53 protein-coding genes (2 of these 53 running past the window's edge) are annotated in these 56556 nt (G+C 69.4%); 34 read left to right on the top strand and 19 right to left on the bottom strand.

Annotated elements, in window-relative coordinates:
• From urtC to GGR16_RS24555, 12 genes are all read left to right on the top strand, one after another.
• A protein-coding gene (gene urtC / locus GGR16_RS24610) for an urea ABC transporter permease subunit UrtC (RefSeq protein WP_019404073.1) crosses the window boundary here: on the top strand, positions 1 to 934 show its 3' portion. Its footprint begins 212 nt before the window's first position; only the last 934 of its 1146 coding nucleotides appear in the window; its start codon lies beyond the left edge, outside the window; its stop codon occupies positions 932 to 934.
• A 5-nt stretch (positions 935 to 939) separates the two neighbouring features.
• Complete coding sequence (gene urtD, locus GGR16_RS24605) at positions 940 to 1695, top strand: urea ABC transporter ATP-binding protein UrtD (protein ID WP_183318745.1); 756 nt, start codon at positions 940 to 942, stop codon at positions 1693 to 1695.
• A gap of 6 nt (positions 1696 to 1701) precedes the next feature.
• A complete protein-coding gene (gene urtE, locus GGR16_RS24600) occupies positions 1702 to 2397 on the top strand; it encodes an urea ABC transporter ATP-binding subunit UrtE (RefSeq protein ID WP_019404071.1) in 696 nt (231 codons plus the stop codon).
• A gap of 67 nt (positions 2398 to 2464) precedes the next feature.
• Entirely contained in the window at positions 2465 to 3250 is a 786-nt protein-coding gene (locus tag GGR16_RS24595; protein ID WP_343059949.1) for an urease accessory protein UreD, read from the top strand.
• Between the two features lie 14 nt (positions 3251 to 3264).
• Positions 3265 to 3885 (top strand): urease subunit gamma, encoded by a 621-nt coding sequence (locus GGR16_RS24590; RefSeq protein ID WP_183318742.1) that lies wholly within the window; start codon positions 3265 to 3267, stop codon positions 3883 to 3885.
• A 52-nt stretch (positions 3886 to 3937) separates the two neighbouring features.
• The gene (locus GGR16_RS24585) at positions 3938 to 4225 is read left to right on the top strand and encodes an AbrB/MazE/SpoVT family DNA-binding domain-containing protein (RefSeq protein WP_019404068.1); all 288 of its coding nucleotides are present in this window, start codon (positions 3938 to 3940) and stop codon (positions 4223 to 4225) included.
• Positions 4222 to 4614, top strand: a complete 393-nt coding sequence (locus tag GGR16_RS24580; protein WP_183318740.1) for a PIN domain-containing protein — start codon at positions 4222 to 4224, stop codon at positions 4612 to 4614. Before GGR16_RS24585 ends, GGR16_RS24580 begins: the two co-directional genes overlap by 4 nt.
• A gap of 15 nt (positions 4615 to 4629) precedes the next feature.
• Positions 4630 to 6339, top strand: a complete 1710-nt coding sequence (gene ureC, locus GGR16_RS24575) for an urease subunit alpha (protein ID WP_183318737.1) — start codon at positions 4630 to 4632, stop codon at positions 6337 to 6339.
• A gap of 93 nt (positions 6340 to 6432) precedes the next feature.
• Positions 6433 to 7035 (top strand): urease accessory protein UreE, encoded by a 603-nt coding sequence (locus GGR16_RS24570; protein ID WP_183318735.1) that lies wholly within the window; start codon positions 6433 to 6435, stop codon positions 7033 to 7035.
• Complete coding sequence (locus tag GGR16_RS24565; RefSeq protein ID WP_246373302.1) at positions 6980 to 7726, top strand: urease accessory protein UreF; 747 nt, start codon at positions 6980 to 6982, stop codon at positions 7724 to 7726. The genes GGR16_RS24570 and GGR16_RS24565 overlap by 56 nt, the downstream gene beginning before the upstream one ends.
• A 28-nt stretch (positions 7727 to 7754) precedes the next feature.
• Positions 7755 to 8378, top strand: a complete 624-nt coding sequence (gene ureG / locus GGR16_RS24560) for an urease accessory protein UreG (RefSeq protein WP_019404063.1) — start codon at positions 7755 to 7757, stop codon at positions 8376 to 8378.
• Between the two features lie 57 nt (positions 8379 to 8435).
• A complete protein-coding gene (locus GGR16_RS24555) occupies positions 8436 to 9020 on the top strand; it encodes a HupE/UreJ family protein (protein WP_183318733.1) in 585 nt (194 codons plus the stop codon).
• A gap of 28 nt (positions 9021 to 9048) precedes the next feature.
• Here the strand turns inward: GGR16_RS24555 and GGR16_RS24550 are convergent, their stop codons facing one another.
• The 6 genes from GGR16_RS24550 to GGR16_RS24525 all read right to left on the bottom strand — a co-directional run bounded on the left by GGR16_RS24550 (position 9049) and on the right by GGR16_RS24525 (position 15968).
• Entirely contained in the window at positions 9049 to 10053 is a 1005-nt protein-coding gene (locus tag GGR16_RS24550; protein ID WP_183318762.1) for an aldo/keto reductase, read from the bottom strand.
• A 107-nt stretch (positions 10054 to 10160) separates the two neighbouring features.
• Positions 10161 to 11438, bottom strand: coding sequence for a multidrug effflux MFS transporter (locus GGR16_RS24545; RefSeq protein WP_183318731.1), 1278 nt, complete (start codon positions 11436 to 11438; stop codon positions 10161 to 10163).
• A 475-nt stretch (positions 11439 to 11913) separates the two neighbouring features.
• Positions 11914 to 12651: a proteasome-type protease gene (locus tag GGR16_RS24540; RefSeq protein WP_183318729.1), complete on the bottom strand. Its 738-nt coding sequence runs from the start codon at positions 12649 to 12651 to the stop codon at positions 11914 to 11916.
• Positions 12652 to 12752: 101 nt separating this feature from the next.
• A complete protein-coding gene (locus GGR16_RS24535) occupies positions 12753 to 13580 on the bottom strand; it encodes a transglutaminase family protein (protein WP_183318727.1) in 828 nt (275 codons plus the stop codon).
• A gap of 8 nt (positions 13581 to 13588) precedes the next feature.
• On the bottom strand, positions 13589 to 14530 hold the full coding sequence (locus GGR16_RS24530) for an alpha-E domain-containing protein (protein ID WP_183318760.1): 942 nt from the start codon (positions 14528 to 14530) through the stop codon (positions 13589 to 13591).
• A gap of 19 nt (positions 14531 to 14549) precedes the next feature.
• Positions 14550 to 15968, bottom strand: a complete 1419-nt coding sequence (locus GGR16_RS24525) for a circularly permuted type 2 ATP-grasp protein (RefSeq protein WP_019404055.1) — start codon at positions 15966 to 15968, stop codon at positions 14550 to 14552.
• 249 nt (positions 15969 to 16217) lie between these two features.
• Between GGR16_RS24525 and GGR16_RS24520 the strand changes: the two genes are divergently transcribed.
• Positions 16218 to 18476, top strand: a complete 2259-nt coding sequence (locus GGR16_RS24520; protein WP_183318725.1) for a sensor domain-containing phosphodiesterase — start codon at positions 16218 to 16220, stop codon at positions 18474 to 18476.
• A 21-nt stretch (positions 18477 to 18497) separates the two neighbouring features.
• Here the strand turns inward: GGR16_RS24520 and GGR16_RS24515 are convergent, their stop codons facing one another.
• From GGR16_RS24515 to GGR16_RS24505, 3 genes are all read right to left on the bottom strand, one after another.
• Complete coding sequence (locus GGR16_RS24515; RefSeq protein ID WP_183318724.1) at positions 18498 to 18704, bottom strand: DUF4167 domain-containing protein; 207 nt, start codon at positions 18702 to 18704, stop codon at positions 18498 to 18500.
• Positions 18705 to 18750: 46 nt separating this feature from the next.
• Positions 18751 to 18951, bottom strand: a complete 201-nt coding sequence (locus GGR16_RS24510) for a hypothetical protein (RefSeq protein ID WP_157672273.1) — start codon at positions 18949 to 18951, stop codon at positions 18751 to 18753.
• Between the two features lie 206 nt (positions 18952 to 19157).
• Positions 19158 to 20432 carry a hemolysin family protein gene (locus GGR16_RS24505; protein ID WP_019404051.1) on the bottom strand — a complete coding sequence of 425 codons (1275 nt, stop codon included), beginning with the start codon at positions 20430 to 20432 and terminating at the stop codon, positions 19158 to 19160.
• A gap of 187 nt (positions 20433 to 20619) precedes the next feature.
• Here GGR16_RS24505 and GGR16_RS24500 point away from each other — a divergent pair, with 187 nt between their 5' ends.
• The 11 genes from GGR16_RS24500 to GGR16_RS24450 all read left to right on the top strand — a co-directional run bounded on the left by GGR16_RS24500 (position 20620) and on the right by GGR16_RS24450 (position 32879).
• Positions 20620 to 21663, top strand: coding sequence for a zinc-dependent alcohol dehydrogenase (locus GGR16_RS24500; RefSeq protein ID WP_019404050.1), 1044 nt, complete (start codon positions 20620 to 20622; stop codon positions 21661 to 21663).
• The gene (locus GGR16_RS24495; RefSeq protein WP_019404049.1) at positions 21660 to 23009 is read left to right on the top strand and encodes an ABC transporter substrate-binding protein; all 1350 of its coding nucleotides are present in this window, start codon (positions 21660 to 21662) and stop codon (positions 23007 to 23009) included. The genes GGR16_RS24500 and GGR16_RS24495 overlap by 4 nt, the downstream gene beginning before the upstream one ends.
• A gap of 82 nt (positions 23010 to 23091) precedes the next feature.
• Entirely contained in the window at positions 23092 to 23643 is a 552-nt protein-coding gene (locus tag GGR16_RS24490; RefSeq protein ID WP_019404048.1) for an SIS domain-containing protein, read from the top strand.
• A gap of 7 nt (positions 23644 to 23650) precedes the next feature.
• Positions 23651 to 24592, top strand: coding sequence for a carbohydrate ABC transporter permease (locus GGR16_RS24485; RefSeq protein ID WP_019404047.1), 942 nt, complete (start codon positions 23651 to 23653; stop codon positions 24590 to 24592).
• On the top strand, positions 24592 to 25413 hold the full coding sequence (locus tag GGR16_RS24480) for a carbohydrate ABC transporter permease (RefSeq protein WP_019404046.1): 822 nt from the start codon (positions 24592 to 24594) through the stop codon (positions 25411 to 25413). The genes GGR16_RS24485 and GGR16_RS24480 overlap by 1 nt, the downstream gene beginning before the upstream one ends.
• 10 nt (positions 25414 to 25423) lie before the next feature.
• Complete coding sequence (locus tag GGR16_RS24475; protein WP_183318722.1) at positions 25424 to 26323, top strand: sugar phosphate isomerase/epimerase family protein; 900 nt, start codon at positions 25424 to 25426, stop codon at positions 26321 to 26323.
• Between the two features lie 4 nt (positions 26324 to 26327).
• Positions 26328 to 27329 carry a sugar-binding transcriptional regulator gene (locus GGR16_RS24470; protein ID WP_019404044.1) on the top strand — a complete coding sequence of 334 codons (1002 nt, stop codon included), beginning with the start codon at positions 26328 to 26330 and terminating at the stop codon, positions 27327 to 27329.
• Positions 27326 to 28936: an FGGY-family carbohydrate kinase gene (locus GGR16_RS24465; protein ID WP_019404043.1), complete on the top strand. Its 1611-nt coding sequence runs from the start codon at positions 27326 to 27328 to the stop codon at positions 28934 to 28936. Before GGR16_RS24470 ends, GGR16_RS24465 begins: the two co-directional genes overlap by 4 nt.
• 16 nt (positions 28937 to 28952) lie before the next feature.
• Positions 28953 to 30038: an ABC transporter ATP-binding protein gene (locus GGR16_RS24460; RefSeq protein ID WP_019404042.1), complete on the top strand. Its 1086-nt coding sequence runs from the start codon at positions 28953 to 28955 to the stop codon at positions 30036 to 30038.
• Between the two features lie 12 nt (positions 30039 to 30050).
• On the top strand, positions 30051 to 31538 hold the full coding sequence (gene xylB / locus GGR16_RS24455) for a xylulokinase (protein ID WP_019404041.1): 1488 nt from the start codon (positions 30051 to 30053) through the stop codon (positions 31536 to 31538).
• A gap of 84 nt (positions 31539 to 31622) precedes the next feature.
• Positions 31623 to 32879 (top strand): aminopeptidase, encoded by a 1257-nt coding sequence (locus GGR16_RS24450; RefSeq protein ID WP_053193311.1) that lies wholly within the window; start codon positions 31623 to 31625, stop codon positions 32877 to 32879.
• 18 nt (positions 32880 to 32897) lie between these two features.
• Here GGR16_RS24450 and GGR16_RS24445 read toward each other — a convergent pair whose 3' ends face one another.
• Entirely contained in the window at positions 32898 to 33842 is a 945-nt protein-coding gene (locus GGR16_RS24445) for an adenylate/guanylate cyclase domain-containing protein (protein WP_082312411.1), read from the bottom strand.
• A gap of 198 nt (positions 33843 to 34040) precedes the next feature.
• On the opposite strand from GGR16_RS24445, the gene GGR16_RS24440 reads away from it, so the two are divergent.
• Positions 34041 to 35507: a transposase gene (locus tag GGR16_RS24440; protein WP_183318720.1), complete on the top strand. Its 1467-nt coding sequence runs from the start codon at positions 34041 to 34043 to the stop codon at positions 35505 to 35507.
• 3 nt (positions 35508 to 35510) lie between these two features.
• Here the strand turns inward: GGR16_RS24440 and GGR16_RS24435 are convergent, their stop codons facing one another.
• The 6 genes from GGR16_RS24435 to tssK are packed head-to-tail and all read right to left on the bottom strand — an operon-like array spanning position 35511 to position 45462.
• Positions 35511 to 37565 (bottom strand): serine/threonine-protein kinase, encoded by a 2055-nt coding sequence (locus tag GGR16_RS24435; protein ID WP_183318718.1) that lies wholly within the window; start codon positions 37563 to 37565, stop codon positions 35511 to 35513.
• 2 nt (positions 37566 to 37567) lie between these two features.
• The gene (locus GGR16_RS24430) at positions 37568 to 38329 is read right to left on the bottom strand and encodes a protein phosphatase 2C domain-containing protein (protein WP_183318716.1); all 762 of its coding nucleotides are present in this window, start codon (positions 38327 to 38329) and stop codon (positions 37568 to 37570) included.
• A complete protein-coding gene (gene tagF, locus GGR16_RS24425; protein ID WP_183318714.1) occupies positions 38326 to 39015 on the bottom strand; it encodes a type VI secretion system-associated protein TagF in 690 nt (229 codons plus the stop codon). Before tagF ends, GGR16_RS24430 begins: the two co-directional genes overlap by 4 nt.
• A gap of 1 nt (position 39016) precedes the next feature.
• Positions 39017 to 42670 carry a type VI secretion system membrane subunit TssM gene (tssM, locus tag GGR16_RS24420; protein ID WP_183318712.1) on the bottom strand — a complete coding sequence of 1218 codons (3654 nt, stop codon included), beginning with the start codon at positions 42668 to 42670 and terminating at the stop codon, positions 39017 to 39019.
• Between the two features lie 6 nt (positions 42671 to 42676).
• Complete coding sequence (gene tssL / locus GGR16_RS24415) at positions 42677 to 44128, bottom strand: type VI secretion system protein TssL, long form (RefSeq protein ID WP_183318710.1); 1452 nt, start codon at positions 44126 to 44128, stop codon at positions 42677 to 42679.
• Complete coding sequence (gene tssK / locus GGR16_RS24410; RefSeq protein ID WP_183318708.1) at positions 44125 to 45462, bottom strand: type VI secretion system baseplate subunit TssK; 1338 nt, start codon at positions 45460 to 45462, stop codon at positions 44125 to 44127. Before tssK ends, tssL begins: the two co-directional genes overlap by 4 nt.
• Before the next feature lie 195 nt (positions 45463 to 45657).
• Between tssK and GGR16_RS24405 the strand changes: the two genes are divergently transcribed.
• Positions 45658 to 46158 (top strand): PAAR domain-containing protein, encoded by a 501-nt coding sequence (locus tag GGR16_RS24405; protein ID WP_019404181.1) that lies wholly within the window; start codon positions 45658 to 45660, stop codon positions 46156 to 46158.
• Positions 46159 to 46235: 77 nt separating this feature from the next.
• Entirely contained in the window at positions 46236 to 46994 is a 759-nt protein-coding gene (locus GGR16_RS24400) for a hypothetical protein (protein WP_183318706.1), read from the top strand.
• A 25-nt stretch (positions 46995 to 47019) separates the two neighbouring features.
• On the opposite strand, the gene tagH is transcribed toward GGR16_RS24400, so the two are convergent.
• From tagH to GGR16_RS24385, 3 genes are all read right to left on the bottom strand, one after another.
• Positions 47020 to 48372, bottom strand: coding sequence for a type VI secretion system-associated FHA domain protein TagH (tagH, locus tag GGR16_RS24395; RefSeq protein WP_183318704.1), 1353 nt, complete (start codon positions 48370 to 48372; stop codon positions 47020 to 47022).
• Between the two features lie 86 nt (positions 48373 to 48458).
• Positions 48459 to 48980, bottom strand: a complete 522-nt coding sequence (locus GGR16_RS24390; protein WP_246373301.1) for a DUF6931 family protein — start codon at positions 48978 to 48980, stop codon at positions 48459 to 48461.
• A gap of 41 nt (positions 48981 to 49021) precedes the next feature.
• Positions 49022 to 50872, bottom strand: coding sequence for a type VI secretion system Vgr family protein (locus tag GGR16_RS24385; protein WP_183318700.1), 1851 nt, complete (start codon positions 50870 to 50872; stop codon positions 49022 to 49024).
• 97 nt (positions 50873 to 50969) lie between these two features.
• Here GGR16_RS24385 and GGR16_RS24380 point away from each other — a divergent pair, with 97 nt between their 5' ends.
• The 7 genes from GGR16_RS24380 to tssF all read left to right on the top strand — a co-directional run.
• Positions 50970 to 51500, top strand: a complete 531-nt coding sequence (locus GGR16_RS24380; RefSeq protein WP_019401829.1) for an OmpA family protein — start codon at positions 50970 to 50972, stop codon at positions 51498 to 51500.
• Between the two features lie 50 nt (positions 51501 to 51550).
• Positions 51551 to 52996 (top strand): type VI secretion system ImpA family N-terminal domain-containing protein, encoded by a 1446-nt coding sequence (locus GGR16_RS24375; RefSeq protein ID WP_183318698.1) that lies wholly within the window; start codon positions 51551 to 51553, stop codon positions 52994 to 52996.
• 110 nt (positions 52997 to 53106) lie between these two features.
• Positions 53107 to 53646, top strand: a complete 540-nt coding sequence (tssB, locus tag GGR16_RS24370) for a type VI secretion system contractile sheath small subunit (protein ID WP_183318696.1) — start codon at positions 53107 to 53109, stop codon at positions 53644 to 53646.
• A gap of 12 nt (positions 53647 to 53658) precedes the next feature.
• Positions 53659 to 55170, top strand: a complete 1512-nt coding sequence (gene tssC / locus GGR16_RS24365) for a type VI secretion system contractile sheath large subunit (protein ID WP_183318694.1) — start codon at positions 53659 to 53661, stop codon at positions 55168 to 55170.
• Between the two features lie 113 nt (positions 55171 to 55283).
• Entirely contained in the window at positions 55284 to 55778 is a 495-nt protein-coding gene (locus tag GGR16_RS24360) for an Hcp family type VI secretion system effector (RefSeq protein ID WP_019401825.1), read from the top strand.
• Between the two features lie 69 nt (positions 55779 to 55847).
• Positions 55848 to 56396, top strand: a complete 549-nt coding sequence (locus GGR16_RS24355) for a type VI secretion system baseplate subunit TssE (RefSeq protein WP_246373299.1) — start codon at positions 55848 to 55850, stop codon at positions 56394 to 56396.
• Positions 56397 to 56433: 37 nt separating this feature from the next.
• On the top strand, positions 56434 to 56556 hold the 5' portion of the coding sequence (gene tssF, locus GGR16_RS24350) for a type VI secretion system baseplate subunit TssF (RefSeq protein ID WP_053193322.1). The gene runs 1833 nt beyond the window's last position; only the first 123 of its 1956 coding nucleotides appear in the window; it begins with the start codon at positions 56434 to 56436; its stop codon lies off the right edge, out of view.

Below are 56556 nucleotides of genomic sequence, written 5' to 3'. Positions count from 1 at the left end.
CTGCGGCATCCTCTCGCTCGGCCACGGCGCCTTCTTCGCCCTCGGCGGCTATGCCATGGGCATGTACCTGATGCGCCAGATCGGCCCGCGCGGCGTCTACGGCCACCCCGTGCTGCCGGACTTCATGGTCTTCCTCAACTGGCAGGAACTGCCCTGGTACTGGTCGGGCTTCGACATCTTCCCCTTCGCGGCGCTGATGGTGCTCGCCGTGCCGGGGCTGCTGGCCTTCGTCTTCGGCTGGCTCGCCTTTCGCTCCCGCGTCACGGGCGTCTATCTCTCCATCATCACCCAGGCGATGACCTTCGCCCTGATGCTCGCCTTCTTCCGCAACGACATGGGGCTCGGCGGCAACAACGGCCTCACCGACTTCAAGGACATCCTCGGCTTTTCCGTCCAGGCGCAGGGCACGCGCCTTGCACTGTTCGTCGCGACGGTGATCGCGCTCGCCCTCGGCTATGGCGTGGCGCGCTACATGGTCACCTCCACCTACGGCAAGGTGCTCGTCGCCATTCGCGACGCTGAATCCCGCACGCGCTTTCTCGGCTACCGCGTGGAGCACTACAAGCTCGTCGCCTTCACCGTCTCGGCCATGATGGCGGGCGTCGCCGGCGCGCTCTACGTGCCGCAGGTCGGCATCATCAACCCGAGCGAGTTCTCGCCGGCCAATTCCATCGAGGCGGTGGTGTGGGTCGCCGTCGGCGGCCGCGGCACGCTCGTCGGTGCGGCCCTCGGCGCCGTCGTCGTCAACATGGCAAAGTCCTGGCTGACCGGCGCCCTGCCGGAGCTGTGGCTCTTCGCCCTCGGCGCGCTCTTCATCGTCGTCACGCTCTACCTGCCGAAGGGCATCGTCGGCACGCTCGCCGAGTGGCGGGAGAAGCGGCAGGCGACGGCCACGGCAAAGCCCGCCGGGATCGCGGCCGAGGCGGCGGAGTGAAGCCGATGACCAGCCCCACCCTCACCAACACCGTGCTCTATCTCGACGGCGTCTCCGTCACCTTCGACGGCTTCCGCGCCATCAACAATCTCTCGCTCGCCATCGCCCCGGGCGAGATGCGCGCCATCATCGGCCCCAACGGCGCCGGCAAGACGACGATGATGGACATCATCACCGGCAAGACGCGGCCCGACGAGGGCGAGGTCTTCTTCGGCGGCATGATCGACCTCACCATGCTCGACGAGGCCGAGATCGCGACACTCGGCATCGGGCGCAAGTTCCAGAAGCCGACGGTGTTCGAGAGCCACACGGTGGCCGACAACATCCGCCTGGCGCTCGCCGGCGCGCGCTCGCCCTTCTCGGCCCTCTTCGGCGCCCGCAACCGCATCGCCGGGGAGCGCATCGACGCCATTCTGTCGACCGTGCGCCTCACCGAGCATCGCGGGCGCCTCGCGGCCGATCTCTCGCACGGCCAGAAGCAGTGGCTCGAGATCGGCATGCTGCTGGCGCAGGATCCGAAGCTCCTGCTCGTCGACGAGCCCGTCGCCGGCATGACCGACGCCGAGACCGCCGAGACGGCACATCTCCTCAAGGAGATCGCCCGCGAGCATTCGGTCGTCGTCGTCGAGCACGACATGGCCTTCGTCCGCGACCTCGGCTGCAAGGTCACCGTCCTGCACGAGGGCTCCGTGCTGGCCGAAGGCTCCATCGACGCGGTCTCGGCCAACGAGCGCGTCATCGAAGTTTATCTCGGACGGTAGAATGCCATGCTGAGCGTCGATTCCATCGATCTGCACTACGGCGCAGCCCAGGCGCTGCGCCGGGTCTCGCTCGAGGCCGCGCCCGGCAAGGTGACCTGCGTGCTCGGCCGCAACGGCGTCGGCAAGACCTCGCTGATGCGCGCCATCGTCGGCCGGCAGCCGATCTCGGCCGGTCGCATCAGCCTCGACGGCGCGGACATCTCGCGGCTCGAGCCCTATGATCGTGCCCGCCGCGGCATCGCCTTCGTGCCGCAGGGCCGCGAGATCTTCCCGCTGCTCAGCGTGCGCGAGAACCTGGAGACCGGCTTTGCGCCCCTGAAGCGCGGCGAGCGCCACGTGCCGGACGAGATCTTCGCGCTCTTCCCCGTGCTCAAGGACATGCTCGGCCGGCGCGGCGGCGACCTCTCCGGCGGCCAGCAGCAGCAGCTCGCCATCGCGCGCGCGCTCGTCACCCGGCCGAAGGTGCTGGTGCTCGACGAGCCGACGGAGGGTATCCAGCCCTCCATCATCAAGGACATCGGCCGCGCCATCGACTATCTTCGCGGCAAGGGGGAGATGGCGATCGTGCTCGTCGAGCAGTTCTTCGAATTCGCCCGCGACCTGTGCGACAGCTTCGCGGTCATGGAGCGCGGCCAGATCGTCCTTGCCGGAACGCGCGACACCATGGTGGAGGACGATGTCCGCCAGCGCCTTGCGGTCTGATATGCGATCCGACCTGGGCCACGCCGGCGCGGCTCCGGCCGCATCCGCCCCCAGCATGCCCGCTTTCGTGCGTGCGCAAGGCGGCGTGCGCGTCGCCTTCGGGACGGCGGGCGGACGCACCCAGCCGCTGACCGTCGCCGAGAGCGGCGGCTACCGCATCCGCTTCCCGCGCAACGCCGAGATCTGCGAAGGCGCCCTCATCAACACCGGCGGCGGCATGGCGGGCGGCGACCACATGCGCGTCGACATCGCCCTCGCCCCGGGCGCGCAAGCCCTCGTCACCAGCCAGGCGGCGGAGAAACTCTACCGGGCCGAGGACGCTCCCACCCGCATCGACATCGCGCTCAGGCTCGGCGCGGGCAGCGATCTTGCCTGGCTGCCGCAGGAGATGATCCTCTTCGACCGGGCGCGGCTCGTGCGCCGGCTCGACGTCGAGATGGCGCCGGACGCCTCGCTCACCCTCGCCGAGAGCCTCGTCTTCGGCCGCACCGCCATGGGCGAGGCGGTTACCGAAGGGCGTCTCGACGACCGCTGGTCGATCCGCCGGGACGGCCGGCTCGTCTTCGCGGAGGCGGTCAGGCTCGACGGCAGTATCGCCGCGTGGCTCGCGCGTCCGGCCATCGGCGGTGGAGCACGCGCGCTCGCCACGATCCTCCACGTCGCCCCCGACGCCGAGGCGCGGCTCGACGCCATGCGCGCGGCCCTCGCCGGCGCGACGAGCGAATGCGGCGCGAGCGCCTGGAACGGCCTGCTCGTCGCCCGGCTGATGGGACCCGACCCGGCGGCCCTGCGCGCCGACATCGTGCGCACGATCGAAACTTTCCGCGGCCGCAGCGTGCCGCGCTATTGGTAGCTGGAGGAGACGCGATGAACCTCACCCCGCGTGAGAAGGACAAGCTCCTGATCGCCATGGCGGCCATGGTCGCCCGCCGGCGCCTGGAGCGCGGCGTCAAGCTGAACTACCCGGAGGCCATCGCCCTCATCACCGATTTCGTCGTCGAGGGCGCGCGCGACGGCCGCTCGGTCGCCGAGCTGATGGAGGCGGGCGCGCACGTGCTCACCCCGGAACAGGTGATGGACGGCGTCGCCGAGATGATCCCCGACATGCAGGTGGAGGCGACCTTCCCCGACGGCACCAAGCTCGTCACCGTGCATCATCCCATCCGCGGCGCGACCGGCGCGCTCCAGCCCGGCGAGACGCTGGCCGCGCCGGGCGAACTCGTCCTCAACGAAGGCCGCGAGACGGTGACGCTCACCGTCGCCAATACCGGCGACCGGCCGATCCAGGTCGGTTCGCACTACCACTTCTACGAGACGAACCCGTCGTTGTCCTTCGACCGTGACAAGGCCCGCGGCATGCGCCTCGACATCCCCGCCGGTACCGCCATGCGCTTCGAGCCCGGCCAGACGCGCGAGGTCACGCTCGTCGCGCTCACCGGCGAGCGCAAGGTCTATGGCTTCCGCCAGCAGGTGATGGGCAGACTGTAAGGCGTACCGTTAAAATGCTATACTCCTTCGAATTTGTAAGGAGATATCCAATATGCCGCACATAGGCGCCTCTACGGTTACCAGCAAAGGGCAGATAACCCTTCCTGCCTCCCTGCGCGACAAGTTCGGCATCAGGTCCGGCGACCTCGTCGAGTTCTTCGAAGGCTACGACGGCACGATCAGGATGCGCATCAGGGCCAAGAGCGCCGCGGCGCTCGCCGGCATGCTGGCCCATCTGAAGCCCGATCCTCGTTTCGGGTCTGACGATGAGGCCATTGCCGCGGAAACGGCTGCGCGTGACGAAAGGTCGAAGCGCTCCGCTTCGGATGAAGCCCCGTGATCGGGCTCGACACGAACGTCCTGCTGCGGGCGTTGACCAACGACGACCCGGCGCAATCGCCGAAAGCGGTGCGGCTGCTCGAGACATTGAGCGCCGAGGCGCCGGGCTTCGTCAACAGTGTCGTCCTTGTCGAGCTCGTCTGGAACCTGCAGCGGCGCTACCGGGCGAGCCGCACCGACGTGATCATGGCCATCGAGGCGCTGCTGGAAAGCCCCGGCTATGTCATCGCGGACCGCGATGCCGTCATCGACGGCCTCGAAATCATGAAAGCGGAGCAACTCGACTTCGCCGACGCTCTGATCGCCGCCCTGAACACGCGCGCAGGCTGCGACGGCACCCTGACCTTCGACGGAAAGGCGAGCCGAAGCCGGCTCTTCCGTTCCGTCTAGCTAGAAAGGACGCCCATGCCCTTCCCCTTCTCCCGCGCGGCTTACGCGGACATGTTCGGCCCGACCACGGGCGACAAGGTGCGCCTCGCCGACACCGAGCTCTTTATCGAGGTGGAGCGCGACTTCACTACCTATGGCGAGGAGGTGAAGTTCGGCGGCGGCAAGGTGATCCGCGACGGCATGGGCCAGAGCCAGGCGACACGCGCGCAGGGGGCGGTCGACACCGTCATCACCAATGCGCTCATCGTCGACCACTGGGGCATCGTGAAGGCCGACGTCGGCCTCAAGGGCGGGCGCATCGCGGCGATCGGCAAGGCCGGCAACCCGGACATCCAGCCGAATGTCACCATCATCATCGGCCCGGGTACCGAGGTCATCGCCGGTGAGGGCAAGATCCTCACGGCAGGCGGCTTCGATGCGCACATCCACTTCATCTGCCCGCAGCAGGTGGAAGATGCCCTGATGTCCGGCATCACCACCATGCTCGGCGGCGGCACGGGCCCGGCGACGGGCACCAATGCGACCACCTGCACCCCCGGCCCCTGGCACATCGAGCAGATGATCCGCGCCGCCGACGCGCTGCCGGTGAACCTCGCCTTCGCCGGCAAGGGCAATGCGGCACTGCCGGGCGCGCTGATCGAGCAGATCGAGGCCGGCGCCTGCGCCATGAAGCTGCACGAGGACTGGGGCACGACGCCCGCGGCCATCGACTGCTGCCTCTCCGTCGCCGACGACTATGACGTGCAGGTGATGATCCACACCGACACGCTCAACGAGTCGGGCTTCGTCGAGGACACCATCGCCGCCTTCAAGGGCCGCACCATCCATGCCTTCCACACGGAGGGCGCCGGCGGCGGCCACGCGCCGGACATCATCAAGGTGGCGGGCCTGCCGAACGTGCTGCCCTCCTCCACCAACCCGACGCGGCCCTTCACGGTGAACACCCTCGACGAGCATCTCGACATGCTCATGGTGTGCCATCACCTCGACCCGTCGATCCCGGAGGACCTCGCCTTCGCCGAGAGCCGCATCCGCAAGGAAACGATCGCGGCCGAGGACATCCTGCACGACATCGGCGCCCTCTCGATGATGTCGTCCGACAGCCAGGCCATGGGCCGTGTCGGCGAGGTCATCACCCGCACCTGGCAGACGGCGCACAAGATGAAGGTGCAGCGCGGCCATCTGCCCGGCGAGAGCGGCAACGACAATCAGCGGGTCAAGCGCTACATCGCCAAATACACCATCAACCCGGCCATCGCCCACGGGGTCTCGACCCATATCGGCTCGGTCGAGGTCGGCAAGCTCGCCGACCTCGTGCTGTGGTCGCCGGCCTTCTTCGGCGTGAAGCCGGACCTCATCGTCAAGGGCGGCACCATCGCGGCCGCCGCCATGGGCGACCCCAACGCCTCCATCCCGACGCCGCAGCCGGTGCACTACCGACACATGTTCGGCGCCTTCGGCAAGGCTCTGACGGAGACGAGCGTCACCTTCGTCTCCAAGGCCGCCCTCGACCGCGGCATCGATCACAGGTTGGGCGTCGAGAAGAAGCTGCTGCCCGTCGACAACACCCGCTCCGGCATCTCCAAGGCCTCGCTCATCCACAATGGCGCGACGCCGGATATCCATGTCGATCCGGAGACCTATGCCGTGACGGCCGACGGGGAACTGCTGGTCTGCGAGCCGGCCAAGGTGCTGCCCATAGCGCAGCGGTATTTCCTGTTCTGATGCAGATACATCCGACATCGGGCAGGTTAGTAGCACAAACGCCGTTTCCTGCTACTAACGCGGGCACATCGCCCGACTGAACTGGAGAACATCATGCTCCGTGCCGCTTCCGTCGTCCGCCGCCCGGCCGTCAAGGCCGAGCGCGTCGTCGACACCGTTACCCTCGTCCACGATGACCGCCACCGCCGCCGCGTGACCCTGACCGCCGACGGCGGCCTCTCCTTCCTGCTCGACCTCGACAAGGCGACCGTGCTCGACGACGGCGACGCCCTGAAGCTCGAGGACGGGCGGCTCGTCGCCGTGCGCGCCGCGCCGGAAAAGCTCATCGAGATCCGCGCCGAGAGCCCGCTGAGGCTGCTCAAGGTCGCCTGGCATATCGGCAACCGCCACACGCCGGCCGAGATCGCGGCTGACGCCATCTATATCGCCGACGACCATGTGCTCGCCGAGATGGTGCGCGGGCTCGGCTGCGCCGTCGCCAGGGTGGAACGCCCCTTCCGCCCCGAGCGCGGCGCCTACGATCACGGCGGGCACGATCACGGGCATGGTCACAGCCACGGGCCTGATCATTCCCATGGGCACGACCACGCGCATCACCATGAGCATGGCGCCTGCGGTTGCGGCCACGATCATCACGACCATGACCATCACGAGCATGGCCACCACCATCACGATCACGGGCATGACCACAGGTGAGGCGGCGCCCGCCGGCGCCTCGCCCATGCTGACCCTGATGACGTGGCTGTCGCCGGCCTTCCCGGTCGGCGCCTTCGCCTACAGCCACGGGCTCGAATGGGCGGCCGAGACCGGCGATATCCGGGATGCGGCGAGCCTCGAGAACTGGCTCGCCGACATCCTCGCCCACGGCGCCGGCCGCAACGACGCCATCCTGCTCGCCGCGTCCCACCGGGCCGTGACGGCCGGCGACCGCACCGCACTCGCCGGCGTGGCGGAGCTGGCGCTCGCCCTCGCGACGAGCCGCGAGCGGCTGCTGGAGACCGTCACCCAGGGCAATGCCTTCGTGCTCACGGCCCACAGGACATGGCCGACGCCTGCCTTCGACCTGCTGAAGGACGCATGGCAGGGCGACGTCGCCTATCCCGTCGCGCTCGGCGTCGCAGCGGCGGGCCACGGCTTGCCGCTCGCCATGACGCTCGAAGCCTTCCTCGCCGCCTTCACGGCCAATCTCATCTCCGCCGCCGTGCGCCTCGGGGTCGTCGGCCAGACCGACGGGCAGGCGGTGACGGCAGCGCTCGTGCCGCTCTGCCGGCAGGTGGCCGGCGAGGCCGAGGCGGCGGGCCTCGACGATCTCGGCGGCGCCGCCTTCCGCTCCGACCTCGCCTCGCTCAGGCACGAGACGCAATATACCCGCCTGTTCCGCTCGTGAACGGGCCGAGCCTCAAGGAGACGAACCCATGCCCTCCCCCAACGGTCCCCTGCGCGTCGGCATCGGCGGCCCCGTCGGCTCCGGCAAGACGGCGCTGATGGAGGCGCTGTGCAAGCGCCTCGCCGGTACCTACGACCTCTGCGCCATCACCAATGACATCTACACGAAGGAGGACGCCGAGATCCTGACGCGCACCGGCGCCCTGCCGGCCGAGCGCATCATGGGCGTGGAGACCGGCGGCTGTCCGCACACGGCCATCCGCGAGGACGCCTCCATCAATCTCGCCGCCGTCGACGAGATGATGCGCCGCTTCCCCGGGCTCGACCTCGTGCTCATCGAATCCGGCGGCGACAATCTCGCCGCCACCTTCTCGCCCGAGCTCGCCGACATCACCATCTACGTCATCGACGTCTCGGGCGGCGAGAAGATCCCGCGCAAGGGCGGGCCCGGCATCACGCGCTCGGACCTCCTCGTCATCAACAAGATCGACCTTGCACCCCATGTCGGCGCGAGCCTCGCCGTGATGGAGCACGACACCAGGCTCATGCGTCCGTCGCGGCCTTACGTCTTCACCAACATCCGCAGCGGGGAAGGCGTCGAGACGGTGGCGCGCTTCATCGAGCAGGCCGGCGGGCTGAAATCGGCTGCGTGAATGGCCCGACATTTGCGTGATGCGGCAGCAACAGCGCAACCAACGAGGCCAGCATCCATGCCGACCAGAACCGCCCGCCTTGCCGCCCTCGGCGTCCTCGCCCTCGCCGCATCCCCGGCGCTCGCCCACACCGGGGCGGGCGCTGCCGCGAGCTTCATGGACGGTTTCCTCCATCCGCTCGGTGGCCTCGACCATGTCCTCGCCATGGTCGCCGTCGGCCTGTGGGCCGGCGTCTCGGGCGGCCGCGCGGTCTGGTCCTATCCCCTCGCCTTCCTCTCCTTCATGGTCGTCGGCGGCCTCTTCGGCATCGCCGATGTCGGCCTGCCCGCTGTCGAGACCGGCATCGCCCTGTCCGTCGTGGTGCTCGGGGCGGCGCTCGCTTTCGGCCTGAAGCTGCCGGCGGCCGCGGGCGCCGCACTTGTGGCGGCCTTCGCCGTCTTCCACGGCCATGCGCACGGGGCCGAGATGGCGGCCGGCGCCGATGCGGCTGGCTATGCCGTGGGCTTCGTCGCCGCCACGGCCCTGCTGCACGGCATCGGCATCGGGCTCTCCCCCCGCGCCGTGCCGCGCCTGCCGCTCATGGCGACGCGCGCGGCCGGCGGCGCGATCGCGCTCGCCGGCATCGGTCTGCTCGTTCTCTAGGCAGAATGCCCGATCGGGCGGCAGCGCGTCACGCGACCGGCCGCCCCTCCACCGGATAGGCCGGGTCGACATATTGCGAAATGGCCGTCGTGCCGGGCCGCACCACGGCATCGACGGCCGCTTCGTCGTCCGCGTCGAGGGAAAGATCGAGCGCGGCGAGATAGGCCTGCCACTGCTCCATGGTGCGCGGCCCGGCGATGACGCCGGTCATCAGCGGATTGGCCAGCACCCACGCGCCGGCGAAGGCGCCCATGTCATGGCCGCGCCGGTCGCAATGGGCCTTGAGCCGCGCGGCGGCTTCGAGATTGGCGGGGTGGAACTCCGTCTCGCCCATGCGCTTGTCGCCGCTCGCGGCCCGGCTGCCCTCGGGGGCGGCGGCGCCGGGCGCATACTTGCCCGTCAGCACGCCGCGCGCCAGCGGGCTGTAGGCGACCGTGCCGATGCCCAGCGCCGCGCAGGCCGGCAGCAGCTCGACCTCCGCCGGGCGATAGAGCGCATGGTAGTAGAGCTGGCACACCACCGGCCGGTCGATGCCGATCTCGTCGCACAGCGCCGCGATGCGCGCCACGCGCCAGGCCCGGTGGTTGGAAACGCCGAAATAGCGCACCTTGCCGGCCCGGATGAGGTCGGCCATGGCGCGCACGGTCTCCTCGAGCGGCGTCTCGTTGTCTTCCTTGTGCAGGTACTGGATGTCGATGGCCTCGACGCCGAGGCGCCGCAGCGAATCCTCCGTCGCCTGCATGATCCAGCGGCGGGAAAGGCCGCGCCGGTTGGGCCCCTCGCCCATCGGATTGGCGAGCTTCGTCGCCAGCACCCAGTCGAAGCGCTGCGCCCGGATGGCGCGGCCGACGATCTCCTCCGAGCGGCCGTCATTATAGGCGTCCGCCGTATCGATGAAATTGACGCCCGCCTCGCGCGCATGGGCGATGATGCGGCCCGCCTCGGCCTCATCGGTGCGCCCGCCGAACATCATGGTGCCGAGCACGAGGCGCGACACCGTCAGGCCCGAGCGGCCGAGCCGCCGCATGGGCATCGTCTGCGTCATGGGATCATCCCGCAAGCTGTGGGGCCTGAGGGCCCAGAAAGAGGGCGCGATGAGACCATGAAAGCCCGGGGCGGACAACCCGGCAGGGCGTTGCACTATCGCGTTGCTTCGGCCTGGTGCGGATTGAACAGCCGGCCCCGTTCCGCCCACAGCACCACGGCGAGGCAGGCAAGGCCGAGGCCGAGATAGCCGCCGCACAGGGGAATGACCGTGCCGTCGAAGGTGCGGCTGATGAGGGCGCCCGTGATCGCGCTCGCGACCGTGGAATAGAAGCCGATGAAGGACGAGGCGGTGCCGGCGATGTCGCCGAGCTCGTCCATCGCCATGGCGTTGAAATTGGGCATCGTCAGGCTGAAGAGGAAATGGCTGACGGCCAGCAGGCCGACGAAGACGGACAGCGGCGGCAGCCCGCCCGCGGCAAGGGCGATGACGAGCAGCAGCCCCGTCGTCACGCAGAAGCCGCAGAGCGCGGCATGGGACATGCGGCGCATGCCGAAACGGCCGACGAGCCGCGAATTGAGGTAGGACGCCACGCCCTGCATGATACCGAGCAGCCCGAAGACGAGCGGAAAGCCGACCGGGCCGAGGCGGTAGCCGTCGGTCTCGAAGACCTGCGCGGCAAGCCCGATGTAGATCATGATGCAGCCCTGCATCAGCATGATCGCGCTCGCGTAGCCGAAGGACAGGCGTGAGGCGAGGATGCGGCGCACGTCGACGAGGATCGGCCTGACCGCCGCCGGCTTGCGATAGGCCGGGTTGAGGCTCTCCGGCATGCGCAGCGCGAACCAGGTGAAGACGAGGACGGCCATGGCGAACATGGCGACGACGATCATGTGCCACTCGCTCGCCGCGAGGATGGCGCTGCCGACGGCCGGCGCGATGATCGGCACCGTGATGAACAGCATCATGACGAGCGACATGACGCGGGCCATCTCGCGGCCGGAATAGCGGTCGCGCACCAGGGTGACGACGAGCACGCGCGCCGCCGCCGCTCCCGTGCCCTGCACGAAGCGCGCCACGAGCAGCATGTGGAAGCCGTCGGCCATCAATGCGAGCCCCGTGCCGGCGACATAGATGGCAAGACCCGCCATCAGCGTCGGCCGGCGGCCCACGACGTCCGCCACCGGGCCGAAGAACAGCTGCATGATGCCGAAGCCCGCCATATAGGCATAGACGACGAGCTGCAGGTCGTTGCCGTCGACGACGCCGAACTCCTGCTGGATAGGGCCGAAGGCCGGCAGGATGCTGTCGATCGAGAAGGCGGCAAGGCTCATCAGCAGCGCGACGAGCGCCACGAACTCGAAGAACGGCGGGTAGGCCGGCGCGAAACGTTCGCCGCCGGTCTGGGGCTGGGTCGACAGGTCGGCTCGCATGACAGATCCGTCGCATCCCTGCGGCAGGCAGGGGCGGCAATTCTCAAGATGATGACCGTTCTACCCGGGAGCGACCCGCGCCGGCAAGGAAGGACGAGACCTAGCTGCGGGAAAAGACATGCACGAGGGGCATGCCGCCCGTCTTGATGCCGTCAAAGAGACGCATATGGCGCATGGGGCCGGCCGCAGTCACAGCCGTCGGTCTATGCGGAAGCGTGTCCATACCGAAAAACGCTCCGGCTCCACCCTCCCCGTCATGCCCGCGCTTGTCGCGGGCATCCACGCCGTAACGCCGGCACCAAGCTGAAAGGCTTGGATGGCAACAGCAACGCGCGCGTTGCGTCTCTTTGAAGTGACGCAAGTCGGGCAGGCCCGACTTGCTTTGGACAAGCCCGGCCAAGACGGGGAACCGTTGCGCTCCGCAGCCCTGCGCTTCGCACCACGCAAACGGATACCCACCGGTCGCGGACAGCGATCACTCGATCCACGGCGGACGCGGGATGGCGAGATGCGCCTGGCGCAGGGCTTTCGACCAGCGCTCGCGCAGGTCGCGGAAATAGGGCTCGTCGGGCGCGATGCGATAGGAGACGGCGGCCTTCAATTCGTCGCGCCGGCAGGCGGCCACGTCGACGGGCAGGCCCACGCTCAGGTTGGAGCGCAGGGTCGAATCCATCGAGATGAGCGCGAGCTTCAGCGCGTCGAGCAGCTCGACTTCGTAGGAGATCGAGCGGTCGAGGATGGGCTTGCCGTATTTGTGCTCGCCGATCTGGAAATAGGGCGTGTCCTGCGTCGCCTCGATGAAGTTGCCGGCGGCGTAGACCTGGAAGAGGCGCAGCCTGCGATCCTTGATCTGGCCGCCGATGAGGAAGGTCACGTCGAAGGACATGCTCTGCTGCTGCAGGGCCTCGCCGTAGGTGCCGTAGACCCTGCGGATCGCCTCGCCGACGAGCCCGGCCGCCTCGAACATGCTCTCGACGTCCATCAGCGTCTTGCGCATGCCCGCCTCGGTCTCGATGCCCTCGGTGAGCAGGGTCATGACCGATTGGGAGATCGACAGGTTGCCGGCGGTGGCGAGCATGATCACGCGCTCGCCGGGCTCTTCCAGCACGGTGAGCTTGCGGAAGGTGGCGATGTTGTCGAGCCCGGCATTGGTGCGGGTGTCGCCCAGCATCACGAGCCCCTCGCGCACCAGGATGCCGACACAATAGGTCATGGCTGCGCCCGCCTTTCCCGCAATATCCCTCGCCGCCGGCTTTCGGGCGGCGACGTTGCGATAGAACGAAGCCGCGCCCCGAGGCAAGCCCGCGTCTGCACTCAGCTCTGGATCTGGCGCCGGGCGTGCTCCACGCGCACGCTGACGTCGAGGCTCTCCTGCCCGCCGCCGTAGCGGCTGCCGAGGATCGGCGCGGCCCCGTGGTAGTCGAGCGCGGCGGCGAGCCGCACATAGGCATCCGTCGGCGAAAGGCCGTGCGCGGGGTCGAAGCCGACCCAGCCGAGCCCGCCGACATGGGCCTCCGCCCAGGCGTGCCCCGCCTCCTGCACGACGAGCCCGTCGTCGCGCAGCAGGTAGCCGGACACGTAGCGCGCCGGCACGCCGAGGAAGCGCGCGGCGCTGATGAAGATATGGGCGAAGTCCTGGCAGACGCCGTGGCCGAGGGCGAGCGCCGCGCCCGCCTTCGTCGCCGTGGTCGTCGCCTCGGTGTCGAAGCCCATGCGGGCGTGGATCGTGCCCGACAGATCGTGCAGCCCGGCGATGGGATCCCGCCTCATCGCCTCGCGCACCTCGCCGGCAAGCGCGAGGATCGCATCGTCCGGCTCGGTGAGCGCCGTCGTGCGCAGGAAGAGGCCGGGCGGGAAGCGCTCCACCGTGCCGCGCACGACGCCAGCACTGTCCTGCGTCTCCACCTCCCCGTCGACCGTCACCGAGAAGGACTGGATCGGCCCCTCCAGCGTGAAGGCATGGGTGATGTTGCCGAGCGCGTCCTCCCCCGCCTTCAGCCGGCACTGGGCGTCGACATCGATGCGCCAGTGGCGCACGTGCTGGCCCTCGTGGCTGCGCGGCGTCAGGCGCAGGAGCTGGATCGCCGATTTGGCGGGCGGGGAATAGTCGTAGCGGGTGGTGTGCGACACGCGGATGCGCATGGGCCGGCTCAGCTCAGGTATTGCTCGGCGATGGCTGCGCCGAGCTCGTTGTTCTGGACGAGGAAGCCCTCGACGAATTCATGCAGGCCCGACTGGAAGATCGTCTCGATGGAGGTGTTGCTGAGACGCATGTGGACGCTGCGCGCGATGCGCTGGCTGTTGCCCTGCCAGCCGTAGGCGGTGGAAAGCTCGTCGAGGTAGCCGCTGATGCTGCGATAGCAGGCGGCGAGCGAGCGCGGCATGTCCTCCTTGAGGATGAGAAGGTCCGCCACGAGCCATGGCTTGACGCTGTCGCGGTAGACCCAGCGGTAGCTCGTCAGCGCCGAGACGGAGCGCAGGATGGAGGCCCACTGGTAATAGTCGAGCCCGCCGCCGACGCGGGCGTGGTCCGGCAGCAGCACATGATACTTCACGTCGAGGATGCGGGCGGTGTTGTCGGCGCGTTCAGTGCACAGGCCGAGGCAGGTGAACCAGAAGGCGTCGGTGCGCAGCATGGTGCGATGGGCCGAGCCGTCGAAGCGCAGGGCCGCCTCCTTGGCGAAGGCGAGGAAGCGCGGCAGGTCGGCGAGCGAGACGCCGCGGTCGACCCAGCCCTGCATGGTCAGGTAGCTGTCGTTGATCGCCTCCCACATCTCGATGGTCAGCGCCGTGCGCTCGGCGCGGGCATTGGCGCGGGCGATCTCGAGGCAGCGCCGGATGCTGGAGGGGTTCTCCGGCGAGACGGCGAGGAAGTGGACGACCGCCTCGGGCGTCACCTTCTCGTGGGCAGCGGCGAAGGCATCGGTGCAGCCCGCCGTGGCGAGCGCCGAATCCCACTCGCTCGTCAGCCCGCCGTAGGCGGTCGGCAGCGAGGAGAGGCGATAGGCGGCATCGAGGATGCGCGCCACGCTGTCGGCCCGCTCCATGTAGCGCGCCATCCAGAAGAGATTGTCGGCCGTGCGGGAGAGCAGCGTCATCGGTCACTCGCCATCATTCGCCCAGGATCCAGGTGTCCTTCGTGCCGCCGCCCTGGCTCGAATTGACGACGAGCGAGCCTTCGACGAGCGCCACCCGCGTCAGCCCGCCGGGGACGATGCGCACCTTGTCGGCACCGGTCAGCACGAAGGGGCGCAGGTCGACGTGGCGCGGGGCGATGCCGGAGCCGACGAAGGTCGGGCAGGTGGAGAGCGCCAGCGTCGGCTGGGCGATGAAGTTGTCGGGCCGGCGCTTGAGCTTCTCGGCGAAGAGTCGCCGCGTCGCCGCATCCGCCGCCGGGCCGACGAGCATGCCGTAGCCGCCCGAGCCGTTGACCTCCTTGACGACGAGGTCCCCGAGATGATCGAGGACATAGGCGAGCGCCTCCGGCTCGCGGCAGCGCCAGGTCGGCACGTTCTGCAGGATCGGTTCTTCGCCGAGATAGAAACGCACGATCTCCGGCATGTAGCTGTAGATCGCCTTGTCGTCGGCGACGCCCGTGCCGACCGCGTTGGCGAGGCTGACGTTGCCGGCCCGATAGGCGAGCATCAGCCCCGGCACGCCGAGGACGGAATCCGGCCGGAAGACGAGCGGATCGAGGAAGTCGTCGTCGATGCGGCTGTAGATGACGTCGACCCGCTTCGGTCCCTGCGTGGTGCGCATGAAGACCATCTCGTCGCGCACGAAGAGATCGCGGCCCTCAACCAGCTCGACGCCCAGCTTGTCGGCGAGGAAGGAGTGCTCGTAATAGGCGCTGTTGTAGGGCCCCGGCGTCAGCAGCACCACGCACGGCTCCTCACCGCGCCGCGGCGTGATGGAGTGGAGCGTCGCGAGCAGTTCGTCCGGATACCCGTCGACCGGCGCGATGCTCTGGCGGGCGAATAATTCCGGGAAGAGCCGGATCATCGCCTCCCGGTTCTCGAGCATGTAGGAGACGCCGGAGGGCGTGCGCGCATTGTCCTCGAGTACGTAGAACGTATCGGCGTCGACGCGCACGACGTCGATGCCCGCGATCGCAACGTAGATGTCGCCGACGAGGCGCAGCTGCGCCATTTCGGGCCGGAAGTAGGGATTGCAGAGGATGAGCTCTTCGGGGACGACACCCGCGCGCACGATCTCGCGATTGCCGTAGACGTCCTTCAGGAAGGCGTTGAGCGCCTTCACCCGCTGCTCGAGCCCGAGCGAGAGCTTGCGCCATTCCTCGCCCGCGATGACGCGGGGGATGATGTCGAAGGGGATGAGCCGCTCCTGCGCCGCCTGCTCGCCGTAGACGGCGAAGGTGATGCCGATGCGGCGGAACAGGAGCTCCGCCTCCTTGCGCCGCTGGTCGAGGAGGTCCGAAGGGGCGTCGTCGAGCCACCGCTTCAGCGCCGCATAGCAGGGCCTGCACCCTTCCCCGAAGCCGCCCATCTCGTCGAAGGCTCTCGGCTTCATGTGTCCTCCCGCAGCAACTCACCTGGTGGAGCCTATCAAATTGTGTGCCACTTCACCCGAAGAAAGCCGATGCGCGGCGGCAACCGCCACATAGCCGCCCAATAGATGGGCAGACTGGTCATGGATTGGCCGGAAGCGTGCCCTCTCGGGAGCCATTCCGCCGGGCCAGCGGGACCTGAGGCAATCTATTGTCGGCGGGCATCAAGATTCTATGATTGATTGATTCGTTAAATGCACGCGGGTCTTCACATGCTGCCATACCCGATCGCAGGGGATGAGGAGGCCCGCCTACATTCCCTCGAGGTGCTGGGCATCGTCGGCACCCCCACCGGGCCGGATTTCGATGCCGTGGTACGGCTGGCTGCATCCTTCTTCAGTTGCCCGATCAGCGTGATCTCCTTCCTCGAGAAGGACAGGCAGTGGTTCAAGGCCCGGCACGGGCTCGACATCGAGGAGACGCCGCGGCGCTACGCCTTCTGCAACTATGCCCTCGTCGAGAACGGCGTCTTCGTCATCAAGGACACGCACGCAGACCCGCGCTTCCACGACAACCCGTTCGTCCAGGGGCCGCCCCATGCGCGCTTCTATGCCGGCTGCCCGCTGCGCAGCGACAGCGGCCACCAGCTCGGCACATTGTGCCTGCTCGACACGAAGCCGAGAAGCTTCGGCGTGGACGAGGCCCGTATCCTGACCGAATTCGGACAGGTGGTGGAGGGGCTGATCCGCGCCCACGCCAATGCGGTCAAGCTCGCTCTTTCGGAGGCGAACGCCCGGCGCCAGAGCGAGGCGCTCGCCCGCCGGAACAGGCTGCTCGCGCAGACGGAGCACCTCGCCTCCATCGGCGGGTGGGAGTATGACGCCGCGACCGGCGAGGTGATCTGGTCGGACGAAGTCTATCGCCTGCACGGCCTCGAGGTCGGCAGCCGTCTCGACATCGACGAGGTGGTAGGGCGGTATGGTCCGGAGGCCGGCGCCGCCATGCGCCGCCAGCTGGAGCTCACCGCGACGACGGGCAGCCCCTATTCCTTCGAGGCCGACCTCGTCACCGGCTCCGGCGAGCGGCGCACCGTGCGCGCCATCGGCGAGCGCCTGGTGGGCGGCGACGATGGCCACGTCCGTGTCGTCGGCGTCGTCCAGGACGTGACCCGCGAGATCGAAGCCACCCAGGCCCTGTGGCGGGCGGCCCACCTCGACGGCCTGACCGGCGTCGCCAACCGCGCCGCCTTCAAGACCCATCTCGAGGCGGTGGTGGACAGGGCGGCCTCCGGCGGCGGGCGCGTCTCGCTCCTGCTGCTCGACCTCGACGGCTTCAAGGAGATCAACGACACCTGCGGACACCACGTCGGCGACCGGGTGCTGATCGCGGTCGCCGAGCGGCTCGGGCAGCTCTGCAGGGGCCGGGACATGTTCCTCGCCCGCCTCGGCGGCGACGAATTCGCCGTCATCTTCGACGAGAACGGCCAGGCGAGCGGAGCCGAACGGATGGCCGCCCGCATCGTCGCCGCGGTCCGCAAGCCCATTCGCATCGGCAACGACCGTCACTACGTGACGACGACCGTCGGCCTTGCCGCCTATCCCGATGACGCCGCCACGGCAGACGGGCTGCTGAAATGCGCGGACGTTGCCCTCTACACCGCCAAGCGGCGCGAGCGTGGCGCGGTCGGCACCTACGCGCCGGAGGTCGCATCGCTGTTCGACGAGCGGCGCCTCGCCATCGAGACGGTGCGCAAGGCCCTCGCCAGCAACCGGCTGCTGCCGTTCTACCAGCCCATCGTGAAGCTGCGGAACGGCCAGCTCACCGGCTACGAGGCGCTCGTGCGCATCCGCGGGCGCGACGGCGTGCTCATGTCGCCGCAGGCCTTTTCCCACGCCTTCGCCGACCAGGACAGCGCGCGGCGCATCGGCGAGCGCGTTCTCAGCCTGGTGACCACCCATCTCGCCGAGCTGCGTGCGGAAGGTTTCGAGGGGCCGATCGTCATCGGCGTCAATGCGAGCGCGGCGGAGTTCGCCGGCGGTGATTTCGCCGAGCGCTTCCTGCACCAGCTGCGCGAGCACGACATCCCGCCCTCCTGGATCAAGCTCGAAGTCACCGAGACGGTGCTGATGGGCGAGCAGGCACGCAACGTGCGCCTCGCGGTCGAGGAATTGAGCGATGCCGGCGTGCCGATCGCGCTCGACGATTTCGGCACGGGCTATTCGTCCCTGACGCACCTTCGGGATTTCCCGATCGACTGCATTAAGATCGACCGCTCGTTCGTGGCCGGTATCGGCCGGGAGGCGGAAAGCCCCGCCATCATCCGCGCGCTCATCGAGCTCGCGCACAATCTCGGCCTGACGGTCATTGCGGAGGGTGTGGAGACGGACGTGCAGCTCGAGTTCCTGCGCGCCATCGGCTGCGATGCGGCGCAGGGCTTCCGCTTCAGCAAGGCCGGGCCGTTCGACATGCTGCGCTCGCAGCTGCGCAAGCAGGATCAACTCGCCCTGCAATATCCTGCACGCCTGCGCTGACGAGGGGCCGGCACGGCCCGGCTACGGTTCGTTCCGTCCCTTGCTCATACGCAGGTAGTGCTCGGCATATTGATAGAAACGTTCGGCTTCGATGCGGTGTCCGCTGCGCTCTTCGCCGCGGGCAAGCGCGAGATAGCGCTCGTAGGCGCGGCGCGCCTCGGTGCCGGTCGGCTGCCGGCCCGCTTGACGCGGGCGGACAGCCTGAGGTTGGTGTTGGTTCATGGTCATGACCGTGAAGCCGGCCTCGCCGGCTCCGGTTGCATTCGCACCCGGCTCAGCCGAGCACGTCGGCGACGATGGCGCGCAGTTCGCCGCGCGACAGGCCGCAGGGTTCGGGATGCCAGATCGGCTCCTGTGCCCGGCGCAGCATCGCCACGCCCGGCCGATGGGATGTCCCGGGCCGCTGAGCCTGCCCCGAGGCCGCGACATGCGGCACCGGGCGCACCCGAACGGCCACGCTCTTCAAGTTTTTCATTGTACTCACGATATCTCTGCCGCGGTCACGCCACGGCAATGTCCTTCTTGTTCTGGGTAAACGGGCATCGGGGGTGCGGTTCAGACGCAGCCCCAAGATCAGTTATCCTCCCGGCCCTTCCGCGCATCCCGCGCATCAGGGTCCTGCCCGAGATCCGGATATGGGAGCGCAATGCGGCGCTTTCAAGTCGCCGCAACCGTCGCGTGTCACTGGAGCCGGCTGACGAGCACCTTGTCGATGCGCCGGCCGTCGAGGTCAACCACCTCGTATTTCCACGGGCCGAGCTCGAAACACTCGCCTACGTCCGGCAGATGGTTGAGCCTGTTGAGCACGAGGCCGGCCACCGTCTCGAAATCGCCGTCCCGCTCGACCGGCACGCCGATCTTGTCCGCGAACTCGTCGATCGGCATCCAGCCCGAGACGAGGAAGGAGCCGTCCTCGCGCACCACGTAGGGCGCCTCCTCCTCGCCCTCCTCCTGGAAGGCGCCGGTGATGGCCTCCAGCACGTCCGCCGAGGTGATGATGCCTTCGAAATGGCCGTACTCGTCATAGACGAGCGCCATGTGCACGGTCGACGCGCGCATCGCCTGCAGGACATCGAGGGCGCGCGCATTGTCGGCGACGATCGGGACCTCCTGGATGAGGCTGCGGATGTCGGGCGCGTCGGTGGCGAGGAGCGGGACGAGATCCTTCACGGCCACGATGCCGACGATGGCGTCGGGCTCTTCGTCGCGCACCGGCAGGCGCGAGCGGCGCGTCATCCGCACCTGCGCCCTGATCGTCTCGATGTCGTCGGACAGATCGAGCAGCTCCACGTCGCGCCGCGGCGTCATCAGCGCCTTGGCCGCACGATCGGCGAAGCGCATCACGCCGGCGATCATGTCGCGCTCCTCGCTTTCGAGCACGCCCGCCTGCTCCGCCTCGGCGATGACGCTCTTCAATTCCTCCTCGGTCACCTTCTCCTTCGGCCGGCCACGCTGGCCGAGGAGACGCAGGACGAGGCCACCCGACGTGTCGAGCAGCCACACGAGCGGCGCGGCGAGACGCGACAGCAGCGCCATGGCCGGCGCCACGCGCACGGCGATCCGCTCCGGATGGCGCAGGGCGATCTGCTTGGGCACGAGCTCGCCGACGATGAGCGAGAGATAGGTGATCGCGACGACGACCACGCCGACGCCAACCGCATCCGCCGCCCCGCGCGACCAGCCGAAGTCCTCGAGGACGTTCGCCAGCCGCACGCCGAGCGTCGCGCCCGAGAAAGCGCCCGACAGGATGCCGACGAGCGTGATACCGATCTGGACCGTCGACAGGAAGCGTCCCGGCGTCTGGGCGAGGGCGAGCGCCACGCCCGCCGCCGTCGCCCCCTGGTCGTGGAGAACGCGCAGCCGCGCCGGACGCGCCGAGACGATGGCGAGCTCCGACATGGCCAGCAGGCCGTTGAGGACCGTCAGCGCAAGAACGAGGGCAAGCTCGAGTAACAAGAAAAAACTCCTTGCTGCCCGCACGCAACCGTTGGCGGCGACTTCCTTTCATATGTGGACCGCAGCCGCTGCTCGCGCCAGCCCGTTTCTGCATCCATGCGGCACGGCCATCGATACGATTGTAAAGATCGATTTACATCTGTATAACCGAGTCGCATTCGGAACGGGCGACCAACGGGGCGACCATATGGGCAAGGCTCTTTTCCTCCACGGCGCGCACGATGCACGGGTCGCCCCCTTCAACCTGCGCGAGGGGCAGCCGGGCGAGGCGCTGCTCGAGGTGGCGGCCGTCGGCCTGTGCGGCAGCGACCTGCACTATTACAAGGACGGCGGCATCGGCTCGGCCAAGATCCTCGCGCCTTTCGTCCCGGGTCACGAATTTGCCGGCTATCTTGCCGAGGATCTGCCGGCACGCGGCCTTGCCCGCGGCGACCTCGTCGCCGTCGACCCCAACCACGCCTGCGGCCACTGCGACCATTGCCGCTCGGGCCATCCTAACCTGTGCCCCAACGTCGAGTTCATCGGCGCCCCACCCTTCAACGGCGCCATGACCGAGCGCATCTGGGTGCCGGAAGACCTGATCGTGCCGCTCGCCCATCGCTTCACGCCCGAAGAGGCGGTGATGCTGGAGCCGCTCGGCGTCGCCATCCATGCGGTAGACCTCGCCAAGCCGCGGCTTCTGGAGCGGGTGGCGCTCGTCGGCTGCGGCCCCATCGGCCTTCTCATCCTGCAGGTGCTCAAGGCGGCGGGCGCTGGGGAGATTCTCGCCGTCGACCCGCAGGCGCACCGCCGCGACCTCGCCACGAAGCTCGGCGCGACGCGCACGGGCGCCTCGGTCGCCGAGATCCGCGACTGGACGAAGGGCGAGGGCTGCCCGCTCGTGGTGGAAGCCACCAATGCGCCCGAAGGCTTCCGCGATGCCGTGCTCGCCGCCCGCATCGGCGGGCGCGTCGTCCTCGTCGGCATCCCGGACGGGGACACCTACACGCTGCCGGCCGCCGAGGCGCGCCGGCGCGGCCTCAAGATCAAGTTCGCCCGGCGGATGGGGGAGGTCTATCCGCGGGCCATCGAACTCGTCGCGACCGGCAAGGTCGACGTGAACGCGCTGGTCAGCCACCGCTTCACGCTGGACGAGGCGCCGGAGGCCTTCCGCCTGCACGCTGAGGACGCCCCCGGCATGGTCAAGAGCATCATTATTCCGAACGACAATAATCAGGGGAGACGCTCATGAGACTGTTCACGCATGCAGCGGTCGGTGCGCTCGCGCTCGCCGCCGCGGCCGTCTGCGCGCCGGCCGAGGCGCAGGACTGGTCGCTCGAGAAGGCGGCCGAGCCGCTCAAGGGTGCGGAGATCAACGTGGTCTTTCTCGACCGCCCCGGCTATCGCGCCATCATCCAGCTGCTGCCGGAGTTCGAGAAGAAGACGGGCATCAAGGTCAATTACGAGATCGTGCCCTACGAGAGCTCGCGCGAGAAGCAGGTCCTCAACTTCAGCTCCAACGGCGACCTCACCATCGCGCTCGTCGACCTCGTCTGGATCGGCGAATTCGCCGAGAACGGCTGGATCGTGCCGGTAGAGAAATTCACCAGCGATCCCGCGGTCACCGATCCCAAGCTCAACCTCGACGGCTTCTTTCCGCTGCTGCTCGACGCCTTCGGCTCCTGGGGCGGCAAGGTCTATGGCCTGCCCTTCGACAACTATTCGGGCCTCCTCTTCTACAACCAGTGCATGCTGAAGGAGGCCGGCTTCGACAAGCCGCCGGAAACCTGGCAGGAGCTCTACGAGACCTACGCGCCGAAGCTCACCGACAAGGCGAAGAACCAGTTCGCCTTCGCACTGCAGTCGCGCCGCGGCGAGACGCAGTCCGCCGACAGCTTCATGCGCGTGCTGTGGCCCTTCGGCGGCTCGCTGCTCGACAAGGAATTCAAGTCGAACCTCCTGAGCGAGGAGAGCCAGGCCGGCCTCAAGTTCCGCCAGGACCTGATGCAGTACATGCCGCCGGGCATCGTCTCCTATGACCATGCCGAGGCGGTCAATGCCCTCGCCCAGGGCCAAGTCGCCATGATCACCGAATGGTCGGCCTTCTATTCGACGCTCATCGATCCGGCGACGTCGAAGATCGTCGACTGCCTCGCCGTCGCGCCCGAGCCTTCCGGCCCCGCCGGCCGCCTGCCGGCCCTCGGCGGCTTCTCGCTCGCCGTCGCCGCCCAGGCGCCGGAGAAGGAGCAGAAGGCCTCGTGGCTCTTCATCCAGTGGGCGACCTCGGAGGACATCGCCCGCGCCTATGTGGAGGCCGGCGGCGTCTCCGGCCGCAAGAGCATCTACGAGGATGCCGACATCAAGGCGAAGTACAAGTTCGTCGAGCCGATGGTCGCCTCCTGGCAGAAGGGCGTGCCGGAGTTCCGTCCGCGCTTCCCCGCCTGGCCGGCCATCTCCGAGATCGTTGCCGAGTGGGGCACCAAGATGATGCTCGGCGAGGTGTCCACCGAGCAGGGCGCCAAGGAGATCGGCACCCGCATGGAGGACATCCTCGCCAAGGAAGGCTACTACGACGGCAAGAAGGCGCTGCTGCAGTAACGAGACGCTCCGGCCGGCCCGGGCGAGCCCCGTGCCGGCCGGCATCGTTCCAGTTCGTGACAGCATCGGCGGAGCCTCTTCCATGCCCTCGCTCTATCAACGCGCGCTCGACGAGCTCGGCGCCGTCTTTGCCCGCATCGACGAACAGGCCGTCGATGCCGCGGTCGAGCGCATCGCCGCGGCAAGACGCATCGCCCTCTACGGCGTCGGCCGGGAAGGCCTGCAGATCAAGGGCTTCGCCATGCGCCTCTTCCACCTCGGCCGCGCGGCCGCGGTGGTGGGCGACATGACGACGCCGCCGCTCGCAGAAGGCGATCTGCTCATCGTCTCGGCCGGGCCGGGCGCATTCTCGACGGTTCTCGCGCTCATGGGCGAAGCGCGGAAGGCGGGCGCCGCCTGCCTCCTCGTCACCGCGCAGCCGGGCGGCGAGGCGGCGAAACAGGCCGACACGGTCCTGGCCATCCCCGCCCAGACCATGGCCGATGACAGGGGGCCCGCCTCCTCCGTCCTGCCCATGGGCTCGCTCTACGAGGGCGCGCAGTACATCCTCTTCGAGGTGATGATCCTCAAGCTCAAGGATAAGCTCGGCGTGAGCGCCGAGGCCATGCGCGCCAACCACACCAATCTGGAATAGGGACGGGATGAGCGTCGAGGGACAGGCACTGGCACAGGAAGCGGCCCGGGCAAGGCCCGCCCGCAGGCGCCGGCTCGAGCACGGCCGCTGGACGCCGCTCTTCTTCCTCGCCCCGGCTGTGGTGACGCTGCTCGCGATCGGCCTCTACCCGATGCTGTTCGCGCTCGTCACCTCCTTCCGCCGCTACAATCTCACCCGGGCGCGCGAGGGCTTCCCCTTCGTCGGCTTCGAGAACTACGGGCGCGTGCTGAGCGACCAGACCTTCTGGGACACGCTCCTGCTGACGGGCCGGTTCTTCCTGACCGTCATGCCGATCCAGGTGGCGCTCGGCCTCCTCATCGCCCTGATGCTGCACCGGCCGGGCTGGGGCTTCATGCGCTCGCTCGCGCGCGTCTCGCTCGTCGTGCCGCTCGCCACCACCTATGCCGTCGTCGGCCTCCTCGGCAACCTCATCTTCAACCGCAACTTCGGCGTCGCCAACCAGTTCCTGTCCTGGTTCGGCTTCGCGCCCTTCGACTGGCTCGGCAACCCGAGCGGGGCCTTCGCCGCCATCGTCATCATGGACGTGTGGCAGTGGACGCCGTTCTGCGCCCTCATCTTCCTGTCGGGGCTCTCCATGGTGCCGGTCGACATCGAGGAGGCGGCGCGGCTGGAAACGAAGAGCCATTGGGCGCTCCTGCGCCACGTGCAGCTGCCCTATCTCCTGCCCGGCCTCACGGCCATGCTCATCCTGCGCTCGGCGGACGTGCTGAAGCTCTTCGACATGATCTTCACCATGACGCGCGGCGGGCCGGGCACGGCGACCGAGCTCATCTCCATCTACATCCAGCGCGTCGGCTTCCGCGTGTTCGACCTCGGCGCAGCCTCCGCCCAGGCGATCCTGCTGCTCCTGTTCACGATCCTTCTGAGCCGGCTCTACATCCGCATCTTCTACCGGGAGATCCAGTGATGGTGTCCCGCCCCGCGGCACGCTTTGCGCATCTTGCCGGCCTCGTGCTGGTCTTCGCCTTCGCGATGTTCCCGTTCTACTGGATGGTCTCGTCCAGCTTCAAGGACCAGGCGGACCTGCTCGCCTCGCCGCCCATGTGGCTGTTCGAGCCGACCATCAAGCACTACGCCGAGATCTGGGCTGACCAGAAGGTGACAGCGGCCATCGTCAACTCGCTCATCGTCGCCGTCTCGACGACGGCGCTCGCCGTCCTCCTCGGCACGCCGGCGGCCTATGCGCTGGCCCGCTTCGAGTTCCGCGGCAAGTCCGACCTGTGGTTCTGGTTCATCTCCAACCGCATGATCAGCCCGATCGTGCTCGCCCTGCCGGTCTATCTCCTCGCCCAGTCGCTCGGCCTGCTCGACACGCACCTCGTCCTCATCCTCATCTATCTCACCTTCAACCTGCCGATCGTGGTGTGGATCTGCACGGACCAGTTCCGCTCGATCCCGCCCGAGCTGGAGCAGGCGGCGCGGCTCGAGGGGGCGAAGCAGTTCGACGTCTTCTGGCGCATCTACCTGCCGCTCGGCCTGCCGGGCGTCGCGGTGTCGGCCATCTTCAGCTTCATCTTCTCGTGGAACGAGCTGCTCTATGCGCTGGTGCTCACCCGCCGCAACGTGCAGACGGCGCCGGTGGCGGCGACGAGCTTCATGTCCGGCTACGAGCTGCCCTGGGGCAAGATCATGGCGACCGGCACGGTCATCGTCCTGCCGGTCACCATCTTCGCCCTCATCGTCTCGCGCCACATGATCCGCGGCCTCACCATGGGCGCGACCAAATAGGGAGGCGGCGATGGCGCTCGGCATCAATCTCTCCTTCTGCGTCAAGCGCTGGGTGACGCCCGCGCTCTGGGCCCGCCTCGTGCGCGAGGACCTCGGCCTCGGCCTCGTGCAGCTCTCGTTCGACCTCGTCGATCCGCTGTGGCCGGACGAGGTGCTGGACAAGGCGGCCACGGACCTGCGCCAGGCCTGCGCCGAGCACGGCATCACCATGCACAGCGGCTTCATCGGCCTCGCCCACTACACCTTCAACCAGCTGCTCCACCCCGAGCCCGGCGTGCGCGATGCGGCCGAGTACTGGCTCACCCGCGCCTATGCCTTCTGCGGCAAGGCCGGCATCCGCGCCGCGGGCGGCCCCCTCGGCGCCATCGCCGCCCGGCCCGACGCCGTGGAAGCGAAGGAGATTCCGGCCGCTGACTATGTCGACCTCACCGCCCGCCTGAAACGCCTTGCCGAGAAGGCGCAGAGCCAAGGCCTCACCGAGCTCTACATCGAGCCGACGCCGCTCCGGCGCGAATGGCCGTGGACGCCCGCGCAGGCGCGGCGCCTATCCGACGACCTCGCCGGCTCCGCCGTCCCCTGGCGCTACTGCCTCGACTGGGGCCACGCCATCCTCTCGCCGCCCTACGCGCCCGAGGAGGCGCGCGTCGAACCGTGGCTCGAGGCGATCGGCCGCGAGACCGGCGCCATCCACATCCAGCAGAGCGACGGCCGCCTCGACCGCCACTGGGACTTCACCGAGCGCGGCATCGTCGATCCGGAGGCTATCGCGGCGACGCTCGCACGTTTCGGGCTTGCCGACCGGCCCGTCTTCCTCGAAGTCTTCTACCCGTTCGAGGAGACCGATGCCGCGGTGCTCGACCGGGTCCGCCGCTCGGTCGCGGTGCTCGCGCCGGTGCTCGGTGGGGAATGACGCGATGAACGATCCCGTTGCGGGCACCACCATGACCGACCCGCCGCGCGCCGCCCAGCGCAGCGCCGGCGACGAGGTCGCGGCCCGCGTGGTCTGGTACTACTACGTCGGCAATCTGACCCAGCAGGAGATCGGCGACCGGCTCGGCCTCACGCGCCTGCGCGTCAACAAGATCATCGGCCAGGCGCGGGTGGACGGCTCGGTGCGCATCGAGGTGCGCCTGCCGCTCGCCTCCTGCGTCGCCTTGGAAGAGGAACTCGCCGCCCGCTACGGCCTCGCCGAGGTGGCGGTGGTGCCGGCCGTGCCCGGCTACGAGGATCAGCAGCGCGTCATCGGCGAGGCCGCCGGCGCCATGCTGAGCCGCCTGATGGGGGACGGCCAGTCGATTGGCATCGGCTGGGGGCGCACGTTGAGCGCCAGCGTCGCAACGCTCGGGCCGCGGCGCCTGCCCGCGAGCCGCGTCGTGTCGCTCATGGGCGGGCTCACGCGCGGGTCCGGCACCAACACTTTCGAGGTGGCGACGCGCCTCGCCGAGGCCATCGGCGGCGAATGCCACTATCTCGCTGCACCCATCTATTGCCCGAGCGAGCACAGCCGCAACGACCTCCTCACCCACTACGGCCTCGCCGACGTGATGCGCCGGGCGCGCGCCGTCGACGTCGCCCTCGTCTCCTGCGGCGACGTCTCGAGCCATTCGCTGCTCGCCACCACCCAGACCGTGCGCCAGCACCAGGAGGCGCTCGAGGCCGCCGGCACCATCGGCGACCTGCTCGGCACCTTCCTCGACGCGCGCGGGCGGCCCATCGCCCACCGCCTCAACCAGTGCGTCATGGCCCTCTCGCCCCAGGAGTTGAAGGCCGTCTCGCGCTCCATCCTCGCCTCGGGCGGGCTCAACAAGGCGCCGGTCGTGCACGCCATCCTGTCGGGCGGCTACGTCAACCGCCTCGTCACCGACGAGGACTGCGCCCGCGCCATCCTCGCCATGCCGCTGGAGAAGGCGTCATGACGTCGCCCCCGCCGAAGCTGCTTCTCGCCGTCGACGTCGGCACCCTGTCGGCCCGCGCCGGCCTGTTCGACCTCGCCGGCCACCTCCTCGCCACCGCCGCACGGGAATTCCCCCTGCTGCGGCCGGCGGAGCATCACGCCGTCTATCGCATGGACGACATCTGGGCGGCGGTCGAGGAGGCGATCCGGGCCTGCCTTGCTGCTGCCGGCGCGGATGCGGCCGGGCGCGTCGCCGCTCTCGCCTTCGATGCCACCTCCTCCCTCGCGCTCTCGTACGAAGGGCCGCCGCCGCTCGCCGGCGAGGCGGACGTGTTCTGCTGGATGGACCACCGCGGCGAGGCGGAAGCCGAGGAGATCGGCGCAAGCGGCGACCGGCTCCTCGCCTATACCGGCAGCTCCATGTCGCCGGAGATGCACACGCCGAAGCTCGCCTGGCTGGCGCGGCGCGACCCGCAGGCCTTCGCCCGCGTCACCGGCGCGCGAGACCTGTGCGACGAGCTCGCCCGCCGGGCCACCGGCGAGGACCATCACTCGCTCTGCGGCCTCGCCTGCAAATGGGCCTACCTGCCGGCTGATGCCGAGCCCTGGCGGCACGAACTCCTCGCGCGCCTGGGCCTCGGCCGCCTGCCGCAGCTCGGCGCGCTCGCGGCCCCGCCGCTGCCTGTCGGCCACCGGCACGGCCGGGTGACGGAGGCCGTCGCCGCGCGGCTCGGCCTGCCCGCGGGCATCCCCGTCGCCGTCGGCCTCATCGACGCCGAGGCCGGCACGCTCGGCGTCCTCGGCCGCGGCTTTGCCGGCAACATGAACCGCACGGTGGCGCTCATCGGCGGCACCTCCACCTGCTACATGGCCTTCGCGCCCGACGAGCGCCGCATATCCGGCGTGTGGGGCCCGTTCAGGGACGCGATCTTCCCCGGCTACTGGATGCACGAGGCCGGCCAGTCGCTCGCCGGCGCGGCGCTCGACGCCGTGCTCGCCCACCATCCCGGCGGGCCGCGGCGCGCCTCGGCCGACGAGCATGCGGCCGCGGTCCGCGACATCCTCGCCCTTCTCGAAGCGGAGGGGCCGGCCTTCGCCGCGCGCCGGCATCTCGTGCCCGACTTCCTCGGCAACCGCGCGCCGCTCGGCGACGGCAGCGTGCGCGCCATCCTCGTCGGCGTCGGCGAGGACATGAGCCGACGCGCCTTCCTCGAAACCTACTACGCCACGGCCCGCGCGCTCGCCCTGCAGGCCCGGCATATCATCGAGCACCTCAACGCCCACGGCTATGCGCTCGATCGCGTCGCCCTCTCCGGCGGACACCTGCGCAACCCGCTCATGGTGCGGCTGTATCGTGACGCGCTCGGCGATGCCGCGCTCGTCCTCAGCGACAGCGCCGAGCCGGTGCTGCTCGGCACGGCCATGGTCGCCGCCGTCGGCGCCGGCCTGCAGCCGGATCTCTTCGCCGCGCTCGACGCCATGGCCCCGGCGCAGGAGAGCCTTGCCCCGGACCCGCGCTGGCGCGCCGCGCACGAGGCCGCCTACGGCGTCTATCTGAAGCTGTTCGCCTTCCGCAACGACATCGAGCGGGAGGCGAAGGCTCTTGCCGCCTCCGGCCAGGACAGATGAAAGGAGCCCGCCCGACATGAGCTTTCTCAAGCTCGAGAAGATCGTGAAGCGCTTCGGCGACGCGACGGTCATCGACCATGTCGACATCACCGCCGAGCGCGGCGAGTTCGTCGTCTTCGTCGGCCCCTCCGGCTGCGGCAAGTCCACCCTGCTGCGCATGGTGGCCGGCCTCGAGGAGGTGAGCGAGGGCGACATCTACCTCGACGGCGCCAACGTGACCGACACGGAGCCGGCATCGCGGCAGGTCTCCATGGTCTTCCAGTCCTACGCGCTCTTCCCGCACATGAGCGTGCACGACAACATCTCCTTCGGCCTCCGAATGGCGAAGACCCCGCGGGAGGAGATCGACCGCCGCGTCGCCGAGGCCGCGCGCATCCTGCAGATCGAGAATCTGCTGCAGCGCAAGCCGCGCCAGCTCTCCGGCGGCCAGCGCCAGCGCGTCGCCATCGGCCGCGCCATCGTGCGCAACCCGAAGCTCTTCCTCTTCGACGAACCGCTGTCGAACCTCGATGCCGAGCTGCGCAGCCAGATGCGCGTCGAGATCGCGCGCCTGCACCGCGACCTCGGCGTCACCATGGTCTACGTCACCCACGACCAGGTGGAGGCGATGACGCTCGCCGACCGCATCGTCGTGCTGCGCGCCGGCAAGGTGGAGCAGATCGGCTCGCCCGCCGACCTCTACGAGCGCCCCGACAACATCTTCGTGGCCGGCTTCATCGGCTCGCCGAAGATGAACTTCCTCAAGGCCTCCGTCGCGGCGGTAAACGGCGGCGCCGTCACCGTGCGCCACCCGGCCCTCGCCGACGACCTCACCTTGCCCACGCGCCATGCGCCGACGGTCCAGCCGGGCGAGGACGTGGTGCTCGGCCTCAGGCCGGAGCACCTTTCCGTCGGCGACGGCGGGGCCGCGCGCCTCGCCCTCCGGGGTGAGTTCGCCGAGAGCCTCGGCGCCACCTCGCAGCTCTATGCGCAGACCGGCAACGGCGAGACGCTGATCCTGCAGGTGCCGGGCCGCCGCTCCCTCGCGGCGGGCGAGGACATCCGCGCGGGCTTCGATCCCGCCCAGGCCTATCTCTTCGACGGCGCCGGCCGCGCCATCTGATCGGAGATCTCCATGCCGACCTATCTCGGGCTCGATATCGGCACCTCCTCGGTCAAGGCGCTGCTGCTCGACGAGCGCCAGGCGACCGTCGCCGAGGCCACCGTGCCGGTCGGCATCTCGCGGCCCCATCCGCTGTGGTCGGAGCAGGACCCGGAAGAATGGTGGCAGGCGACGCTCACCGCCACCGCCAGAGTACGGGACGCCGCGCCCGAGGCATGGCAGGGCCTCGCCGGCATCGGCCTCTCGGGCCAGATGCACGGCGCCGTGCTCGTCGATGGCGAGGGACGTGTGCTGCGCCCGGCCATCATCTGGAACGACGGGCGCTGCGCCGCCGAGTGCCGGGAGTTGCAGGAGAAGGTGCCGGACTTCACTCGCCGCGCCGCCAACATCGCCATGCCCGGCTTCACGGCGCCCAAGCTCCTGTGGGTGCGCCGGCACGAGCCGGATGTCTTCACGGCGACGCGCAAGGTGCTGCTGCCGAAGGACTACATCCGCTTCCGCCTCACCGGCGGCTATGTCTCGGAAATGTCGGACGCCGCCGGCACGCTGTGGCTCGACGTCGACGCCCGCCGCTGGGACGACGTGCTCATCGAAGCCTGCGGCCTCACGCGCACCCACATGCCCGATCTCGTCGAGGGCTCGGAGCTGTCCGGCCACCTGTCGGCCGACACGGGGGCGCTCCTCGGCCTTGCCGGCCGGCGCGTGCCGGTGGCCGGCGGCGGCGGCGACAACGCCGCCTCGGCCGTCGGCATCGGCGCGACGCGCGCCGGCGAGGGCTTCCTCTCCCTCGGCACCTCCGGCGTGCTCTTCGCCGTCACGGACCGGCTGACCGCCCTGCCCGAACGCACGCTGCACGCCTTCTGCCACGCCCTGCCCGGCCGCTGGCACGGCATGGCCGTGACCCTCGCCGCCGCCTCGGCGCTCACCTGGGTCGCGACCCTCGTGGGCCGCGGCGGCGACATCGCGGGCCTGCTCGCCGATGTGGAGCTCTTTGCGGAGAGCGAGCGCAACCGCATCCACGCGCCCCTGTTTCTTCCCTACATCACCGGCGAGCGCACGCCGCACAACGACGCCGACGCGACCGGGCTCTTCGCCGGCCTGCGGGCCGAGCACGGACCGGAGGCGCTCACCTATGCCGTGCTCGAAGGCGTCTCCTTCGGCCTTGCCGACGACCTCGACGTGCTCAACGAAGCCGGCGCCCGGCTGGATAGCTGCATGCTCGTCGGCGGCGGCTCGCGCAGCCGCTTCTGGGGGCATATGCTGGCGGACATCCTCGGCCTCCCGCTCGACCTGCCGGCGGGGGCCGAGGCGGGCGCGGCGCTCGGCGCGGCGCGGCTCGGCATGCTCGCAGCGGGGGCCGGCAGCGAGGCGGAGATCTGCCGCAAGCCGCCGCTGCGCGAGCGTTTCTCGCCGCGCGGACCCGACGGCTATGCCGAGCGGCTCGCGCGTTTCCGCAAACTCTATCACGCGGAAAAGGCGACGCGCGGCACGCCCGCCTGAGCCATAAAGGCGGCATTCGCCATTGTGATCGCTGCCGGCGAGCGTATATCGATGCGCACAGGTTTCTCGCAGGCAGGGCATCTCATGACCACGCACCAGCGCACCATCGTCGCATCGATCGACCCCGTGAAGCTCGACCGGCTGGCGGAGGTCGCCGTCAGGGTCGGCCTGCAGCTGCGCGAGGGGCAGGATCTGTTCCTCACCGCGCCGGTCGCCGCCCTGCCGCTGGTGCGGCGCATCGCCGAGCACGCCTACAAGGCCGGCGCCGGCCTCGTCACGCCCATCCTGTCCGACGAGGAATTGACCCTCGCCCGCTACCGCTTCGCCAAGGACGCGAGCTTCGACCGCGCCCCGGTCTGGCTCTACGAGGGCGTCGCCAAGGCCTTCTCTGCCGACACGGCCCGCCTCGCCATCGTCGGCGACAACCCCATGCTGCTCGCCGGCCAGGATCCGGCCAAGGTCTCCCGCGCCAACAAGGCCAATTCGCTCGCCTACCAGCCGGCGCTGGAGAAGATCGCCGGCTTCGACATCAACTGGAACATCATCGCCTACCCGACCGCCTCCTGGGCGAAGCAGGTCTTCCCGGGCGACGAGGAGGACGTCGCGGTCGCGCGCCTCGCCGAGGCCATCTTCGCCGCCTCGCGCGTCGATGGCGAGGACCCCGTCGGCGCCTGGGAGGCGCACAATGCGGCGCTCAGGCTGCGCACGACCTGGCTCAACGGCGAGCGCTTCGCGGCGCTGCACTTCACCGGGCCGGGCACCGACCTCACGGTAGGCCTCGCCGACGGCCACGAGTGGCACGGCGGCGCCTCCACGGCAAAGAACGGCATCACCTGCAACCCGAACATCCCCACCGAGGAGGTGTTCACGACCCCGCACGCCCTGCGCGTCGAGGGCCGCGTCGTCAGCACCAAGCCCCTCTCCTACCAGGGCACGCTCATCGACGAGATCGCCGTGCGCTTCGAGGGCGGGCGCATCGTCGAGGCCAAGGCGAGCCGCGGCGAGGAGGTGTTGGGCAAGGTGCTCGACACCGACGAGGGCGCGCGCCGCCTCGGCGAGGTGGCGCTGGTGCCGCATTCCTCGCCCATCTCGAAGAGCGGGCTCCTCTTCTACAACACCCTCTTCGACGAGAACGCCGCCTGCCACATCGCGCTCGGCCAGTGCTATGCCAAGTGCTTCGAGGGCGGCGGCGCGCTGAGCCCGGACGAGATCGCCGCCCGCGGCGGCAACAAGAGCCTCATCCACATCGACTGGATGATCGGCTCGAACGAGATCGACATCGACGGCATCAAGCCGGACGGCACGCGCGTCCCCGTCTTCCGCAAGGGCGAGTGGGCTTAAAGGAGCGCGCCCACGCCGTCACCGGCGGCGTAGCAGCACCGAGAAGCGCACGCCCCCGCCGAGCGCCGCCGGCTGGCCGAGGCCGATGGTGCCGGCGCCGTGCAGGTCGATGGCGTCGAGGTGCAGCGGCCGCTCCGGCTCGCCGTCGAAGGCGATGAAGCTGCCGTTGGTGCTGTGGTCGGTCAGCACCCACCGGTCGCGCCGGAGCCCGAGGGTGGCATGCCGGCGCGACACCCGGTCATGGGCGACGACGAGGTCGTTGCCCGCGTCCCGCCCGAGGGTCACTTCGCGCTCCCCTTCGAACATGCGCTCGCTGCCGCCGCAGCTGAGCTGCAGCATTGGCCGCAGGACGGTGCGGGGCGAACGGGACAGCACGTCGACCGCCGTCAACCCGCCGCTCTCCTGCCAGACCACCTCGACGATGCGCGTCGCCTCGCTCTTCCCCTTGACGGGAAAGCGCGTCAGCTCCCGCGTCACCGCCCGCTGCGTCGGCGGGAGGAGCCCCGTGATGTCGCCGCTGGTGATGATCTGCCCGGCGCGGGCGATCTGCACCATGCGCGCCGCGACATTGACGGTGTTGCCGAAATAATCGGCCCCGGTGCGGATGGCCGGCCCGTAGTGAAAGCCGATGCGCAGCGCGAGCCGCGTCGCACCTTCGGGCCCCGCCTGGGTTTCCATGCAGCGCTGCATGGCGAGCGCCGCATCGAACATCGCCGCGGGATCGGGAAAGGCCGCCATCAGCTCGTCGCCGATGGTCTTGACGACGGCGCCGCCGTGGGCCGTGACGACGCCCGTGGCGGTGCGCAGGCACCCCTCGATGGCGGAGAGCGCGGCGCGGTCCCCCAGCACCTCGTAGAGCTGCGTGCTGCCGGAGATGTCGCCGAACAGGATGCCGATCTCGCAGGACTGGCCGGCCATCGTCGCCACCATCCCCTTGTCGCCCGGGCCCATCGCCAAGCCCATGTCGCCTGTCGGTTGTAGCGGCCTTTGGCGCGCGACGGAAGCAGGCTGCGCGTGCGCGCCGACACCCGTCGGCGCCCCTCCTGTGCTATGAATAGGAAGAAGAAGAAGCGGGACACCGCCGCCTTTTACAGAGAGACGGATTCGCCGATCAGCTTGGTTCAACCTGATCGGATTCGGCTCCAGGGCGAGACGGCAGACATGGACGAAGCCCTGCGGCAGTTCCGGGCAGCATTCCCGGAGAGCGCCTGTCTCGACACCATCATGGCGCTGCGCTTCGGCGGCACCGCCATCGACTGTCCGGCCTGCGGCAAGAACGGCAGCTTCGCGCGCGACGTGAAGCACCGCGCCTTCGCCTGCCGCGCCTGCGGGCACGCCCTCTACCCCTGCGTCGGCACGCCCCTCGAGCCGCTGCGCATTGCACTGTCGGACTGGTTCTTCGCCGTGAAGCTCGGCACCGGCCGCGACGGCGGCCCCTCGGCGCGCGCGCTGCAGCGGCGGCTCGGCTGCCCGCCCGGAACCGCACGGCACATGCATGAGGCCTTGGAGCGCCTCGCGGCTGCCGACGCCGCCGGCCCCCTCGCCGGATGGTACGCGGCCATCTCCCGGCGCGTGGGAGACGGCGGCGCGGCAGGAGCCGCGCCGACTGCCGATCCCTCCGCGCCGGTCGTCCCGGAAGCCGCTGCGCCCGCGCGGGCGCGCCTTCGTGGCCATCATCTCGTTGCCGCGGCGAGCGGCCTCATCGTCGTGGCGGCCATCGGCACCGCCGTGCTTGCCCTGCGGCAGGAAACCGCCACAGTGCCGTCCGACAGTGTGCCGGCACTGGTCGCGGCGCCGACTCCGCCCTCGATCCTGCTCTCCGCCGTCGAGGACGATCTCGCCGCCGCCCAGCAGGCGGTCGACTTCATCGAGAAGGAGGAGCCGAGCGTCGTGCCGCAGGAGCGGGCCGACCCCATCGCCACCTCCCCCGGCAACGCCAACCAGATCCTGACCTTCGGCCCCATCAAGATCCGGCGCCACCTCGTCGAGACGATCGTGCGCGCCGCCCGCGTGGTCGGGGCCGATCCCTCGCTGCTCATGGCCGTCGCCGACAAGGAATCGAGCTTCGCCACCGAGGTGAAGGCCAAGACCTCTTCGGCGACCGGCCTCTACCAGTTCATCGAGAGCACCTGGCTCGGCGTGGTGAAGGACTTCGGCGCCAAACATGGCCTCGCCAACGAGGCGGCGCTCATCCAGCGCGTCGACCGGCGCCATGTCGTCACCGACCCCGGCGAGCGCGCCCGCATCCTCGACCTGCGCCGCGAGCCCTATCTCTCGGCACTGCTCGCCGCCGAGATGCTGAAGCGAGACACGCTGCGCATCCAGCGCCGCATCGGTCGGCCGCTGACCGGCGGCGAGGTCTATCTCGTCCACTTCCTCGGGCCGGGCGGGGCCGAGCTCTTCATCGATGCCATGGAAGGCGCGCCCGACCGGGTGGCGGCGGAGCTCCTGCCGAAGCCCGCGGAGGCGAACCGGCCGATCTTCTACGACAAGGCCGGCGGCACCCTCTCCCTCGCCGAGGTGCACAAGAAGTTCGAGGCCATGATCTCGGTGCGCCTCGCCCGCTACCGCGAGGTCAAGCGCATCCAGGCGGCCGTGGAGCAGGCGCCCGGCAAACGCGTCGATTGAGGCCTATTCCTCCAGCCTGAAGTACTTCGCCGCGACGCCCACCTTCTGGCCCGTCCGGTCGATCTCGGCGAAGAGGAGCGGGAAGAGCGTTGCCGCATTCAAGGTCTTGCCGCCGGCGAGCGTCGCAAGCGGCGTCGGGCTTGCGAGCGCCAGGACGACCTGCGGCCGGGCGCCGGTGCCGCTGGTGCGCTCGACGCGCAGGTTGAAGGACAGCGCCTCTGCGTCCTTCTTCAGGAAGCTCGCCAGGTTGTGCACATAGCCGTCGTCGGAGACGAGCAGCACCGTGACCTCGCGGCCGTCCGTACCGGCGACCGTGCCGCTCAGAGTCTCGCCGCTGCGCAGGCTGAAGGCGGCGATGTCGAGCCGCGGCGGCTCCCCTCGCAGTGGTCCCATCTGGCGCAGGAAGGCGACGAGCGGGCATTGCGCCCCCGTCACCTGCCGAAGGCTGATCTGCGCCTCGAAGCCGTTGACCTGCCGGAAGGCCTCGTCGAACGCCACGAAAGGCTGCGTCGCGGCGCCATAGCCCTCCACCTGCGCGGCATTGGCGCTGACCTCCACGGGATTGAGGAAGAAGCAGTCCCCGCCGCTGTATTCGTCGATGTAGCGCGTGATCTCGGCGATGCGCGGCACCGGCCCGGCCGGCGCGGGCGCCGTCACGGCAGGCGTCGTGGGAACGAGCTCCGGCTGTGCCGGCCGCGCGGCGACATCGGTCCTGCTCTGCGACGGGGCCGGAAGCAGCGGTGGCGGATCGGCGCTGCCGGCCTCGGGCCGTGCCTCCCCTGGCTGTGCCGGGGGCGGAGCCGGCGCTGGGGCTGAAGCAGGCGCTTCCTGAGGCGTGCTGTCCACCTCCGTTGCAGAAGGCTCTGGTGCGGCAGGGGGCGGAGATTGCTCTGGCGCCAGGGTGGGAGGCGCAACAGTCTCGGCCGGCGGGGCGGCCTGCGGCACCGGCCGTGTCGCAGTTTCCTGCTGCGTCGGCGCGCCGTTGTCCGGCACAAGGGCCGGCGGTTCGCCCTGCGTCGCGCGTTCCTCCACGGCCGGTGGGCGCGATGCCGGCGTCAGCACCGGGGCTTCGACCCTGCGCTCGCCGGGCTGCGGACCAAGCAGCGATTGCAGCAGCGGCATGCCTGCGATCCCGGCCGCAACCGCGACGGCCGCCGCGCCGGCGAGCCCGGCAAGAACCAGCGGCCGGCGCCCGGCAGGGGCCTTCTCCGCCGGCGGCTGCCAGGCGGCGACCTCGGCCATGGAGGCCGGCCGGTCCTCCGGCCGTGGCTGCAGCATGCGCGTGATGAGCGGCCGCATGCGCGCATCGATGCCCGCAAGATCCGGCACGGCGCGGCGCTTCTCCACGATCTCGCTCTGGCTGCCGCCCATGTCGAGCGGCCGGCCGAGGAGCGCCTCCGCCAGCACGAGCCCGAGGCTGTAGATGTCGGACTTCGGCCCGACGTCCCCACCGTGGAGGCCGAGCTGCTCGGGCGAGACATAGTTGTACTTGCCGGCGAAGCCGCTACCGATCACCGTCGCCTCGCCGAGCTTGGTCGAGCGGGCGATGCCGAAGTCGATGATCTTGGCGCGCCCCACGTTGCCGCCGGGCAGGATGACGTTGTCGGGCGAGAGGTCGCGGTGGATGATGCCGAGCTCGTGCGCGGCGGCGAGGCCGGCGGCGACGCGGCGGCGCAGCAGGTCGACCTCGGCAAAGCCGAGCGGCCCCGCCTTCACGCGCTCCGACAGCGCCTGCCCGTCGACGAATTCCATCGCGAGATAGGTGAGGTCGAGCGCCGGGTCGCGCGAGAACACGAAATAGCGCACGATGGCCTCGTGATAGAGCTCGTGCAGCGCCGAGGCCTCCTTCCGGAAGAGCGCGATGGCCGCCTCGTTCTCGGCAAGGTCCGGCCGGATCGTCTTGATGGCGACCGCATCGCCCGTTTGGATGGCATGGCCCTTGTAGACCTCGCCCATACCGCCGACCGCGACGAGCCGCTCGATCTCGTAGATGTCGTTGAGGCGCGTGCCCGCGGCGATGCGCTGGCGGGCCGGCGCGATGCGCGTCTTCTCGTCCATGGCTAGCCTCCCGCCCGCGGCCCGGGCATGCAGCGCACCGCCACCACGGTGACGTTGTCGCTCGCCCCGCGCTCCAGCGTCAGCGCGACGAGGTCGTCGCAGGCCGCCTGCGACGGCGCGCCGGCGACATGGGCGAGGATCTCCTCGTCCGCGACATGGGCGGTGAGCCCGTCGCTGCACAGGACGAAGATGTCCCCCGGCTCGACCCGGCCCTGGTGGATCTCGAGCTCCGGCTCGTCGCTGACGCCGATGGCGCGGGTGATCACGTTGCGCCGCGGCCAGACGCGCGCCTCGTCCGCGGTGAGGAGCCCCATGTCCACCATCTCCTGTGCCTCGCTGTGATCGCGCGTGAGCTGCGCGATGGCGCCGTCGCGCACGAGGTAGATGCGGCTGTCGCCCGACCAGACGCAGGCATGATCGCCGTCGAAGACGAGCAGCGCCGCGAGCGTGGTGCCGAGAACACCGCCACGCGCGCGGCCCATCTCCCGGAGCTGCCGGTTGGCGCGCAGCACCCGGTCCTCGAGGCGGGCGAGGAGGTCGGGCGCCGAGGCCGGCGCGCCGATGGTTTCGAGCATGGTGACGAGGGCGGCGCTGGCGATTTCGCCGCCTTCATAGCCGCCCATGCCGTCGGCCACGGCCCACAGGCCGGCCTGCGGCCGGGCGAGGAAACGGTCCTCGTTGAGACTGCGCACCTTGCCGGCATGGGTGGCGGCCCCGGTTTCGAACCTTGCGGCCATCTGGTGCATGGGCAGCGGCTCCGTCACGCAACGGCTCGGTCGAAGGCGCCCGTCAGCATGCCGGCGAAGAGATGCGGGTCCGGCAGGCGCCGGGCCACCAGCAGCATGGGGGAAAAGCCGGCTCCGCCCGCCGTCCACCACATGCTGGTGGCCGCATAGGCGCGAGCATAATCCTCGACACGGATGGCAGCCAGCGTCTCGGGCAGGGTGGCGAGCGGCGCCCTGATCGCCACGCTGCCGTCGGCAAGGCGCATCATGCCCTCCGGCGGCGGCATCGCCAAGTGCGCGACAGGCGGCGGCAGGCTGGCGAGCGCGGCGAGCAGGCCCTCGTAGGTGGCGCCCTCGGCGAGCGCCGAGAGCAGGAGCTCCTCGGCCCCAGCGAACCATCCATCCTGCGGGTCGAGCTCGGGCGGGGGAAAGGCCTCGCCCGCCTCCGCCACGGCGAAGAGGCTGAGCGGGAAATAGCGGCCGATCCCGTCCACGGACGGCATGAAGACGCCGGCGACGGTCGCGCCGCAGAGGTCGGCGCCGAGCCAGAAGCGCCACAGCGGCGCCTTCAGGAACACCTCCTGCCAGCCCGCGCCGAGCCTGAGGCGGCTGGTCGATAGCCCGCCCTCCATCCACTTCTCCCACAGGCCGATGAGGTCGCGCGGCAGCCCGGTGGCGACGAAGTCCCGCTTGGCCGGCAGCTTGCCGAAGAGGCCGAGGCGCATGTCACAGCCCCGTCGGGCAGCGGAACTCCCGGAGCGCCGGGAGCACGAGCGGGTTGAGCAGCGAGCCGACGTTGAACTGGTAGGACACCTCGCGGCCGCCGACGAGGAAGCTCGCGACGATGCTGTCGCCGCGCCGCAGGACGGAGCCCGCATCGAGCAGCCGGAAGAGGGACCACGTGCCCTGCCGCTCCAGCCGTGCCCCCTCACTGAAGAAGCCGCCGCCGAGGGTGATCGACGTGCGGCCGATGCCGCCGCCCGGCCAGTTGACGTTGGTCGGCGTGTTGACGCCCTGCTGGCTCGCGACAACCGTGCCGTTGATCTCCAGCTGGGCGCTTTGCGCATCGCCGCTGAGCGTCAGCGGCGTCACCGCCATGGTGAAGGAGGGCATGTTGCCGCCGGTGGGGAAGAAGGCGTCGCGCACCTGCGCCGCACGCTGGAATTCCCGCAGCGTCGCCGCCGAGAGCGACTGCGCCACCCGGTTGTCGCCCCGCCAGGTCCATTGCGCGCCCGACTGGTCGGCATAGGGGGCGAGGTTCTGGCTGAAGAAGCGGTCCATGATGCCGCCGGCGGCGAAGAGGCGCGCGAAATCGGCAAGCGGCACCTCGCGCCCGCTGCCGCGCACGAAGGGATAGCGGTTGGTGACGATCTGCTGGCACACGCGCGTCACCTGGTCGGCGAGCGCCTGCTGCAGATTGACCACCGAGGCGCCGGCCGCATCGCCCTCGAAGTCGCCAGCCGCCGAGCGGATCATCTGGTCGAACGGCGCGGGGAAGCGCGAGGCCGTGGCCCGGAGCACCGCGATCTGCGGCACGAGGGCGTTGTTGGCCTGCGTCGCCTGGGCCGGGTTGATGGCCGAGACGGCGAGGTTCTGGTTGATCTCGCTGAGGCTCTGCAGCAGCTGGTCGACGGGCCGGCGGCCGAGGTCGCCATCGACGAGCACGTGGAACTGCTTGAACAGCGCCTCAATATTGGCCCCCGGCGCCTGCCCGTCGGCGGAGATGGGGGCTGAGCCGGCCGGCCCCCCGGTCACGAGTTGGCCGACGCCGGCCTGCCCGGCGATGGAGCCGACGCGCCCGGCCGTGGAGCCGACGCGGCCGACTGCACCGCCGAGCTGCGAAGCGGCCCGCGCCGCCGCATCGATGGCCGCCGCGGCCGCCTTGCCGTTGCTGGCGCTTTCGGCGGGCGGCGCCGGGCGCTCGCGCGTCAGCCTGGTCTCGTCGCGGATCGATTCCAGCAGCTGCTTGATGGGCGAGGTCGCGGCCGAGGCCGCGCTCAGCGCGACATATTGCGGCTTGTCGGCCGTCAGCGGGCGCAGCTTCAGGCGCAGCAGCGCCTGCTGCCAGGCGGCGACGAAATCGCGCGTGTAGAGGCGCAGGATGTCCTGGAAGAGCGTCTGGTATTGCGTCGCCACTGCCGCCTGCTGGCCGGCGGGACCAAGCACCCAGCGCTCGCGCTCGACCTGCGCGCCGATGTCCGGCAGGCGGGCGATGAAGGCCTCGTGGAAGCCGTCGTAGGTGTAGAAATAGGGCACGCGGATGCTTTCGAGGTCCTCGCCGCCCGTGCCCTCGAAGACGAGGGCGGTGTCCGCCCCGCCGCGGAAGGCGACCACCCAGTCCTTGTGGCTCTGGCCGCGCGCCTGCGACTTCAGCAGCTCGTAGGCCCGCTCGGAGAGGCTCATGCGCGCCAGCGTCCGCTGCGCGTCCTCGATGAGCGCGTTGTTGAGCCCGATCGTCGCCTCGCCCGTCTCGAGCTCCAGCATGGCGAGGAGGTGCTCCTCCAGCGCCTCGCGGCCGCGTGCGTTGGCAGCGCCGGGAAAGAGATTGTCCGCCCAGTCGCGCCGCATCCAGGCGAGCACGAAATCAGCGTCCGTCGGCGCCTGGCCGCCGATCATCAGATAGACCTTGAGCGCCTCGTAGAGGAAGCTCGGATTGTTGAGATTGGCCTCGAGCTGCTCCTCGAGGCGGAAGATGAGGCGCGAGCGCAGCATGCGCTCGAGCGCCACGTGATAGGCGGTCTCGGAAGCCGACTGCAGGCGCTCCCGCTGGCTGAGGCCGAAGGTGGCGGCAAGCGGCGTCGCCTCCTCCCGCTGGGCGTAGCCGGCCGGCATGTAGCGCAGCTTGTGCAGGAGCGGCAGGATCTTGCCGAAGTCGCGCTCCATCACCGTCGTCTCGCGCAGCACGGGCGCGGCGATCTCGCGATATTCGGCAACCGCATTGCCGGAGAAGGCGATGAGGTCCCGGTTCTTGCTGTAGCTCAGCCACCACAGGGCCCCGGCGGCGATGACGGCGGCGGCGATCACGCCGAAGGCGGCCGCCCGCAGCACCCGCGCGCGCCGCACGGCGGCACGGTTCGTCGACACCCAGCCGGCTTCGCCCAGCATCACCTTGCGGAAGAGATCCGTCAGGAAATAGCTCTTGCCGAGGCCCGAATAGGCCGCGCCCGCCGCGGCCTCGGCGCCGAAGTTCCTGGCGAGCGTGCCGATGAGCTGGTCGATCGGCGTGCCCTGCTGCGTGCCGGAGGTGAAGTAGAAGCCGCGCAGCGTCGCATTGACGTGATAGCGCGTCGGCTCGAAGACGCGGTCGAGGAAGTCGACCACCACCCGCTTCAGCGTCGCCATCTGGCTCGGGAAGCTGAAGAGGGCGACCCGCGCCTGGGGCGTCGGCTCCTCGTGCAACCGGTCCGGCAGCAGCTCGTTGAGCCGGGCGATCAGCGCGTCATATTCCCCCGGCACGTCCGCGATCATGTTGCGCGTCCTGTCGCCGGTCTGGAACGTATGGCCGAAGACCATGCGGCGCTGGCTTTCCGTGAAACTGCCGAAGAATTCCCGGAAGCCGGCGACGAGATCCGTCTTGGTGAGGAGCGCATAGACGGGAAAATCAACGCCGAGGCGCTGGTTGAGCTCCATCAGCCGCTTGCGGATCGCGGCCGCATGGGCGGCGATCTCCTCGCCGCTCGCGGTCAGGAGATCCTCGACGCTGATGGCGACGAGGACGCCGTTGATCGGCTGCTTCGGCCGGTTCTCCTTGAGGAGATCGAGGAAGGCGAGCCAGCTCTCGCGATCCCCTTTGGCGTCGCTGTCCTGCGTCGTGTAGCGGCCGGCGGTGTCGATCAGCACCGCATCTTCGGTGAACCACCAGTCGCAGTAGCGCGTGCCGCCGACGCCGGCGACCGCCTGCGGCGTGCCACCGCGCGCGAGGGGAAACTTGAGGCCGGAATTGATCAGCGCGGTCGTCTTGCCGGCCCCGGGCGGGCCGATGATGAGGTACCACGGCAGGTCGTAGAGATAGTCGCCGCTGCCGCCCTTCGACTGGCGCAGGGTGGCGAGCGCATCCTTCATCCCCTCCTTGAGGGCGGCGGCATCGCTCTCCTCGGCCACCTCGGCGGCGATCCCCTCCTCCAGCTCGCGGCTCGCCTTGCGGCGCCGGTAGAAGCGCCAGGCAAGGAGCCCTGCGACGGTGAGCACGACGATGCCGATGAGCGCGGCACGCACCCATGCCTCTTCCAGCGGCCGCATCTCGCCAAAGGCGAGAAGCGGCCCCGCCAGCCACACCAGCAGGCCGAAGGCCACGAGCCCGGCGAGCGTCGCGCCGAGCGCGAGCGCACCCGCCAGCGTCAGGCGGCCTCTGCTTGTCCCTCTGGCTTCAGTTGCGGGCATGGCACGTCAACTGCTCCGCTCGATGAGGATCTCGACGCGACGGTTCTTGGCGCGCCCGTCTGCCGTGGCATTGGAGGCGATGGGCTGGTCGGCCCCCTTGCCCTCGGTGGCGACGCGGCCCGGGTTGGTGAGCTGCACCTTGATGAGGTCGGCGACCGCCTTCGCCCGCTCCTGCGACAGTACGAAATTGGACGGGAAGCGAACGGTGCGGATCGGCACACTGTCGGTGTGGCCGACGATCTTGACCGTTCCCGGCTCCTTCTCCACCGCCGCCGCGATGCGCGCCAGAAGCGGCTTGAACTCGTTGCGCACCACCGCCTGCCCCGGCGCGAACAGCGGCAGGTCGGAGATGCGGATGAGAACCTTGTTGCCGCTCTCCTGGACGAGGATCTTCTCGCCCTTGAGGTCCTGCTGCAGGCGGCTCGCCTGGGCCGAGGGCGGCGGAGGCGGCGGCGCCGAGAAGACACGGCGCTGGATGCCGATCTCGGAGGTCGGGTGGACGGCGATGAGCGACGCCGCGACGGCTTCGGAATCGTTGCCGAGCAGGCTGCGCAGGAGGAGGAAGAGGCCGAGCAGGACGACCCCGGCAAGCGAGGCGACGGCCCACACCGGCACCCGGAGGCGAGCCGCCTCCACCGGAACGGCTTGGCCCTGCCAGCGCGGCGACAGCTCCTCGTTCGCCCGCTTCACCCGGCGCAGCGTCTCGTAGAGGCCGCGCTCGATCTGCTGCAGCGCCGCCGCCCCGCCGGCCGAGGTGCGGTGCACGCCCTGGAAGCCGAGGGCAAGGCAGGCGTGCATGAGCTCGAGAAGGGCGTAGTTGACGCTCGGATCGGCCCTCGCCCGCTCCAATTCGTCGAAGAAGCGCACGCCCCCGACGCGCTCGCCGAAGAAGCGGCTCAGCATGCTGTACTGCGTCCACACATGCCGATCCTCGCCGGGAATGTTCTGGACGATGTCGTCGGCGGTGGCCGCAAGCACGTATTTGGCGACGCGCGTCTCTTCCGCGGGAAGGCCTGCTGCGCGCACGTCGCGCTCGAATTCCTCAATGCTGTCGGCCACCTGCTCCATCAGCTGGGCGAAGGGCGCCCTGAGCGTGCCGACACGCAATTCGCCGAGAAGGAGAAGAAGCGGCCCGGCGGCCCGCATGAGGGGATTGTCGTTCGGGGTGAGAAGTTCCTCGCGCCGCAGCACCAGCGCCCGGGCCCGCCCCTCCTGCCGCTCCCCGCCCGCGGCCTGCGGCGGGACGGCGGAGACCCACTCGTCGCCTGCCCCCTCCCCGGGCTGTGAACTCGCCGCCGGCAGCGGAGGCATGGCAGGGGCGGCGGGCGGAGGCGTGGCTGGCGGAGGCGTGGCGCTCGGAGGCGGCGCCGCCGGGCCGCGCCCGGCCGGCCGCGGCCGGATGATGGTGCGCTCGCTGCGCCCGAAGGGATCGCGCGGGCCGTTGTCGTCGCCGCTCATCGCCGCCCCTCCAGCACCGCCCAGAGTTCGAGCTCGAGGCCCGGCCAGTCACCGGAGAAATGCATGCCGATGGAGGTCGCCGTGCTGAACTCCGGCCACAGCGGCGAGGTGCGGTCGAGATAGAAATAGACGTGATCGGTGATCGCCCGGATCTGCGGCGGCGGCGTCGGCAGGTGGATGAGCGGCACACCCGGCAGGTGGGCATGCACGATCTCGTTCATCTTGGTGTTGGGCCCGACCTTGAAGAGATGCGGGAACTGGTTCTGGATCTCCGTCAGCGGTCGCTGTGCCGCCACTTCCAGCACGAGCGTCGCGTTGCGGAACAGCGCCCGGTCGCGGATGGTCGAGGTGAAGGCGTTGTGCGCCCGCTCGACGATCTCGAGGCGGATGGCGCGGCGGCCGATCTGGGCGCTGAGGAAGTCCTGGATGTCGCGGATGACCGGCGCGAAGACCGGCTCGAGGTCGTCGTGGTCATAGGCCGGGTAGTCGCGCGCCCTCCGCTCGGCCGTGACGAAGGTGGCGAGCTCGCCGGCGATGCGCAGCAGTTCCTCGTAGAGCCGCTCGGGATGCACGTAGCGCGAGCGGCGGAAGTGCTTGAGCACCGGGATGTGCCGGTTGAGCAGCTGCAGGATGAGATAGTCGGCGCTCTGCAGGCCGCCGCCTGCCGTCGGGTCGGCGGCATAGCGGGCGAGTTCCTCGAGCTTGTTGTCCATCCAGCCGATGACGCGGTCGATCCAGCCGTCGACGACCGGATGGGCGCTGCACGTCAGCACCGGCGGCGCGAATTTCTCGTCGAGGATGACGGCCCGGTCGCGCACTTCGAGGATGCGCGCGACGGCGAGGTTGACGAAGCCCGGCTTCGGCGTCCGGCGCAGCTCGTAGGCGAGGCGCGGATAGGCGACGTCGATCTCCTCCTCGACCCTGAGCGGCGAGGTGGAATCGATCATGAGGGCGCTCGCCGAGACGAAGCGGCTCGCGCTGTCGGCCTCGCCGTCCTCGACCTCGCGCGTGTTCGGCGCACCGACCGGCAGCGACAGCCACACCACCTGCTTGGCCGCATCCTCCGGCACGTCGAGCGGCGCGGGCAAGGGGCTGTTGTCGGGCACGCTGAAGGGGGTGCCGTCCGGCATCACGCCGCTGGCCCGGCGCAGGCCGAACTTGCTCTGCTGCGCGAGGTCCCGGTCGATTTCGAGCGCGGAGAAGCCCCAGGGATAGGGCGTGATATGGCGGAGGCGGCTCTCGACCAGATTTTCGAGGTAACGATCACTCTGCTGCAGGTGATGCGGCCTCAGGAAGAGACCTTCCGACCAAACGACCTTGCTATACCAGGACATTTGCTTTCCCGCCGGTCTCGCCAAAAAAGTATAGACTGCACCCGCCCCGCCGTCACCTGCCGCCTGCAGGTTGTCGCGGGAGCCGTCCAAAGTCGTCGCGCAAGCAGTGCGCTTGATCGCACGATGGCGCCGGCGCAAGATGACCGGCGTGCGGGCGCGCACGGGGTATGAAGCCCGTCTGCCGAGGAAGGCCGGATGCCGAAGGGTTTTGCCGCGCGGGTCACGGATCCTGTCGTCCATCCCCTGCCGGGCCTGCTGACGCCCGGGCCGGGCAGCCCCACTGTCTTCATCGGCGGCCTGCCGGCCTGGCGCGGCGTCACCGCTGCCGCGGCGGCTGCCATCCAGTCGGCCAAGACGGCCTCGGAGACGACCATCCGCGCGGCCGAGGCGGCGACGATCGCCGCCGCGGGCACGCCGGGCGCCCCCGCGGCCAAGGCCGCGGAGGAAGCGGCCAAGGCGGCCGCTGCCACGGCGATGGGCTCCACCATCACCGCGGCGGCCGGCGGTGCGGACATCCATCTATGCACGACACCGCTCCCGATCCCGCCGCACGGGCCGGGCGTCGTCGTCGACGGCTCGACGACGGTGCTCATCAACGATCTTGCCGCCTGCCGCATGGGCGACACCATCGTCGAGGCGGTGGGCCCGCCCAACAAGATCGCCATGGGCCTGCCGACCGTCATCATCGGCCCGTAGCGCGTGCCCCGGCGCACGGCGGGGCCGCGCGAACGAACGATGATGAGCGCAAGGGCCGTTGCGAGGAAGGAGCGCCGATGGCCACGCGCAGGGTTCCCGATCGCGAAGCCGCCAAGGCGGCGCGGTTCACGCACCAGATCGTCGAGCATTTCAGGAGCGATCCGCAGCTCGCGAAATCCCATGCCGAGACGCGTAACGGCCATGTCGTGAAGGTGCTGTGCTGGCTCGCCCTCCTGCGCGATGCGCAGAACCGGTCGCTGCCCCTGCCGCCGCGCCCGCGCGTCACCTGCGAGGAAGCGCAGTGGCAGCATTTCCGGGAGAGCCACCCGCGCCAGGCGGCGCACATGCTGCCGGGCCAGATCATGGTCGACGGACGCTATCCGTGGCTCTACCTTAAGGACGCCGCCCATGCGCGCGACCTGCAGCTGCTCTTCGCCGAGGTGCGCGCCCTGCCCGCCAATTTCAACAAGGCCGACAGCGCCGCCGAGGGCAAGGGCCTGACCGAGGCGTTCCGCGCCGCCGGCGAATACGTGCTGCACGGCCGTGGCCCGCTGCGGCAGGACATCACCGCGGCCTATCGCACGCTGTGGGTTCCCGGTGCCCGCGCCGCCTATGCGGCCGCAGAGGAGCAGAAGCGGTCGCGCCCCTCGGTGCCCTCGCCGGTCTACGATCTCGAGCGCAACATCGTGAATCTCGACGAGATCGAGGAAGCCGGCCAGTCGCAATGGGACGTGCACGACCAGATCCGCATCCTCATGCGCTATGGGGCGAGTCTCGACGAGGCGCCGCCGGAGCTGCGGCCGCACAAGATGGACGAGATCCTCGGCCGGCCCTGACTGCAGGCCCATGAAGGGACGCGCTTCAGCCGCCCCGGCCGCCCTTGTCGTAGCACTCGGCGAAATAGATCATGAAGGCATCGACGAGGCCGTGCTCGTGCGGCGCCGTCTTCGCCTGCCAGCGCGCCACATAGGCGTCCCACAGGCGCGCCTTGCGCGAGCCGATGAGGCCGCCGATCCCCGCGTCCCCGGTCGCCTCGTCGATGGCCTCGGGGGCAAGGTCCTCCATCAGCATGCGCAGCGCGTGCTGCATGGCCGAATAGGTCTTCACCTGGTGGATCTTGAGATCGCGAAAGCTCTGCGCCAGCGTCTGCCGGGCATCGAGATAGCCGCTCGCCGGCGGGCCGAACATCAGGCGCAGCGCATCCTCCACCGTCGGCGAGAACTTGAGCGGATTGTTGTCGACGGCCTGGATCGTCGTCTGGCTGGCGCTGCGGGCAAGGCGCTTGCCCTCGGCGCGGGCGGCGAGCAACTGCTTGAGATCGTCGGCGACGAGGCGCATGAGCACGCCGAGATGCTCCGCGAATTCGCCCACGTCACGGCCGGCAAGCGCCTCCTCGGGCAGGCCGGCGCCGCGCGCGAAGCGGGCGAGGAAATCGGCGCCTTGCGCGGCAGGAAACGGCACTGCTGGCGGCGGTCCCTGCTCTGCCGCACGCGCAGGCTCCTGTGCGGGGGGCGGCGCGGACGACGGCTCCCGCGGCTCGCTCCACGGATTGGCGGCTGCAGCCGCCGGCGGCCGGCGCGGCGTCGGGACGGGCGGCACGGGCGCCACGGCCGGTGGCTGCGGCACGGGACCCGCCGCCCAGGACAGGTCCTCGCCGGCAGGGGCGCCGCTAGGGGCAGGAGCCGGCCCTGCCGCACCCGCGCCACCCTCTGCGGCGACATCGGGCGTTTCGACCGCCCAGTCGAGGAAATCCGGCCGCACGGGACGCAACTCGCGCGCCGGCTGGAAGTCGCGCCGCGGCGCGGGCGGGGCGGCATCGGGCGCGCTGCTCCAGAACTCGGTCGCGCGGGCAGACGGTCCGGGGGCTTCCTCCGCCGGCAGCGACGCCGGCTCGGTCGCATCGAGCGCGACCGCGATGATGTAGTCGCCGATCTCGATGCGATCGCCGTGGCGCAGCCGGTGCGGCGACTGCATGCGCTGCCCCGAGCCGTTGAGATAGGTGCCGTTGGTCGACACGTCGGTCAGCCAGTAGGCGCCGTCGTGATAGCGCACCTCGCAATGCTTGCCGGAGACGGTGCGGGTCGGGTCCGGCAGGGTCCAGTCGAGGTGCTGGTCGCGGCCGATGTCGAGCCCGCGGGGGCCGGAGACGGAGACGCTGAGCGGGCCGCCGTCGGGCAGGCTGGCCATGTTCTCGATCGTGAGCGTCAGGGCCATCGCCGGGCTCGCCCTCCTCGCATCGGCGCCGCGCACGTCGCATCGCTTGCCGATCCTAGACCAATTTGCGCGCCGGTTGTATCGGCTCAGCGCCTCTCGCCGTCCGGCGTCAGCAGCGACAGCCCGGTTTCGAGGCAGGCCGCGATCTGACCGCCGCGCTCGTGCGCATCCACATGCGCCAGTGCCGTAAGGACGGCCGTCTGCGCCGCCTTGGCGGTGAGGTGGGGCGGGCACGGCACCGTGTGTCCCTCCACCAGGCTGCCGCCGGACCAGGCGGCAGCCAGCGCCGCCCAGGTGGCCGGGCGGCCGTGGTCGCCGGTCGAGCCGAGGGCGAGCGCTGCGCGGCGCCGCCCATCCTCCGGCTCGCGCACCCAGTCCTCGGCGGCGGCGAGCGCTGCCGCATCCTCGCCGGCCGGCTGCGGCACGAGCGCCCGGACGCACCGGCACGCCCACCAGACGGCCTCGCGCCGCGGCAGCAGATAGGCGCAGAAGGTGATCGCCTCCTCCGGCGTCTCGCCCGCCGCGAGGCGCCTAGCAAAGGTGAGCGGCGGCTCTTCCGTGGGAGGCGCGGCGATGTCCTCCCCCGCCTCCGGAAAGGCCTCGAACAAGCTTTTCGCCGTGGGAAAGCGCACCCGCTGCATGGCCGGCCTCAGTTGATCTGGACGATGCCACCCTTGATGACGACGGTCGCGTCGCCCTTCACGCTGGTCTTCGTGCTCTTCACCGTCACGGTCGGCGACTTGATGGTCACCCCCGTCGGATCCATCGTGATCGTGCTCATGCCGACCTTGAAGCGGATCTTCAGCTTGGCCGTGACGTAGAGGCACCCCTGGTCGATGTCGAGGTGATCGTCGCCCTTCTTCAGGATGGTCTTGCGTGCGAAATCGCCGGTCGGCTTCTTGAGATCCTGGCCGATCTCCCGCGTCTCCTGGTGCCGGATTACGGAGGCGAGGTCCTTCTGCGCGTGCAGCGTGACGACCTCCTCGCCCTTCTTGTCCTCGAACTTCAGCTCGTTGTAGCCCCCGCCGCCCTTCGTGGAGTTGGACTTCAGGCCCGAGACGGTCTTGTTCGCCGGCAACTCATAAGGCAGGTCGTGCTCGTCGTTATAGACGGTGCCGACGACGAGCGGCTGGTCCGGGTCGCCCTCGAGGAAGGCGACGACGACCTCCTGGCCGATGCGCGGGATGACCTGCCCGCCCCAGCCCTTGCCCGACCACATCTGAGCGACGCGCACGCGGCGCGACGTCGTCTTGTCGTCCCTGTCCCAGTGGAACTGGACATAGATGCAGCCGTACTTGTCGACGTCGATCTCCTCGCCCTCCTCCCGGTTCTCGCCGACGACCTTGGCCGTCTGCAGCCCCGTGATGACCGGCCGCGGCGTCACCAGCGGCGCGCGGAAGCGGCGCTCGGTCGGCAGGAATTCGTAGGAGCCGCTGTAGATCTCGTCCTCGCCCGAGCCGGCCTGCGAGCGGTAGGCCTCGGTCGAGAAGCCGTGCCGGGCGCTGGTCACGAGATAATCGCCCTTGTAGCTCTCGCCGGGCACCTCGCCGACGCGCACCAGCGCCCCGGGATAGAGGCTCACGGCGTCGCCGCCGGCATGGCGCCTGTCGTCCTGCGCCTGCGCTGCCTGCACGCGGATCTCGGCGAAGCGCTCGCCGTCCTTCCGGTCGGTGTAGCGGCCGGGATAGTCGTAGAACTCGTAGGCCTTGGCCTTGGCGGCCCCCTCCTCCTTCGAGCGCTTCAGGTCGGCGCCAGACTTCGTGTAGTCGTAATCGTTGAGCTCGACGCGCCCGGTCCGCAGGCGCCGTTCGCTGAGCCAGTGGGTGATGTGCTCGCACTGGCGCTGGTCCTGCGTCCCGCGCGGCAGAAAGGGAAAGGCGCCGTCGGCGGGCGCTCCGCCACGCGCCGCCGAGGGGCGCTGTTCATCGTGCGCCGAGCGGGAATCCGCCAGCACCAGCGTGTGCCCGTCTGACGAATGCTTGAAGTAATAATAGATCCCGTGCTCCTCCATCAGGCGTTGCACGAAATCGAGGTCGCTCTCCCGGTATTGGACGCAATAATCCATCAGCTGGTAGTCGTCGGACAGGCGCAGCTCGTAGCGGGCGCCCTTCTCCTTGTCGAGAACGTCGCAGATGATCTCGGGAGCGCGCTTTTTGTGGAAGATCCTGCAGGTCGCCTTCTGCGACAGAAGCCAAAGCCAGGGCCTGAGGACGAAGCGGTAGACCTGCTCCTGCTCGCGCACGTCGAGGCGCTGGCATTCGGCCGCAATGCCGCTGAAATGCCGCTCGCTGCCGTCACGCAGCTTGAAGCTGACGGAGCATTTCTCGCCCAGGAGCGGTTCGAGATTGGCACTTCGCTGGCTACTCACAGCATCTATTCTGTATTCGAACAGTTCGCTCAGCCCCTCGCGAGCATCGAAGCGAGTTAAGACGAATGCATCGTCGCCTAACGGGGTCTTGAAGGAAGCAATACGCCGTGCCTGACTGATATCGGTGCTCATGGATCAGCCTTCGACGCGTGTTGTGGCACACTTACGGAACTTGACAGTATAGGAAAATAGGGGCATCGTCGAGCAATCAAAGACCAGGTGTGCTCCCATGCGCAACAAGGTCCCTGCAGTATTCGCCCTTGCGTTGCTTGTTCCCCTCTGTCAAACGGCAACGGCGCAAACGGCCTACAACGCCAACGACATCATCCAGCACTTCGCGCCGCAATCAGGGCTCGGCGCGACCCGCGGCCTGTGCATCGGCACCGAGGCCGAGTGCAAGTCCGCCCCGGCCAAGCCGGTGGTGGAGCCCTTCGATCTCGTCGTCACCTTCGACTACAACTCCGACGTCCTGACGCGCGAGGCGCGCCGCAATCTCGACGAGTTCGCCAAGGCGCTCGCCGACCAGCGGCTCGCCACCGCCACCTTCCTCGTCGAGGGGCATACGGACGCGACCGGCAGCGAGGCGTACAACCTCGGCCTGTCGGAGCGGCGCGCGAGCTCCGTGGTGCGCTATCTCACCGGGAAGGGCATCGACGTCTCGCGGTTGACGGCGAGGGGCTACGGCAAGATGCGGCCACGCACCGCCAATCCCTTCGACGCTGCCAACAGGCGCGTCGAGACGCGCCTGGAGATCCGCTAGACGCGGTCTCCGGCATACCGGCGGCCCCTCGCAAGGAACGTCACCCGCCGATGCCGGAGATCGACTTCGCCGCCCTCACCACCCCCGTCTCGCAGGATGAGCCCTGCGGGCCGGACCTTGAGCTCGCGGGCGACGCCGACTACATGCACTTCGTCGCCCGCGTCGAGGGCCTGCTGCCGGCCTCCTTCCTCAGCCATGACGCCGAGGGGCGGCTCGTGCCCTTCGACAGGACGAGCATCGACATCCCGGCGGAGGTCGCCGGGCTCGGCGGCCTGCTCGCGAGCACGCGCGACCTGCGCCTTCTCGTGCTGCTCGCCAAGCTCCTCGTCCTCAATCGCGATCTCGGCCGCTTCTCCGGCTGTCTCTCCGCCATCGCAGCCCTCCTGGCCGAGCGCTGGGGCGACGTCCATCCCGCCGGGGAAGACGGTGACTTCACGATGCGCTGCGCGGCGCTGCAGACCCTCGACGACATGCCGACGGTGGTCATGCCGCTCCAGCACGTGCCGATCGCCCACAGCCGGCGCTTCGGCGCCGTCAGCTATCGCGGCCATCTCGTCGCGAGCGGCGCCGCCGAGCCGCGCGAGGGCGAGGACGCGCCCGGCGCCGCCGCGATCGAGGCCGCCTTCAGCGAGACGCCGCTGCCCGATCTCGTCGCGACCCGCGATGCCCTTGCCACCCTGCGGGCGGCACTCGCGGGCATCCGCCTCGCGACGCTCGAGAATGCGGGGGCGGCGGAGGCGGTGAGCTTCGAGCGGCTGTCGCCTCTGGCAGACGCCATGTTCAAGCTTCTCGACGAGGCCGTGGCCCGGCGGGATCCCGATGCGCGGTCGGCCCCGCCCGCCGAGCCGCACGATTCCATGCCCTCCGATGGCATGCTCTCCGAAACATCGCGGCCGGCCGCGTCCCCCCGCCCGGCGGCCGGGACCATCACCTCGCCGCAGGCCGCCGCAGCCGCCCTCGCGGCCGCCGCCGCCTATTTCCGCCGCGCGGAGCCGTCGAACCCGGCTATCCTCCTCGTCGGCCTCGCCCAGGAACTGATCGGCAAGTCCTTCGCCGAGGTGGTGCGCATCCTGATGCCGGACCTCGCCGACCGGGCAGCCTTCAACATCGGCAGCCACCAGGTCTTCGAGCTGCCGCTGGAGCGCCTCGCCGGCCTCGTGCCCGACGGCGGGAATCCGCAGGAGGACGTGCCGCCGCAGGAGCGGGACGACGAGGACCGCGGAGACGACGCGGAGGGGGCGCAAGTCGTTGCGTTTCCCGGAACATCCTCTCCTGTGAACGACGCCGGCGGGCCGCGGCCGCACCCGGCGGCAACGAGCCGGCGCGAGGCGCTCACGCTCATCGAGGCGGTCGGCGCCTACTACCGCACCGCCGAGCCGTCGAGCCCCATTCCGCTCCTGACGGATCGCGCGTGCGGGCTCGCACAGCGCGATTTCCTCGGTCTGCTAAAAGATGTACTATCGGATCAGCTAAGGTCATCCGATACCGAAGACTGAGGTCGTGCTTGTGAAAACGACGTCGCTCTTCTTGGTTCGTCGAATTGCCCGCGGGCAATCCGAGTAGTTGCGCCCTGACGGACGCGCTGACGCGCAGGAGGGGATATCCGATGGCTGCAGACTCCGGACAGAAGTTCATTCGTCGCAACCGCGCGCCACGCGTGCACATCTCCTACGAGGATCCCTACGACGCCGAGCGGCAGATCGAGCTGCCCTTCGTCATGGGCGTCATGGCGGATCTCTCCGGCAACGACGCCGGGGTGGAAAAGCCCGACGTCGCGGACAGGAACTTCCTCGACGTCGACATGGACAATTTCGACCAGCGCATGGCGGCGATCGAGCCGGGCGTGTCCTTCAAGGTCACCAACAGGCTCGGCACCGAGGAGGGCGAGAAGCTCTCCGTCAACCTGCGCTTCCGCAAGATGGAAGACTTCGGCCCCGCCGCCGTCGCGCGGCAGGTGCCGGCGCTCGCCAGGCTCCTCGAAGCGCGCGAGCAGCTCGCCAACCTCCTGCGCTACATGGACGGGAAGGTCGCGGCGAGCGATCAGATCAAGGCCCTTCTGGCCGATCCGCAGCTGATGCTCGCCCTCAAGGAGCGGCTCGCCGAGCCGCCCGGAAGCGAGGCAGCAAAGAGCGAAGCGCAAGAGTAAGGCGAGGGTGCCATGGCCACAGCAGCTGGACCCGAACGGCAGGCGAACGAAGCCGTCGTACAGACGCGCGATGCCGATGAATTCGCTTCGATCCTCAAGCAGAACTTCAAGCCACGCACCGAGCGGGCGGCGACGGAAGTCGAGAATGCCGTCGCGACGCTCGTGCAGCAGGCCCTCGCCGATACCAGCGTGATCCAGGAGGACGTGCTCGACACCATCGAGAGCATGATCGCGCGCATCGACGAGAAGCTGACGGCGCAGATGAACGAGATCCTGCATGCGCCGGAATTCCAGCAGATCGAGAGCGCCTGGCGCGGCCTCAACTATCTCGTCTTCAACTCCGAGACGGATTCGTCCCTGAAGATCAGGGTGATGAACATCTCGAAGAACGAGATCTACCGCAACCTGCGCCTCTTCCCCGGCGCCCGCTGGGACCAGAGCCCGCTGTTCAAGAAGGTGTACGAGCACGAGTTCGGCCAGCTCGGCGGCGAGCCATACGGCTGCCTCATCGGCGACTATCACTTCAGCCACACGCCGACGGACGTGCAGCTGCTGCGCGATCTCAGCAAGATCGCGGGGGCGGCCCATACGCCCTTCTTCACGGGCGCCGATCCGACGCTGCTCGGCATGGACGCCTGGACGGAGCTCGCCAACCCGCGCGATCTCGGCAAGATCTTCGACACGCCGGACTATGCGGCCTGGAAGTCGCTGCGCGATTCCCCCGATGCGCGCTATGTCGGGCTCTGCCTGCCGCGCGTTCTGTCGCGCCTGCCCTACGGCGCCAAGTCCGAGCCGGTCGAGGAATTCGCCTTCGAGGAGGAGACGGACGGGCACAAGGGCGAGAAATACGCTTGGATGAACGCCGCCTATGCCATGGCGGTCAACATCAACCGCGCCTACAAGGAATTCGGCTGGTGCACGCGCATCCGCGGCGTCCAGTCGGGCGGCGAGGTCATCAACCTGCCCACCCACACCTTCCCGACGGACGACGGCGGGGTCGACCTCAAATGCCCGACGGAGATCGCCATCTCCGACCGGCGCGAGGCCGAACTCGCCAAGGCGGGCCTCATTCCGCTCATCCACCGCAAGAACACCGACAAGGCGGCCTTCATCGGCGCCCAGTCGCTCTACAAGCCGAAGACCTATTTCGGGCCCAACGGGGTGGAGGCCACGGCCTCCGACAACCTCTCGGCCCGCCTGCCCTACATGTTCGCCGTCTCGCGCTTCGCGCACTACCTGAAGTGCATGGTGCGCGACAAGATCGGTTCCATGAAGGAGAAGGACCAGCTCAAGAAGTGGCTGCAGGACTGGATCTTCGAGTATGTGGATGGTGATCCGCTCAACTCGACGGAGGAGACGAAAGCGCGGCGACCGCTGGCCGATGCGCGGATCGACATCTTCGAGAACGAGGAAAACCCAGGTTATTACTCGGCGAAATTCTATCTCAGGCCGCACTACCAGCTCGAGGGCATGGACGTCGGCCTGAGCCTGGTGTCGCGCCTGCCGGCGCCGACGAACCAGTGAGGACCGACGCCGCAGAAGGGCCGCCCGACGCCATCCGATGACGATGGACGTGGCAATTCGGCTCCAGTGTCCAAGGTCGAGTTCAGGCCAGAGGCAATCATTGGAGAACTACCATGGCAACGGCTGACTACTTCCTCAAGTTGGAAGGTGTGAAGGGCGAGTCGCAGGACGAGAAGCACAAGGATGAAATCGACATCCTGTCCTTCTCCTGGGGCGCCAGCCAGTCAGGTGCCGGCCACTACGGCGGCGGCTCCGGCGCGGGCAAGGTGCAGTTCCAGGACCTGCACGTCACCATGCGGGTGAACAACGCCAGCCCGACGCTCTATCTCAAATGCGCCGAGGGCAAGCACATCCCGAAGGGAAAGCTGACGATCCGCAAGGCGGGCGGCAAGCAGGAGCCGTATCTCACCTACGAGCTCGAGGACATCCTGATCTCGTCGATCAACAGCTCCGGGCATGACGGCGGCGGTTCCGACATCGTGCCCACCGAGCAGATGTCGCTGAACTTCGCCAAGATCAAGATGGTCTACAAGCCGCAGACGCGCGAGGGCAACCTCGGCGGCCCGGTCGAGTTCGGCTGGGACGTGAAGAAGGGCGTCAAGGCCTAACCGGCCAGGGCCGCGGCGCCGCCCCACGTGGCGCCGCGGCCGCATCGAGGCGACGGAGGCCGGACGGCCATGGGGAGTACGACTACCAAGGATAGGCTGCGCCCGCCGCTCATGTACGCTTTCCGCGAGGCGCATGCGGCCCGTGATGCACGCAAGAAGCTCGACTTGAGGGACGAGGCGGGCGAGCGCATCATCGCCGGCCGGCGCGCCGCTCCTCGCCTCGCCATCACCGAACCCAGGCTCAAGCAGGAAGTGATCCGCGACCTCGAGCTGCTCCTCAACACGGTCGATCTCGCCTCCTCGCTGCCCCTCGGCACCGCCGAGCAGGTGCGCCGCTCGATCCTCAACTACGGCCGGCCGGACCTCGTGCACCGTTCCATCGACGAGTTCTCCGTCGGCGGCATCGGAACGGAGATCGCCGAGGCGCTCGCCCGCTTCGAGCCGCGCCTTGCGCGCGAAGCCCTCGCCGTCGTGCGCGACGACAGCGTCGATGCCGCAGCGTTGCGGGTGCGCTTCCTCATCAGGGCCGAGCTCGATTGCGAGCCCCTCGCTATCCCCGTCGAATTCGTCGCCGATGTCGAGCTCGACACCGGCAAGGTGGTCGTCGCCCGCCGCTGAGGCTGCGACAGGACGACCGGAAAGGAACCGGCCGCCGATGAACAGGGAATTCCTCGATCTCTACAATCGCGAGCTGCAGCTCCTCAACGAGCATGCGCGCGAATTCGCCGAGGAATATCCCGGCATCGCCGAGCGCCTCGGCGGGCTCGTCGCCGAGCGC

It is taken from the genome of Chelatococcus caeni (assembly GCF_014196925.1).
GTDB lineage: Bacteria > Pseudomonadota > Alphaproteobacteria > Rhizobiales > Beijerinckiaceae > Chelatococcus_A > Chelatococcus_A caeni.
Note: the sequence above shows the minus strand (reverse complement) of the source record. Positions and strands in the feature narration are given on the sequence as shown.

Bases quoted from the DNA above. Each gene is read 5' to 3' on its own strand.
- urtD (WP_183318745.1), top strand. From the start codon at position 940: ATGACCAGCCCCACCCTCACCAACACCGTGCTCTATCTCGACGGCGTC.
- urtE (WP_019404071.1), top strand. From the start codon at position 1,702: ATGCTGAGCGTCGATTCCATCGATCTGCACTACGGCGCAGCCCAGGCG.
- GGR16_RS24590 (WP_183318742.1), top strand. From the start codon at position 3,265: ATGAACCTCACCCCGCGTGAGAAGGACAAGCTCCTGATCGCCATGGCG.
- GGR16_RS24585 (WP_019404068.1), top strand. From the start codon at position 3,938: ATGCCGCACATAGGCGCCTCTACGGTTACCAGCAAAGGGCAGATAACC.
- ureC (WP_183318737.1), top strand. From the start codon at position 4,630: ATGCCCTTCCCCTTCTCCCGCGCGGCTTACGCGGACATGTTCGGCCCG.
- GGR16_RS24570 (WP_183318735.1), top strand. From the start codon at position 6,433: ATGCTCCGTGCCGCTTCCGTCGTCCGCCGCCCGGCCGTCAAGGCCGAG.
- GGR16_RS24565 (WP_246373302.1), top strand. From the start codon at position 6,980: ATGACCATCACGAGCATGGCCACCACCATCACGATCACGGGCATGACC.
- ureG (WP_019404063.1), top strand. From the start codon at position 7,755: ATGCCCTCCCCCAACGGTCCCCTGCGCGTCGGCATCGGCGGCCCCGTC.
- GGR16_RS24555 (WP_183318733.1), top strand. From the start codon at position 8,436: ATGCCGACCAGAACCGCCCGCCTTGCCGCCCTCGGCGTCCTCGCCCTC.
- GGR16_RS24550 (WP_183318762.1), bottom strand. From the start codon at position 10,053: ATGCCCATGCGGCGGCTCGGCCGCTCGGGCCTGACGGTGTCGCGCCTC.
- GGR16_RS24545 (WP_183318731.1), bottom strand. From the start codon at position 11,438: ATGCGAGCCGACCTGTCGACCCAGCCCCAGACCGGCGGCGAACGTTTC.
- GGR16_RS24540 (WP_183318729.1), bottom strand. From the start codon at position 12,651: ATGACCTATTGTGTCGGCATCCTGGTGCGCGAGGGGCTCGTGATGCTG.
- GGR16_RS24535 (WP_183318727.1), bottom strand. From the start codon at position 13,580: ATGCGCATCCGCGTGTCGCACACCACCCGCTACGACTATTCCCCGCCC.
- GGR16_RS24525 (WP_019404055.1), bottom strand. From the start codon at position 15,968: ATGAAGCCGAGAGCCTTCGACGAGATGGGCGGCTTCGGGGAAGGGTGC.
- GGR16_RS24520 (WP_183318725.1), top strand. From the start codon at position 16,218: ATGCTGCCATACCCGATCGCAGGGGATGAGGAGGCCCGCCTACATTCC.
- GGR16_RS24515 (WP_183318724.1), bottom strand. From the start codon at position 18,704: ATGACCATGAACCAACACCAACCTCAGGCTGTCCGCCCGCGTCAAGCG.
- GGR16_RS24510 (WP_157672273.1), bottom strand. From the start codon at position 18,951: ATGAAAAACTTGAAGAGCGTGGCCGTTCGGGTGCGCCCGGTGCCGCAT.
- GGR16_RS24500 (WP_019404050.1), top strand. From the start codon at position 20,620: ATGGGCAAGGCTCTTTTCCTCCACGGCGCGCACGATGCACGGGTCGCC.
- GGR16_RS24495 (WP_019404049.1), top strand. From the start codon at position 21,660: ATGAGACTGTTCACGCATGCAGCGGTCGGTGCGCTCGCGCTCGCCGCC.
- GGR16_RS24490 (WP_019404048.1), top strand. From the start codon at position 23,092: ATGCCCTCGCTCTATCAACGCGCGCTCGACGAGCTCGGCGCCGTCTTT.
- GGR16_RS24485 (WP_019404047.1), top strand. From the start codon at position 23,651: ATGAGCGTCGAGGGACAGGCACTGGCACAGGAAGCGGCCCGGGCAAGG.
- GGR16_RS24480 (WP_019404046.1), top strand. From the start codon at position 24,592: ATGGTGTCCCGCCCCGCGGCACGCTTTGCGCATCTTGCCGGCCTCGTG.
- GGR16_RS24475 (WP_183318722.1), top strand. From the start codon at position 25,424: ATGGCGCTCGGCATCAATCTCTCCTTCTGCGTCAAGCGCTGGGTGACG.
- GGR16_RS24470 (WP_019404044.1), top strand. From the start codon at position 26,328: ATGAACGATCCCGTTGCGGGCACCACCATGACCGACCCGCCGCGCGCC.
- GGR16_RS24465 (WP_019404043.1), top strand. From the start codon at position 27,326: ATGACGTCGCCCCCGCCGAAGCTGCTTCTCGCCGTCGACGTCGGCACC.
- GGR16_RS24460 (WP_019404042.1), top strand. From the start codon at position 28,953: ATGAGCTTTCTCAAGCTCGAGAAGATCGTGAAGCGCTTCGGCGACGCG.
- xylB (WP_019404041.1), top strand. From the start codon at position 30,051: ATGCCGACCTATCTCGGGCTCGATATCGGCACCTCCTCGGTCAAGGCG.
- GGR16_RS24450 (WP_053193311.1), top strand. From the start codon at position 31,623: ATGACCACGCACCAGCGCACCATCGTCGCATCGATCGACCCCGTGAAG.
- GGR16_RS24445 (WP_082312411.1), bottom strand. From the start codon at position 33,842: ATGGGCTTGGCGATGGGCCCGGGCGACAAGGGGATGGTGGCGACGATG.
- GGR16_RS24440 (WP_183318720.1), top strand. From the start codon at position 34,041: ATGGACGAAGCCCTGCGGCAGTTCCGGGCAGCATTCCCGGAGAGCGCC.
- GGR16_RS24435 (WP_183318718.1), bottom strand. From the start codon at position 37,565: ATGGACGAGAAGACGCGCATCGCGCCGGCCCGCCAGCGCATCGCCGCG.
- tagF (WP_183318714.1), bottom strand. From the start codon at position 39,015: ATGCGCCTCGGCCTCTTCGGCAAGCTGCCGGCCAAGCGGGACTTCGTC.
- tssM (WP_183318712.1), bottom strand. From the start codon at position 42,670: ATGCCCGCAACTGAAGCCAGAGGGACAAGCAGAGGCCGCCTGACGCTG.
- tssL (WP_183318710.1), bottom strand. From the start codon at position 44,128: ATGAGCGGCGACGACAACGGCCCGCGCGATCCCTTCGGGCGCAGCGAG.
- tssK (WP_183318708.1), bottom strand. From the start codon at position 45,462: ATGTCCTGGTATAGCAAGGTCGTTTGGTCGGAAGGTCTCTTCCTGAGG.
- GGR16_RS24405 (WP_019404181.1), top strand. From the start codon at position 45,658: ATGCCGAAGGGTTTTGCCGCGCGGGTCACGGATCCTGTCGTCCATCCC.
- GGR16_RS24400 (WP_183318706.1), top strand. From the start codon at position 46,236: ATGGCCACGCGCAGGGTTCCCGATCGCGAAGCCGCCAAGGCGGCGCGG.
- tagH (WP_183318704.1), bottom strand. From the start codon at position 48,372: ATGGCCCTGACGCTCACGATCGAGAACATGGCCAGCCTGCCCGACGGC.
- GGR16_RS24385 (WP_183318700.1), bottom strand. From the start codon at position 50,872: ATGAGCACCGATATCAGTCAGGCACGGCGTATTGCTTCCTTCAAGACC.
- GGR16_RS24380 (WP_019401829.1), top strand. From the start codon at position 50,970: ATGCGCAACAAGGTCCCTGCAGTATTCGCCCTTGCGTTGCTTGTTCCC.
- GGR16_RS24375 (WP_183318698.1), top strand. From the start codon at position 51,551: ATGCCGGAGATCGACTTCGCCGCCCTCACCACCCCCGTCTCGCAGGAT.
- tssB (WP_183318696.1), top strand. From the start codon at position 53,107: ATGGCTGCAGACTCCGGACAGAAGTTCATTCGTCGCAACCGCGCGCCA.
- tssC (WP_183318694.1), top strand. From the start codon at position 53,659: ATGGCCACAGCAGCTGGACCCGAACGGCAGGCGAACGAAGCCGTCGTA.
- GGR16_RS24360 (WP_019401825.1), top strand. From the start codon at position 55,284: ATGGCAACGGCTGACTACTTCCTCAAGTTGGAAGGTGTGAAGGGCGAG.
- GGR16_RS24355 (WP_246373299.1), top strand. From the start codon at position 55,848: ATGGGGAGTACGACTACCAAGGATAGGCTGCGCCCGCCGCTCATGTAC.